Consider the following 45,455-nt stretch of genomic DNA (forward strand, 5'->3'; position numbering starts at 1 on the left):
CCAGGTGGGCCAAATCCTCCTTTAGATCAGGCCGTAGATTGTTCCAAATTATATGACGACGGACAGTGTTTTCGGTAATTATATACAGTAATTTGATGTGAATTAATGCGCTAAATTGCGCTACCGATCACACCCTACCTATCCGCTGTGATTTACATATATACGCAACTTAGATATGCGCGCTCCGGTTTGAAATAGCGGACATTCCAATGCTGACAAATTCGAGAGAATTCCTAAGAAACTACGTGAAAACCCGGCATACCAAACACCATCACGGCCTTGATCGACGCTGGAGCCAACAATTGTATGTGGTAACCGTGTGTGGTTATAGAAAATTCGCCTAAATTTTATCCTTTTATTTTCAATAGTTTATGTATAGTAACGGCGATTGGCGGAGGGGGCGGGATTCGAACCCGCGGTACGCGTAAACGCACACACGCTTTCCAAGCGTGCGCCTTAAACCACTCGGCCACCCCTCCGGGCTCGCGCAACATAGCAATTCTTTTGCGCGCCGCAAGATATTGGCATGTATTTACTGCTATCTTGTTGCCATAGGAATTTGCGCGGTGCCAATTCCCGGTCGCGCTACAGGGTTTTGATAATGATCGTTTGCCGCATTGTTGCCAATATCTTGTTGATCGCAGCACTTGGTCTGTTCGCTTATGAAATCTTCGGCGCCCTATCGGGCGGGGGCTACGACCTGGTCGCCGGCGGCGAGTTGTGGGCGCGTATCCATGCCAACAGCCTAGTCGGCTTTGGCAGCGTCATCGAGAAAAGCGTCTCGCCTTGGCTATGGGGTGAGATCATCGTGCCTATCCTGCTCGCGCCGGCCTGGGCGATCGCCGCGGCGCCTGGCCTGGTGTTTGCCATTCTCTGCCGTAAACGGCGCAAGAAATCTGGCCTCAGCTAATCACTCCGGCGGTTCGGTCGAGCGCATAAATTCTGTGCTATCGGGGCGGCCGGGGAGGTTGAGCTTGGCGGTATGGGGCGGGCTTTCGGCGATCACCTTGCCGCGCCGGATAACATGCAGGCGAGTCGGGCGCAGGCGGATCGCTTCGATCGGATCGGACGCCTGCAGGACCACCATATCGGCGTTGCACCCAACATCCAGTCCGTAGCCCTCCAATCCGAGAGTGCGTGCCGAATTTTCGGTCACGGCCTGAAAGCACGCTCGTATTTCGTCACGGCCAGAGAGATGCCCAACATGCACCGCCATGTGCGCCACATCGAGGACATCGCCGGTGTTCATCGAACCAAACGGATCCATCACCGAATCCTGGCCGAACGAGACGTTGAGGCCGGCCGCCATCAATTCCTTCACCCGCGTCATGCCGCGGCGCTTGGGATAGGTATCATGCCGGCCCATGAGCAGCATGTTGGCGGTGGGATTGGCGATGACCTGAATATCAGCTTCCACCATCAACGGGATCAGCTTGCTGACATAATAATTGTCCATGGAATGCATGGAGGATAGATGCGATCCGGTGACGCGGCCCTGAAGACCATGGCGCACCGTCTCGGCGGCCAGGGTTTCGATATGGCGGGAATTGGGATCATCCGTTTCGTCGCAATGTATATCGACACGGAGACCACGCTCGGCCGCTAACGCGCAGAGCTGGCGGACCGATTCAGAGCCCTCATCCATGGTGCGCTCGAAATGGGGAATGCCGCCGACCACGTCGACACCCATATCCAGCGCTTTGGCCATGTTTTTCACCCCGACGGGCGAGCGCAGATAACCGTCCTGCGGAAAGCCGACCAACTGCAGATCGATATAGTCTTTTACCTTGTCACGCACTTCGACCAGCGCAGCCACGCCAGTGAGGGTCGGATCGGTGGTATCGACATGGCTGCGGATCGCCAACAAGCCGCGCCCGACGGCCCAATCACAATATTCCAGCGCGCGTTCAACATACCACTCATGTTTGAGGTCGGGCTTGAGTTCGGCCCACAGGCGGATGCCTTCCAGCAGGGTGCCGCTTTGATTGTAGCGCGGATAGCCATAGAGAAGAGTGGCATCCATATGGAAATGCGAATCGATGAAGGGCGGCGTCACCAGCCGGCCCGTGACGTCTATCTCGCGGGCCGCATTTGCGCCGATCGCAGGTTCAAGCGCCGCGATCTTGCCGTGCTTGACGGCGATGTCGATGCCCGTGCGCCCATCGGGGAGTGTCGCGCCGCGGAGAATAAGATCCATATCAGAACAATCCAACAATGTTGCCGCTGTCATCGACATTGATGCTATTGGCCGCCGGCACCCGGGGCAAGCCGGGCATGGTCATGATATCGCCGCAGACGACGACGAGGAATTCCGCGCCGGCAGAAACGCGCACTTCGCGGACCGGCACGACATGGCCGGAGGGCGCGCCTTTGAGGTTGGGATCGGTGGAGAAGCTATATTGCGTCTTGGCGATGCAGACCGGGAAATGGCCGAAGCCGCCATCTTGCAAATCCTTGAACTGGTTGCGCACCTTCTGATCGGCGATGATGCCGTCGGCGCCGTAAACCTCTTGGGCGACGGTGCGGACTTTGTCCCAAAGCGGCAATTCGTCAGCGTAAAGCGGCTTAAAATTGGATGGCTTGTTGGCGATGGTCTCGACCACGCAGTTCGCCAAATCCTCCGCACCAGCACCGCCCGATGCCCAATGATCGCTCTCCACCGCCGGCACACCGAGTGCCTTGCAGTGTTCCAGCACCAGGGCGCGCTCGGCCTCACTATCGGCCGAGAAGCGGTTGAGACCGACCACGACGGGTACGCCGAATTTGGCGATATTGCTGAGATGGCGTTCAAGATTGGCCATGCCTTTTTCAAGCGCCGGCAAATTCTCCTCGCCGAGCGCGCCTTTGGCGACGCCGCCGTGCATTTTGAGCGCTCTAATCGTTGCCACCAGCACGACGCAATCGGGCGCGAGGCCGGCCTTGCGGCATTTGATATCAAAAAATTTCTCGGCCCCAAGATCGGCGCCGAAGCCGGCTTCGGTCACCACATAATCGGAAATTTTCATCGCCGTCTGAGTCGCCAGGACGGAATTGCAGCCATGCGCGATATTGGCAAACGGCCCGCCATGCACGAGCGCCGGATTGTTCTCCAACGTCTGCACCAGATTGGGCGCCAGCGCGTCTTTTAGCAGCGTCGTCATCGCGCCTTCGGCTTGGACTTCGCGGGCGCGCACCGGCGTGCGGTCGCGCTTGTATCCGATGACGATATTGCCGAGGCGGGCGCGCAAATCCTCAAGATTGCGCGCCAGGCAGAAGATCGCCATGACTTCGGACGCGACGGTAATATCAAACCCGTCCTCGCGCGGGAAGCCGTTGGCGACGCCGCCCAGCGATGAGACGATTGAGCGCAACGCCCGGTCGTTCATATCGACGACGCGGCGCCAGGTGACGCGGCGTGGATCGATCTCAGCGGAATTGCCCCAGTAAATGTGATTGTCGATCATCGCGGCGAGCAGATTGTTGGCCGCGCCGATAGCGTGAAAATCACCGGTGAAATGGAGATTGATTTCCTCCATCGGCACAACCTGAGCATAACCGCCACCAGCGGCTCCGCCCTTGAGGCCGAAACACGGCCCAAGGCTGGGCTCGCGCAAACAGATCAGTGTGTTTTTGCCGATGCGGTTGAGGCCATCACCGAGGCCGACGGTGGTGGTGGTCTTGCCTTCGCCGGCGGGCGTGGGCGTGATGGCGGTGACCAAGATCAACTTGCTGTTGGGGTTCTCTTTTAGCGAGGAAATATAGTCGAGCGAGATTTTGGCCTTATCGTGGCCATAGGGTACGAGATGCTCGGCCGCGATGCCGAGGCGCTCTTTGCCGATTTCCAGAATTGGCCGCTTGTCGGCAACGCGAGCGATATCGATATCGCTTTTGGGATTCGCATGTTGTGAACTCGACGCCATCTCTCTCAGTCCTTCCATTCGTCGGCTGCTTATGCGGCCGCTCTACTTCAATGATTGCAAGGCCGCGAGGCCGATCGGTTTGCCGCCGAATTCGCCCATGGCATCGAGCAGTGCGTGCCATAGATATACGGCGGAAGCGACATCGCTCAGAAGATCGAAAACCGGCACCTCGGCGATAGTGCTGCGGATGATGACTGCGTTCAAGCGTGCCACATTGGTTTGCACGACGCGGTGCACCGGCGCCACCTCGGGGCGGAGATCGACGGCGCATATTTTAGCGAACAGCGCCGGGGTATTACTGCCACTGAGAGCGAGCCAACAATTGGTGTCAGCGCGCGGGACATGAAAGCAGCCATCGGCAGTTTCCATCGACCAGGCGGCGTCGGTTTTTTCGATGAGCGGCCCAGAGCCCTGATAATCACCGAGCAGCAGAGCCTCGCCAGGCGACAGGCGGGCAATCCGCGTGCCGTCGGCCTGCGGTGTGACCTGATTGCTTGCTTCGATCATTTCCGCACCTTGGCCGGTAAGCCACGCGGCCATGTTCCACCCTTTGAAGCCGGTGCGTGGCAAAGCGGAGAGATCGCAGATACCGAGGCTTCGCGCCTGAACCGCTTCAGCCGCGGCATCACCGCCAATACGCATCGCGGTGGCGGCGCCGTTCAGCTCCTCGAATTCGGCGCCCGCGCTTTCCAGTTCGCGGTAGAGAAAACTGCGCCGGATGCACTCATTGGCCAACACCGCCATGGCTACATCTCCTGCCGTGCGCCGTCGGGATCGTAGAACGGCAGCTTGACCACTGTGGCGCGCACCATCCGGCCCTTATCGATCTTGATATCGAATTTGCTGTCGGGCTCAGACTGATCAGGCGCGACATAGGCCAATCCGATCATCTTGCCGAGACTCGGCGAGCGCACGATAGAGGTGACCCGGCCGGTAATCGTGCCGCCACGAATGACGAGATGACACTCTTTCGGTTCCGACGCGGCATCGCTGTCGGCAATTTCGAAGCCGACCAGTTTGCGTTTAATGCCGGCCGATTCTTGGATCGAGACTGAGCGCATGCCGACAAAATACGGCTTTTTGCGCGAGATTGCCCAGGTCATATCGGCTTCATGCGGGTTGGTCAGCCCGTCGGTATCCTGGCCAATGATGATGTGGCCCTTTTCGAGGCGAAGGAGGCGCTGGGCCTCAACGCCGAACGGTCGGATGCCAGCGTCCTTGCCTGCCTCGATCAGCGCGTCCCACAGGGCCTCACCCTGGCTCGCCGGCACATGCAGCTCATAGCCCAGTTCGCCAACGAACCCGACGCGCAGGAACAGTGCCGGAATGCCGGCGACATGGCCGCGACGCGCGCCCATATAGGGGAACGCCTCGGGCGACAGATCGACATCGTCGCAGAGCTTTTGCAGAACATCCCGGCTGTTGGGGCCGGCGATGTTCACTCCGGCATAGGACGCCGAGACATGAGTGATATCGACCTTGAGACGCCATTGCGCGTTGTACCACAGCATGGTGCGGTAAACGCCATCGACTCCCGAGGTGGTGGCGGTGACGTAGAAATGGTCGTCATGCAATCGGCAGGCGACGCCGTCATCGACGACCACGCCGATGTCATCGGTCATCAGCACATAACGTGCGCGCCCAACCGGCTGCTTAAGATAGGCGAAGGTGTACATGCGGTTGAGGAATTCGGCGGCGTCGGGGCCGCGAACTTCGAGCCCGCCCAGGGTCGAAACATCGATGATGCCTACATTCTCGCGCACGTTCAACGCCTCGGCGGCGATGTTCGCCGCCCGATCACGCGACGCGCCGTAATATTCGGGCCGCATCCAAGCGCCGGCCGGCATCATCTTGGCGCCGAGTTCAACATGGCGGAAATGCATGGCGGTGTAGCGCACCGGCTCAAAGCTGCGGCCTGCCAGATGGCCCATAGTCAACGGGCCAATCGGCGGGCGCGAAGTGGTGGAGCCAGTCTCATCGAGGCCGGCGCCGGTGCGCCGCGCCGCTAGGCGGATCGCCGGCAAGGTTGCGTGGCGGCCTTGCGATGGCCCCATGCCGTTGGTGGTGAAGCGCTTCAGAAGCTGGATATGCTGATAGCCTTCGGTGAGCGCGTTTTCGATATCGTGAACCTGCAAATCCTCATCAAGATCGACGAAATCCATGCCCTTGGGATGGCCGATGATCGGCCAGGCGGAAGCTGTCGCTTCGGCCACCCGTTTGTGCTCGCTTGCCGCTGAGACGGTAAATCCGGCATCGCGGGCCGCCTGTCGACCCGCGGCTTTGCCATCGCCCAGCACATTCTCCAGGGCGTTCGTGCCGGCCACTGATCCGGCAGCGAAGAGGCGCACCGGCAAATCATGGACGCTGAAGGCGCCGCTGTCATCGGCAAAGCTGACCCGCCCGCCGGCCTGATGCAACAGCGCCGACGCCGGCGCATAGCAGCCCGACATGGCGATCAAATCGCAGGCGAAAACATCGTGGTGGGTCGCCACTTTCGTGGCGCCCTCGAGGCGGGCAATTTTGGCCGCACGGACGCCGCTTCCGCTGGCGTTGGGCACGGCTTCGCGCAATGTCGCGCCGGCGATAATCGGCACATGGCGGTGCATCAACGCTGTGCTGATTTCATCCTCCGGCGGATCGGCCCGCACATCCACCACACAGGCGACCTCGATACCGGCATCGAGCAGGTCGAGGGCGACGCCATAACCATCACGGCTGGCGGTCGCCACCACGGCACGGTTGCCGGGCTTCACGCCATAGAGGCGGATCAAGCGTTGCGCGGCAGAGCCCAGCATGATGCCGGGTAGATCATTGTTATGAAAAATCAGCGGCTGCTCATAGCAACCGCTCGCCACGACCAGCGCGCCGGCGCGCAGTTTGTAGAGGCGGTTGTCCTTGATCAGGGGGAGCCAGTTATCGGCATACCAACCGGTACACATGGTATCGGTCATCACCTCGATACGGCTCTCGGCGGTGACCTGCGCAATAAGATCGGCGCTAGTGGATTCACCCACCGCGCCGGTGCCATCGAACCGAGCATAGGTGAGGGCGCCGCCGATCTCTGGATTTTCATCAACCAAAAGCACCTTGGCGCCGGCCGCGGCAGCTTCAAGCGCCGCCGCCATGCCGGCCGGCCCAGCGCCGATCACGGTCACGTCGAAAAACAGATATTGCTTATCGTAATAGCCATGCGGTGTTTTAAGATCGACCGTGCCGAGCCCGGCGACGCGGCGGATCAGCTTCGCCCACAGCGGCCACGCCCAGCGCGGTTTGTAAAACGCTTTGTAGTAAAACCCGACGGGCATGAAGCGGCCGAGATGGCGCAGCATGGCGAGCCGGTCATTTTCGAGCGAACCCCAATAGTTCTGCGCCTTGACATCGAGGCCGGCCTCGATCGCCTGCCGGTCGGCCAGACAGTTGGGCTTCTGCCCGATGCGCACGAAGGTATTCGAATCCTGGCCGCTCATAGACAGCACGCCGCGCGGACGATGATATTTGAACGAGCGCGAGAGCGTTGTGACGCCGTTGGCATAGAGCGCGCTGGCGACGGTATCGCCGCGATAACCGCTAACTTGCTGCCCTTCGAAGCGGAAGGTAACCGGCTCGGAGCGGTCGATGCGACTCCCCATCGGTTTTCCGAGACGTTCCGTCATGCGCCGCCTCCAGCGCTCGGTGTCTCATCCATTGGTGCTTCAGGGCGCGAAAACTCGACGCGCTGCTTGAATATTTCGCTGGCTTCATAGGTGCGGATGATCTCGTCCTTGACGGTATCGCGCTCAGCGATGAACCAATAGGCGGTGGCGATATGGCACCACCATTCGCGCACCACGCCGGCTTTGTTTTCCTGCATGAAGATGAAATCGAGCCATTCCGCGTCGCTGCAGCGGTTGGGGTCGGGCTGTTGCACAACTTCGCCGCCATGGGCAAATTCCTGGATGTTGCGCCAGCCATTGAGCGGGCAATGCAGTTGTTTCATGTCATGCCCTCACGGCCCTCAGTGCCCCACCGAGGCAGCACCTTTTTCGCCGACCAAGTCAAAATCCTCGAAGCGCGTGAGACGGAACGGCGCGATCATGGCGGGCACACGGCCGGTCGCCACCATCTCCGCCATGCGCTTGCCACACACCGGGGTCGCCTTAAAACCCCAGGTGCCCCAACCGGCGTCGATGTAATAATTTTCTACCGCGGTCTCGCCCATGATGGGGGCGAAATCAGGCGTCATATCGGTCATCCCCGCCCATTGCCGCATCACCTGAACATCCGAGAGATGAGGCAGCAATTCGAGCACATGGCTCATGAGGCCCTCAATGAAATCGAGCGATGAAGTGGTTTGATAGCGTGGGTACGGGTCGGTCGAGCCACCCATCACCAGCTCGCCGCGGTCGCTCTGCGAGATGTACACATGCAGGCTGCCGGAGACGATGATCGGATCGAGGAAGGGCTTGAGCGGCTGCGACACGCAGGCTTGCAGTGGAATGGTGCGGATCGGCAGCTTGAGACCAGCCATGCGGGCGATCAAGGTGCTGGCGCCGGCGACGGCCTGAACTGCCTTGCCGCACCCGACGCGACCGCGATCGGTCATCACGCCGGTCACCCGTCCGTCGGTGATTTCGATATCAGTGACGGTGGTGCCTTGATGAATCTCCACACCCATTTCGGCGGCGCGCCCGGCATAACCCCAGGCCACCGCATCATGGCGCGCGATGGCGCCGGGCGGATGATAGAGCGCGCCCAGAATTGGATAGCGCACATCCTCCGATAAATTGAGCTGCGGAATCAGGCGAGCGAGATCGTCGCGGCAGACCAATTCGGAATCGACGCCGAGATGCTTGTTCACCTCGGCCCGCCAGCGCGAGGTACGCATCGCCGCATCGGTATGCGCCAGGGTGAAATGGCCGCGCTCGGAATAAAGGATGTTGTAATCAAGCTCGCGGCTTAACTGGCGGTAGAGAGAAACCGATTCCTCATAAAACGCCACGCCTTCCGGGGTGAGATAATTGGAGCGGATGATGGCGGTATTGCGGCCGGTATTGCCGCCGCCGATATAGCCCTTTTCAAACACCGCGACATTACGGATACCGTGATAGCGCGCCAGATTATAGGCGGTCGCCAAGCCATGCCCGCCGCCGCCGATGATGATGACATCGTAACTCGTTTTAAGCTCCGGCTGGGCGGCGAGGAAGCGCTTCGCCGGATGGCCGGACGACAGGCCGTATTTGATCAGTCCGAGCGGCATGGATATGACATCGTTAGCGGTGCAACCTTGCGGGCCTTTTCAGGGCGATCAAAATTTACGATAGGCCTTGTTGAGTTCAATCATCGGATGGTTTGGCGACATTTGAAACTTAATCAGCAATTCCCGCGCGATCATATCGCGTTCCTGCTGGTTGTCAGGCAATTCCAGATCCTCGGGCACCGAAACCCAGCCATTGATATTGCGATCGAACACCGCAGGGCGGCCTTCCTCATAGCCGAGATGGACGTCTTCAAGCCAGTTCAGGTCGCTCCAGCCCATGGTCTCCATATATTTTTTCAGGAACGGCGTGAGCAGCGAATAGTCGGGCAGCAAATTGACATCGTAGCGATAACCGATGTGCTGGCCGATTTCCTTTTCACGCTCCGAGTCGAGGCCGCTCGTCTTGATGAAATGGTCGATGTCCTGTTTGGGATCGCTCATGGTTCCCTCCTAATAACGCGTCATGTCGGGTCGGCCGACGGTGTGTTGCGAGCCGGCGAGCGGTACCATTGCAAGCGCCGAGGCTTCCATGGTGAGCGCGGCGAGATCCTCTGGCTCGAGCGAATGCACATCGGTTTTGCCGCAGGCGCGCGCCATCATTTGGCACTCAAGGGTGAGCGTGTGGAGAAAATTATAGACCCGCTCGGCTGCCTCGTCCGGGTCGAGACGCTTACGCAATTCCGGATCCTGGGTTGCCACGCCGACCGGGCAGCGTCCGGTATGGCAGTGATAGCAGTAGCCGGCCTCCACACCGATCTCGCTTTCATAATCGGCCTCGGGGATATCCTTGTTGCAATTGAGCGCCATCATCGCCGAATGGCCGATCGCCACGGCATCAGCGCCAAGCGCGATCGCCTTGGCGACATCGGTGCCGTTGCGGATGCCGCCGGCATAGATCAGCGTGATCTTGCCGGACATGCCGACATCATCGAGCGCCTTCCTGGCCTGGCGGATGGCGGCGATGCCGGGCACACCGGTCTCCTCCGTGGCGACATGCGGGCCGGCGCCGGTCGAGCCTTCCATACCATCCATATAGATGCTGTCGGGGTTGGTCTTGGCCGCCATACGCACATCGTCGTACACGCGCGCCGCGCCGAGCTTGAGCTGGATCGGGATCTCGCCGTTTGTCGCTTCGCGGATTTCTTCGATCTTGAGCGCGAGGTCGTCGGGGCCGAGCCAATCCGGATGGCGCGCCGGCGAACGCTGATCGATGCCAGCCGGCAGCGAGCGCATCTCAGCCACTTGATCGGTCACCTTCTGGCCCATCAGATGGCCGCCAAGGCCGACTTTGCAGCCCTGGCCGATGAAAAATTCACAGCCGTCGGCCAGACGCAGATGGTGCGGGTTGAAGCCGTAACGCGACTGGATACATTGATAAAACCATTTTTCTGAATAGCGCCGCTCGTCCGGGATCATGCCGCCCTCGCCTGAGCAGGTTGCCGTGCCCGCCATGGTGGCGCCGCGCGCCAGCGCGGTTTTCGCTTCATATGAAAGCGCGCCGAAACTCATGCCGGTGATGTAGATCGGGATATCAATCTCGATCGGCCGCTTGGCGCGCGGGCCAATGATGGTACGGGTTTCACATTTCTCGCGGTAACCCTCGATGACGAAACGCGTCAGGGTGCCGGGCAAGAAGGTGAGGTCGTCCCAAGACGGGATTTTCTTGAACAGTGACAGCCCGCGCATGCGGTAGCGGCCAAGCTCGGCCTTGATGTGAATATCGTCGATCACTTCAGGCGTGAAAACAAAACTTTGGCCGAGAATGGATTTGTTACGCTCTTCGCGGTTGCGTCTCATGATTTGCTTCCTGTCCTCTAGAGAACGATTTTCTTTTCGGTGGGCTCAAGATTGTCGTAATTCCACAGCTTCTTGCCGGCGACGATCTTCTGTAAATTGCGCGCCCCGTTGGGGGCGGATAGGCCATGCGCGGAGAGCTTGCGCTCCAGCCAATCAGCCTCCAACTCGCTCACTTCGCCGGGCACGGCGTCGACGCCGAGGGAGGCGATCTTGCCGCCGACATAGATGGTACCGTCATACATCGAATCGCCCAGATTGATGCCGGCGTCGCCGAGGATAATCATCCGCCCGCGCTGCATCATGAAACCGGAGAAGGCGCCAGAGCGCCCGCCGACAATGATGGTGCCGCCTTTCTGGTCGATGCCGGTTCGCGAGCCGACATCGCCTTTGCAGACGAGATCACCACCACGAATTGCAGCGCCAAAGGTCGAGCCGGCGTTTTTCTCGACCACCGCCGTGCCGGCCATCATGTTTTCGGCGAACGACCAACCGACACGGCCATGCACCCGTACATTCGGGCCATCGATCAGACCGCAGCCGAAATAGCCCAAGCTGCCTATGAATTCGAGCTTGAGCCGGTTGAGAATACCGACGCCGAGCGAATGCTTGGCGAGCGGGTTCTTAACGACGATATGGCCATGTCCGGCCCGCATCAACGCCCGGATCTTGAGATTAATGGCGCTGATTTCCATTTCACCGGCGTCGAATTCCGCGATGTTGTCGTAATCGACATCAAAACTTTCCGGATAGAGGAAATTGTCCTCTGCCGCCGGCGAGAAGAAGACCTGCTGGGTGCGCCCGGCAAGCTGCTCCTGATGCAGCCCCATGCCGTGCGATTTATGTTGGGCTTCTAGATCTGCCATACCATGACCTCCCCTTCATACGGGTCCCAGGTGTCAATTTCGTCGGGAAAAATGCTGCGGATCGCCACTTCTTCTGAGGCGAGGCCGATAAAGTTTTCGCTCTCGTAAAGCACCATCGGCTTGGCGGCCATGGTGTCCTTGGCCATGCCGAGGCTGTCAGCGGTGGCGACGAGATAGGTAAAGACGCCGTCCAGTTCGCTCACAGAAAGGTCCATTGCTTCCTTCAACGGCATGCCATCGGCCATGCGGTCGGCGAGATAAACGGCGATCAATTCCGAATCGCAATTCGACATGAAGCGGTGGCCGCGGCGCTCCATTTCGCGGCGAAAGCCCCAATAATTGGTGAGCTGGCCGTTATGCACCACGGAGACGTCGGAGAACGGGTACGCCCAATAAGGATGGGCCGAACGGATATCGACATCTGATTCGGTCGCCATACGGGTATGGCCGATGGCGTGGGTGCCTTTGAAGCTGCCGAGATGATATTGATCGCTGACCCGGCTGGCATCGCCCAAATCCTTGACCAACTCCAAGGCGCGGCCCATCGAAAGAATCTCGGCGCCTTCGACATCCTCAAGGTAATCGGCGAAGCGCTTCATATTTTGCTGATCGCCCGCCCCACCGTCGGAAAATCTGAGGCGGTAGCGAAAGGCGTAATCGGTGACGTTCTCCTGCTCGACGATGGTCGTGCCGCCACTTTCGATGCGTTCATCGACCATGGCTTTGCGTTTCTTCACCTCATCACGGATATCAAAGCCGCGCGCCATGTCTTCCTGCTCCGCGACCTTGAAGCGCAGCATGTAATCGTCGCCCCGGGGCTCGCCATAAAGCGCAAAGCCGCTTGAATCCGGTCCGCGATGTTTCAGTGCTTGCAGCATCGACGTCATTTCTGAGCCGATCCCGGCGCTGCCGTCGCGATGAATTAATCCTGCAATGCCACACATATTCTCAATCCTCTTCTCCGCCGCCTTGTTACGCCAGTGGACGGAATCCACTAAGGCAGGCAATCCATATACGTATCCAGATCCCACTCGGTCACTGTGGCGTTGAAGCGCGCCCATTCGTCGCGCTTGTAATGCTCGTAGACTTTGTACATTTCGCCGGGCATGGCGCTTTTGATGACCTCGTCCGCCGCCAGAGCATCCAGGGCATCGCCGAGCGTCATCGGCAAGCGCGTCACTTGCTTGCCGGCTTCCATGGCCTGATAGATGTTGCGCTCTTCCGGCTCGCCGGGATCGAGGTCGCGGGTGATGCCATCATCGAACGCTTTGAGCACAGCGCCGCCGAGCAGATACGGGTTCACCATGGAATCGACGGAGCGGTATTCGAAGCGCCCGGGGGCGGAGATGCGCAAGGCGCAGGTGCGGTTCTGATAGCCCCAATCGGCGAACACCGGCGCCCAAAAACCGGTGTCCCAGAGGCGCCGATAAGAATTGACGGTGGACGAGCCGATCGCGGTGAGCGCCTGAATATGTTCGATCACGCCGGCGACGCATTTAAGCCCAACCGGGCCGGGTTTGCGGTCGTCGAAGGCCGGGTCCGGCAGGAACAAATTATCGCCGCCCTTGGCGTAGGAGAACACATCTTCCATGCCGGGAAGCGGCGATTGATGAAGTTCGTTGAGCTGGTCGGCGCCGCCGCGCCACAGCGATATGTTGTGGTGGCAGCCGCTCGCCGAGACGCCGACGAAGGGTTTCGACATGAAGCAGGCAATGACGCCAAATTCGCGCGCCACCTGGGCGCAGATTTGGCGGTAGGTGGTCAGTCGGTCGGCGGTGCGGAGCGCATCGTCAAACATGAAATTGAGTTCGAGCTGGCCGGGCGCGTCTTCATGGTCGCCTTGAATCATGTCGAGGCCCATTGCCTGGCTGTATTCAATGACGCGCATGAAGATCGGTCGCAACTCCTCGAACTGGTCGATGTGATAGCAATTAGGCTTGGTCACGCCGCCGTCCGATTTGCCGTCCGGCCCGCGCTTTAACCACATCATTTCGGGCTCAACCCCGCTGCGCAGTTGCAGGCCGTGCTTGTCTTGAAACTCCTGGTGAATGAGGCGCAAATTGCCACGGCAGTCGGAAGTCAAATGGCCGCCGGGATTCTCACGCTCCTCGCGATTGCGGAAACAGGTGCAGAAGACTCGCGCCACCCGTTTGTCCCACGGCAGCTGGGCGAACGTCTCGGGGTCGGGCATGCCGACGAGTTCCGAAGCTTCCGGCCCGTAACCGATATAATCGCCGGCGCGATCGAGATAGAGATTGGCGGTGGAGCCGTAGACAAGCTGAAAGCCGCGTTCGGCAATCTGCTCCCAATGATCCGCCGGCACACCCTTGCCAACGATCCGCCCGGTGACCGAGACGAATTGATAATAGATATAGGTGATGCCGAGCTCGTCGATCTTCTGACGAACCTGGCGGATTAATTCAGCGCGGCCTTCCCTGGCAACATGGGCTTCAAGATCGTTCATGTCATATCCTCCGACGTTAGCTCCAGGGGAACGGGCTGTTCGAAACTGGGTGCAGCTTGCCCTCGGCAAAGCGCGAGAAGCGGAACGGTTCCAACAAAGCGCTGGGCGCGCCGAGAAGTTCTGCGGCGACGAGCTTGCCAACGGCGATCATTTTATAGCCGTGATTTGAATCCGCGATGACGTAGCAATTTTCGCGAAAGCGGTCGAACACCGGGAAGCTATCAGCGGTAAATGCGCCGATGCCGCCGGACGGCTCTTTGCGCCATTTGCCGATCTGGCCTTCATAGCGTTCCTGGCAAAAAGCCAGCGCCGAGCACCAGGTTTCGGCAAACAGATCGTCAACGATGAATTCCGGTGACTCCGGCCCATAGGGATCAATCGCGATGCTCTCGGCCGGGGTTTCAACGAGATAGGGCGCGGCACCGCCCTGAATGCCGCCGAAATTGAAATCCGGTTTGTAGTAAATGCCCCACATGTCCTCGACCAGAACGCGGCCATCGACGTCGGAGCGGAGCGGCACATCGGTATCTACATGAATGACCGGCGGCATGTTGCCGGCATCAGCCATGCCGAAGCCAGGTTCAACACCGAGCGTGCCTTCCTGCAGGCACCAATAAACCCACATCGGCACATCGGCGTGTATGTCGCCCTGCAAGTCCTTCACGTCGATATGGTCTGGCAGATCGAGCATGCTCCAAATGCGCGGCACCCAGGGGCCGACCGCGACGATCACTTCATCGACGCCAATGCGCCCCTTGCTCGTCTCCACCGCCGCGATGGCGCCGGAACTGCTGGCGCTCACCAGCCCTAAAACCTCAGTGCCGGAAAGAATACGCACGCCTGCGCCCTCGGCCTTTTCCGCCAGTCCATAGAGCGACGCGGTGTTGTTGGCATAGCCGCCGCGCTTTTCATGCAGAACCGAGGTGATGCCTTCGGCGCGCCAATCGCTGAAGATGCCGCGCATATATTTGCGGCACGCATCGGCGCCCTCGATAAATTCTGATTCATAGCCGATCGCCTCTTGTTGGGCGGCGATCTGCGCCACATCGGCGCGCATCGATTCCGGGCTGATCTGCATATAGCCGACGGCGTGATAATGATACGCCTCGGGATCGCTCTCCCAAACATCGACACATTCGGCCATCAATTCGCGCATCGCCGGCTGGAAATAATTGTTGCGGATGACGCCGCAGGCGATGCCCGACGCACCGGAACCGATACTGCCCTTGTCGACCACCAGCACATCTACGCCGCTGCCCAGACCTTTGGCCTTCAGCGTGGTCGCGAGATGATATGCGGTGCTGAGGCCGTGAATGCCGGCGCCGATGATGAGGTATTTGACGTGGGCGGGAATCATGCGCGACCCGCCGAAAAGCAGGAATTTTGCTTCTTGTACCAATTTTCAAATTGGTCTAAAAACATCCAGGAGTGCGCCCGCGAAACAAACATAAGGCCTCCCAATCCCACAGACCATTTATGAATCTTGACGAATTAAAGCGTTCACCCGCATTGTTTGCAAGATAAATAACCGCGATATTGGTATTACCAATTTTAACTACAGATGATCGGGAGGTGCAGCCATGAGCAGTCTCGCGGCGGAAGCGAATTCAGGCTCTTCCGGGGTTGGATATGCCGGTGCGCCGGCGAACTTAGCGGCGCGCTTGAGAGAACAGATATTGCACGGCGCCTTCCATGACGGACAAAGATTGCCGGCCGAACGGCATTTGGCCACCGAGCATGGCGTGTCACGGGGCACCGTGCGCGAAGCGCTTCGCCTGTTGGAGCAAAGCGCGCTACTCACCCGCAAGCGCGGCAGCGGCAGCTATGTGACCTATCCGGCGGAGAACGAGGGCGCCGAGCGTGACGATGTTGCGGAAATCACCAGCCCGCTACAATTGCTCGAAGTGCGCCTTGCGCTGGAGCCGCAAATGGTCCGCCTCGCGGCGCGCAACATGACGGCCCGCGACATCGCCGGCTTGGAAGAGGCCCTCGTGCATATGGAAGGTGCCGAGCGCGACGGAGAAAATTTTTCCCATTGGGACAAGATTTTTCACCTGCGCATCGCCGAAGGCACGCGCAATCCGTTGATGATCACGATGTATGCGCAAATCAATCATGTGCGCACCCATGACCGCTGGGAATCAATCAAGGGCGCGATTCTCACGCCGCCGCGCATTCGCCAATATAACGATCACCACCGCGATGTGTTCGACGCGATTCGCTTGCGTGACCCGGAAAGCGCGGTGGCCTGTATGAACACCCATTTGCATCTCGCCCAGCAGGATTTGCTGATGCCGCGAGGCGGCGCTAGCGCTCACTAGGCATGGTGCCAGCGCTCAATAGGCATGGCGGTAGCGCGCGAAAAGCTGCTCGGGCGCACAGTTTTTGGCGAAATCTGCCTCCCAGCTTTTGACGCTGAGAAAGCTCTGATAAAGCTCGTCGGAAAACCAGGCGCGCACCACATCATCCGCTTTAAACGCCTCCAGGGCTGCATCCAAACCGGACGGCAACACCGTGATGCCGGCTTCCGCGCGCGCCGCGTCAGTCATATCGGCGGGATCGATCTCGGCCGCCGGCGGTAAGGGGAGATTGCGGCGGATGCCTTCTAGACCCGCCCGCGCCAGCACGCCAATTGCCAAATAAGGCGACGCGGTGCAATCGACGGCACGAATTTCCAGATTAAAGCCTTTGGCTGCGGTCTCAGGATCGCGCGAGATGCCGGGCATGACGCGCACCGCAGCTTCCCGATTCTGAAAACCGATGCAGCGGTAGCCGGTGCTCCAATGATGCGGGCCGAGGCGGTGATAGGAAACCGGCGACGGCGCGAGGATGGCGAGAAGCGCATCCATATGGGTGAGAATTCCCGCCGAAAAACGCGCCGCGACCTCGCTAAGACCGAGCGGGCCGGCGAGATCGCTGGTCACATTGCGGCCCTGGCCATCGGCCAGACTGAGATGAACATGGCAGCCATTGCCGACATGATCAGGCGTCGGCTTGGGCGAGAAGCTGGCACGCAAGGAGTGCCGGCGCGCCGCTTCGCGCGTGATCTCGCATGAAATCACCGCCGCATCCGCCGCCTTGAGAGCGGCCCGCGGGCTGCAGCTAATTTCATATTGGCCACGGCCATATTCAGGCTCAACGGTTTCCGGCGCCACACCAGCAGCTCTCAACATTTCTTCTAGCGAGGTAAGAAGGCCGTGCTGGGCGCAAGCAGCGGCAAAAGAAAACGGCGCCTCGGTGATTAAATCCGGCCCTTCCAGAAGAAACTCCAGCTCGAACGCAGCGATTAGATCGAGACCGGTCTCGGCCTTGAGGTCGGCAACGGCATTGCGGCAGAAACTTCTGACACAAGCGCCCCAATCCTCGCCGGGGGCGGGACGCGAATCGCACAGTACGGCGTGCAGCGCCGGATGCGCGCCGTCGGCCGGGATTTCGAAGCGCGTTTCGGGATCGGGGATTTGCCGCACTTCGTCCACCGGCCCCCAAGGATTGTCGGCGAGATGCTCGAACGGCGTCATCGCCTGGCCGGCGCAGGCCCAACCCAGGCCGCTTTCCAGCCGCCTGTCAAAATCTTGCAGCGGCACACCACGGGTTCGCGTCATGCCGACGAGGTCGCTCCACAATAAATATATCAGCCCGCTCTCGCTCATCCCTTAAGCTCTTTCCATGTTCGCCATTCCGCCGCGTCGGGGTTATTTAAGAGGCTAATATCAAAAGGAGCAAACCATGAGCGGACGCGATCCCATTTTTGACATCCTGTTCGAGCCGGTGAAAATCGGCCCGGTCACGGCGCGCAACCGGTTTTACCAAGTGCCGCATTGCAACGGCATGGGCGACCGCCTCCCGCGCGGCATGGCCGCCATGCGCGGGACCAAAGCTGAGGGTGGCTGGGCGGTGGTCTCGACGGAAGAAGTCAGCATCGACCATGGCACGGATTTCACTCCGTCGATCGAAGGCCGCCTGTGGGACGAAGGCGATATCCCCTATCACGCGCGCATGACCGAGGCCGTGCACGCACATGGCTCGCTAGCAGCGATCGAACTGTGCCAGCAGGGAATTGCCTGCGCCAATTTGGAAAGCCGAGAGACACCGCTAGCGCCCAGCGCCCAGTCGCTCATCAAGGCAGGACCGTTGCAGGCACGGGCGATGGATCTAAGCGACATCCGCGCCGTGCGCGCGAGCCATCGCGCCTCCGCCCTTCTGGCCAAGCGCGCCGGCTATGACATCGTCTATGTCTATGCCGGGCATGACCTGTCGCTGGCCCAGCATTTTCTCCTGCCGCGCTACAATCAGAGGCGCGATGAATATGGCGGCTCGCTGGAAAACCGAGTCAGACTATTGCGCGAGTTGATCGAGGATACCAAGGAGGCGGTGGGCGACACCTGCGCCGTCGCCGTGCGCCTGGCAGTCGATGAACTGCTTGGCGCCGACGGCATCGAAGCGGCGGGCGAAGCGCCCGACATCATCGCCATGCTGGCCGAGCTGCCTGATCTCTGGGATGTCAATATCAGCAACTGGTCGAACGATTCGCAAACCGCGCGCTTTGCCGAAGAAGGCTATCAGGACGGCTACACCGCCTTCGTCAAGAGCCTGACATCGAAGCCGGTGGTGGGTGTCGGGCGTTACACGTCACCCGACCGCATGGCGGCAATGGTTGCCAAGGGCGCGCTCGATTTCATCGGCGCGGCCCGACCATCGATCGCCGATCCGTTCCTGCCGAAAAAGATTGAAGAAGGGCGGATCGAAGATATCCGCGAGTGCATCGGCTGCAATATCTGCGTGTCGGGCGATAGGACCTACACGCCGATCCGCTGCACACAGAACCCAACGATGGGCGAAGAGTGGCGCAAGGGCTGGCATCCCGAGCGCATCCCGCCACGTGCCTCCGAAGACAAGGTGCTGATTGTCGGCGGGGGCCCGGCCGGCCTGGAATGCGCGCGCGCGCTTGGGCAGCGCGGCTATCCGGTCACGCTGGCCGAGGCGAGCGAGGCGCTCGGCGGACGGGTGCGCTTTGAATCCCGCCTGCCCGGCATGGCCTCTTACCAGCGCGTGGCTGACCACCGCCTCGCCGCATTTCACAAATTGCCCAATGTAGAAACCTACCTGGCCAGCGAACTCGGCGCCGAAGACGCCATCGCGTTTGGCGCGCCGCATATCGTGGTGGCGACGGGTGCGCATTGGCGGCGCGACGGCGTCGGCCAGCGGCAAAGACTGCCGCTGCCGATCACCGATGCCGCGCCGACGATTTACACGCCGGACGATATCATGACCGGGCAGACGCTAGTGGATGGGCCAGTCCTGGTTTATGACGATGACGGTTATATCATGGCCGGACTGATCGCCGAGAAACTGGCGCGCGACGGGCGCAATGTCACGTTCATGATGCCGGACGAAAAGGTTTCACCGTGGACAGACAACACGCTCGAGCAGCACGCTATTCAGCGCCGCCTGCTAGAAGTGGGCGTGAACATCCTGGCCAACCGGCAGTTGGTGGCGTTGCAGGGCGACGTGCGCTATGCCTGTGTTTACACTGGCGCCGAAGCAGAGCTTGCCGCGGCGGCGGTGGTGCTGGTGACTTCGCGAACTTCCAATGACGGGCTGTGGCAGGAATTGCAAACCCGCGCCGAGGCCGGTGAGGTGCCATGGCGCAGCTTGACCCGGATCGGCGATGCCCTGGCGCCGGCCACAATTGCCCATGCGGTTTATGCCGGCCACCGCTACGCGCGCGAGTTCGATGCGACACCAGTAGAAGGCACGCCCTATAAGCGAGAACGCGTGACCGTCTAGATTCAATCGAGAACAACAATTTCGCCGCTCTCAGCGGATTCCTGCGCGGCCAACACGGTCTTCATCGCCGCCATTGAATCTTCCGGCGTGATGACGCTGGGGCGTTTGCCGATCGCCACACAGTTGGCAAAATACATGATCTCATCCCTGAGCGCACCGCCGGTGACGCCATCGACGCGCGGCCAATAGGTGGTATCGGGACCGGTAAAGCCGGTCGCGGTGCAGACGCCAAGATTGGGGAATGTGTCCTGCACCTGCACGAAGCCCTCGGAGCCCATGATCGACATGCGCTCATCGATTAGCCACGGCGCGGCGTCGGGCACCAGCCAGGCGCTTTCGTAGATAGCTGTGGCGCCGTTTTCGAAGCGGTACATGATTTGAAATAGATCGGGGTGAAGATAATCATTCACCCGCACAGTCTGGGTGTAGACACTGGTGACCGGGGCGCCGGTGAACCAAAGCATCAGATCGGTGTCGTGAACGGCAGTGTCCGTTATCGGATTGACTTTGTTGAGCACATCCTCGGCCCAGGCGGCGGGCAAGTTGCGGCGGCCATTGAGGGACACCACGCGACCGATGCTTCCGGCGGAAATTTCCTTCTGGGCGGCAATGCAGCGCGGATTGAAGCGGCAGACATGGCCGACCATTAAATAGGTTTTGGCCTGCCGCGCCGCCCGGCAAATTTGTTCGCATTCCGCCAGGGTCGGGGCCATCGGTTTTTCAAGCAGTACATGCTTCCCCGCCGCCAAGGCGGCAGTGGCGATCTCGGCATGGTTTTCCCAGCGCGTGACGATATGCACCAGATCGATAGCCGGATCGGCGAGGATGCCGTGGTAATCTGTGTAGAGCGCCGGAACATTGTATTGACGGCCGATTTCTTCGCGGCGCGCTGGGTCCTGCTCCGCCAACGCCGCCAGTTCGAGGCCAGGAGCTCCGGCAATCACATTACAATGGATTTCGCCGAACCAGCCGGCGCCGATCACTCCGACCTTCAATGCCGCCATCACCCCTACTCCCAATTCGAAGCCGATAAGTTTGCGTTATTTCTTGATATTTATACATTTGTGGAAGGCAAGACAGAACAAGAAACCGTGAGGGGAGAAAAACCGGCATGAGCGGTAAATTCGAGCAAATGTATGGTCGCGCGCAGAGCGACCCGGAGGGCTTTTGGGCGGAAGCCGCCGAAGCGCTCGATTGGGACAAAAAGTGGGACAAGGTCCTGGACGATAGCGATGCGCCGTTCTACCGCTGGTTCACGGGTGGTATGCTCAATACCTGCCATAACGCGCTCGACCGCCATGTCGATAACGGGCGCGGCGATCAGTTGGCGCTGATCCATGATTCCCCGGTCACCGAAAGCGTCACCACATTTACCTACCGCGAACTGCGCGATGAGGTGGCGCTGTTCGCCGGCGCCCTGGCGGAACGTGGCGTTGGCCGCGGCGACCGGGTGATCATCTACATGCCGATGGTGCCGGAGGCGGCGATTGCGATGCTCGCCTGCGCCCGCCTTGGCGCCGTGCATTCGGTGGTGTTCGGCGGATTTGCCGCCAATGAACTGGCGGTGCGCATCGATGACTGCACGCCGCAGGTTGTCGTTTCCGCCAGTTGCGGCATCGAAGGCAAGCGTGTGATCGCCTATAAACCGCTCCTCGACGAGGCCATCGAATTGGCCGCGCACAAGCCGGCGAGCTGCATCATCTTGCAGCGCCCGCAGGAAACAGCGGCGATGACGGCGGGCCGCGACGCAGATTGGCGCGAGGCCGTGACCGCCGCGACGGCGCATGATTGCGTCTCGGTGGCGGCGACCGATCCCTTGTACATTCTCTATACCTCCGGCACGACGGGCCAGCCCAAGGGCGTGGTGCGCGACAATGGCGGCCATGCGGTGGCGCTCAATTGGACGATGAAAAATATCTACGGCGTCGATCCTGGCGAGGCGTTCTGGGCCGCCTCCGACGTTGGCTGGGTGGTCGGCCATTCCTATATCGTCTATGCGCCGCTGCTGCACGGCAACATCTCCATCCTCTATGAAGGCAAGCCGGTCGGCACGCCAGATGCCGGCGCCTTTTGGCGGGTGATTGCAGATCATAAGGTAGCGGCGATGTTCACCGCGCCCACCGCCTTCCGCGCCATCAAGAAAGAAGACCCGCAAGGAAAGCGCATCGGCGATTACGATCTTTCAAATTTCCGCACTCTCTTTCTCGCCGGCGAGCGCACCGACCCGGATACGCTTCATTGGGCCGAAAACAAACTTGGCGTGCCGGTGATCGATCACTGGTGGCAGACCGAAACCGGCTGGTCGATCTGCGCCAATTGCATCGGCATTGAGCAACTGCCAGTCAAGGAAGGCTCGCCGACCAAGCCGGTTCCCGGCATGGATGTGCGGGTGGTCGACGATGCCTGCAACGAAGTGAAAGCCGGTGATATCGGCGCTCTGGTGATCAAACTGCCGTTGCCGCCCGGCACCTTTCCGACGCTGTGGAACGCCAAGGAGCGCTATGTGGAAGCCTATCTCGAGGAATTTCCGGGCTACTACAAGACCGCCGATGCCGGCTTTATCGATGCGGACGGCTATGTCTATGTGATGTCGCGCACCGACGATATCATCAATGTCGCCGGACATCGGCTTTCGACCGGCGCGATGGAAGAAGTGTTGCTGGCGCATCCGGACGTCGCGGAATGTGCGGTGATCGGCGTGGCCGACGCGCTCAAGGGCCAAATGCCGCTCGGCTTTTTGGTGCTCAATAGCGGTGTCGCCCGCGACCCGGCGGACATCGTCAATGATGTCGTCGCCATGGTGCGCGAGCGCATTGGGCCGGTAGCTGCGTTCAAGGTGGCGACCGTCGTCAATTCCCTGCCTAAAACACGCTCGGGTAAAATCCTACGTGGTACAATGCAAAAAATTGCCGACAGCGAAGCACATAAAGTCCCGGCGACGATCGACGACCCGGCGGCGCTTGACGAGATTACACGAGCCCTGAAGGCGATCGGCTATGCGACAGGCTGACGGCGACTGACGGACGGTTGGCCTAAAAATGGACCATAGGGGGATAGGCGCATGGATGGATTGATAATGGATCGGCCGTTGCTGATTTCCTCGCTGTTGGAATTTGGCGCGCGCAATCATGCCGGATCGGAAATTGTCTCGCGCTCGGTCGAAGGACCGATCCACCGCTACACGATGGCTGACTCGCACACCCGGTCAAAACAATTGGCCCAAGCGCTGACGAGACTCGGCGTGGTGGCAGGCGACCGCATCGCTACCCTTGCCTGGAACGGCTACCGCCATTTCGAGCTTTATTTTGGCGTTTCCGGCATGGGAGCCATTTGCCACACCATCAATCCGCGACTGTTTCATGAGCAGGTCGTCTATGTGATCAACCATGCGGAAGACAAATACATCTTTATGGATTTGACCTTCGTGCCGCTGTTGGAAGCGCTGGAGGCGCATCTGCCCAAGGTCGCCGGCTATGTGATCATGACCGACAAAGCGCACATGCCCGAGACGAAACTTGCGAATGTGCACTGCTACGAAGACCTGCTGGCGGCGGAAGATGCGGATTATACCTGGCCGGAATTCGATGAACGCACCGCATCGTCGCTGTGCTACACCTCCGGCACGACGGGCAATCCCAAGGGCGTGCTCTACAGCCACCGCTCCACCGTGCTGCACACATTTGCTGTTTGCGCCGGCGGCGGCGCCGGCCCGACCAGCTATTCGAGCTATCTGGCTCTGGTGCCGATGTTTCACGTCAACGCCTGGGGCCTGCCTTATGCCTGCGCCATGACCGGCGCCAAGCTGGTGCTGCCGGGGCCGCGCTATGAAGGCGATATGATCTTCGACCTTATGGACGAGGAGAAGGTCGACCAATCGGCGGGCGTGCCGACGCTATGGCTGCTGCTGCTCGGCGAAATGAAGAAGCGCGGGCGCAAGCCGCAAGCGTTCAAGACCCTAGTTGTCGGCGGCTCGGCTTTCCCGGCATCGATGATTGAGACATACGAGGACACCTACGGCATTGAAATTCACCATGCCTGGGGCATGACCGAGCTCAGCCCCATCGGCACAATCGGCACTTTGCTGCCGGCCATGAACAGCTTGCCGAAAGAACAGCGCTGGGCGGAAAAAATCAAACAGGGCCGAGCGATTTATGGCGTTGAGAAGAAGATCGTCGACGAGAATGGCGAGCGCGTGCCCGAGGACGGCAAGGCATTCGGCGAATTGCTGGTGCGCGGCCCGTGGACGGCGAGCGCCTATTTCAACGACGCAGAAGCGACTGCGCAGTCCTTCACCGAAGATGGCTGGTTCCGCACCGGCGACATCTGCACCCTTGATGCAAACGGCGTCATGCACATCGTTGACCGCAGCAAGGACGTCATCAAATCGGCCGGCGAATGGATCAGTTCGATCGATCTGGAGAATGCCGCAATGGCCCATCCCGCCATCCAGGAATGCGCGGTGATCGGCATGCCCCACCCAAAATGGGATGAGCGGCCGCTGCTAGTGGCGGTCGCTGCTGAAGGCCAATCGCCGGTGCTCGAAGAGGTTCGGGAATTCCTGTCAGACAAGGTCGCCAAATGGTGGCTGCCGGACGATATGGTGATACTCGACGAGCTGCCGCACACGGCAACGGGCAAGGTCTCGAAGCTGAACCTCCGTGAGCAGCTCAAGGATTACGCGTTTCCGGGGGTCTGAGTACAGTTTCCACAGCGCATTCACTTCTGACTGGTTTTTGTTCACTTCCAGTCGATCGCCTGTTCGGAACGGCTTCCATTGCGATTGTCGATGGCCGTGCCAGGTTCAAAATTCAGCAGTTGGCGATAGGTCTTTTGCCAAGGGATCAACGGCTCATAAAAATACGTAATCCGTCGGCAAAAATGGATAGTTCATAGACATTGTTGAATCTTGTCTGTGTCGGCGGCGTGGCCAAAATCAACTGTGGGTAATGCACCGAGAGGGAAGCGACTTTGACACCAGAAATATGCTCAGATTTGTCGCTCGTAGACATCACCGCCGAAGCAATATTTGCGGCTGCGATTTGGTGCAGTACCCACAGTATCCTTTAGGACCCAATCTCGAGTTTTGCCTTCATCGACGGATGAAACTGGCAAAAATAAGATCGAGAGGTGTCAGCCTTGACCACCATTTGCCACTCACCGCCAGGTTCAATCAGGTCTGAATCCCAGCTGCCGTCATCTGCGGTCGCCGTATGGGCGACGATGTCTTTGTTGATCCAAACAATGACGTCGCCAGGTTTTACGACAGGCATTTTGGGCGCGAATTTGAACTTTTGAATTTCGACGGTAATTCGCTGACCGCTCGCCGCCGCGCCTTCAAGCCAGGGAGGAAAGGCGATTGTGGCGGCGAGCGCCGCCACAATCAGGCCCCTGCGTGTTACGCCTTTGGGCATAACCATTAGTTCGCCAGTCCTTTGACCATCATCTCGGCGTGATGTTCGTGCGCCTTGAAGATCAAGAGGGCTTCCTCGAACATTTCTTTGACATCGGGGTTTTCGATGTTGGGGATGAAGGTGCCCTCGACCAGCCCGTTGACGGCCTGATGATAGCCAAGTTCGTTTTGCGCATAGCGGGAATCAAAGGCCGCGCCGCGCAGCTGACTCATTTCCGTAATCAGATCCTCCGCGCCGCCATTGAGTTGCTGGCTCAGAAAGTTGTCTTTTGCCGAAACGCCGAGTGTTTTCAACAATGCCAAAGCCTGTTTGTTGACCGCGCTGTGATCGCGAATCATGGTATCCGCGAACTTATGGATGGCGGGGTTATTCGAGATCGCCAAGGCAAGATGGGCGTAGCGGATATCAATTGAATCGGCCGTATAGGCCACATGGGCGATCTCAAGATCATTGAGGTCGGCCGGTGATTCTGCCCGGGCGGAGGTGCCAATCAGGGTCATCGAGACCGCCGCTGCGGCAAGAAGGGTCTTTGCGAACATAGCTGATTTCCTTTTGGTTGGTTGAAGCATGAATGCTCCGGTAACGCCCTCGGGAAACATTTCCCGTGAGTTGGCTAACTTGGCTGAGCTACGGAGTAACGGTGGGGGGAGGGGCGCCCGCAAACGACGGATGCGAAGACGGTCTTTGCAAACGTATGGGTCATTCTGTTCTCCCTTTTCAGCGATCCGATATCAGCGCCGGAAACGTGATGGGAGTGTGACACTTTCGCTAAAATGCAGAATATGCGAAATTGACAAGAGATTATTGCAGATAGCGAAACAATATGGATCGATTCCGAGAGATCTCCACCTTCGTCGCAGCCGCTGAAAGCGGGGCGTTTAACGCGGCCGCGCGCAAGCTGAACATGTCCCCCGCGGCGGTTACACGTCTGGTCAATAGCCTTGAGGCGAGAATTGGCGCCCGGCTTTTCACGCGCACGACGCGTAAGGTTGCGTTGACTGAAGCCGGGCAGCTATTCCTGTCGGATGCCACACGTATATTGGAGGAAGTCGAAGAAGCCGAAGCCTCGGCGGCGGGCGCGCACCAGTCACCGCGCGGAGTCTTACGGGTTACCGGGCCGATGATGTTCGGCCACCTCTATGTCGCGCCGATCCTGCGCGACTATCTTGATGATTATCCCGCGGTTTCAGCGTTTACGCTTTTCGTTGACCGGATCGTACATCTTGTCGAAGAGGGACTTGATGTTGCCGTGCGAATTGGTGAATTACCCGATTCTTCACTTTCAGCGGTGCGCGTTGGAGAGGTTCGGCGGATGATGGTCGCGGCGCCAAGTTACCTTGCCAAACATGGCGCCCCGGAAACGCTGGACGCGCTCACCGAGCACAAAATTATCCATCCGCTGCCTTTGAACCGATCACCTGAATGGCCGTTCGTCAGCGGTGGCAAAATTCAGACCGTCAAAATCAACCCGACGCTTACTGTCAACACGATGCCAGCATCTATCGACGCCGCTTTGGCGGGTTGGGGAATAACGCGCGTGTATTCCTACCAGGTGGCCAGGGCGTTGATCGAAGGCACACTGGTCGAGATACTCCATAAGGCGGACGAACATCGCGTGCCGATCCACCTGGTGCATCCCGAAGGCCGGCGCGCTCCCGCAAAAACGCGCGCCTTTGTCAGCCTCGCCACCAAGCGCCTCCGGGCAGACGCCGATCTGTTCATTGGAAATACCGGCCAAACGTGACGGCTAAGCAGTCATAATGCATTGGCCGACGGATGAGCTTGGGCGAAGCCTTGCGTTATCAGATCGGATTTCTCCTTCAGGGCGGCGCCAAGCCTGCTTCAGCAGATCAACCTGATTTCCCGTAAAAATATCACTGCAACGCTTTGTCGGACAAAGCGCGAGTGATCAACCGGTCGTTCGGTCAGCGCCCATTCGTTCCGACCGAACTTCACACTTCTCACTACAAAAGACGTGACGTTCGCCTTTGTCGGCCACCCAAAGATGTCGAGCGATCATGCGCCCACAGAGGGAACAATTGACGATCTTCACCTCGTACCAAGGCTTCTCTATTTCTTCCCAGTGGCCCATCGCAATTTCCCTATTCCACCGGTTATTCTGGCGGCCCGATCGAGGTGGGTTCGCCCTTCGCCGTTTCGCGGCGCCGGCTTCGCAACGTTTCGGTCGCAGGCTCATCTATACCGTACGTGCCGTTCCGGCTGAGGAGTATGACACCATAGGCCGCCTCAGCGGTTTGCAGCGAGACGTTGCGGTTTTGCACGTCGGCAAGAACGCGTGCGGGCGCACGGTCGAGAGGGTCGCCATATCCGCCACCGCCCGGCGCCTCAAAAAGCAGCTCGTCGCCTTGTCGCACCGTTATGTTGTCAAACTTCGTCGGGCTCGAAACTCCGAATACTTCAGAAAACGTGCGGAATTCGGTATCGCCTGCCTGTTTAATCAAAAAGGATTGGCGGCCACCTTCCTGGCCGCCGAAGAGGCCCCAGGGTCCAACGAAGTGACGGTCGGCGAGCGCGCTTACGGTCAGCTCGGGTGCTTGAACCTTGAACCGCCGCATTACGGAAAGGCCGCCGCGATTGCGTCCCGGCCCGCCCGAATCCTCGCGCAATGCGCAGGCGACATGAAGCAGCGGATATCGGCTCTCCAAAATCTCGATGGGCGTAATCTCGATGGTGCTGCCGTGCGCGCAAAATAGGTTGGTGTTGCCATCGTGATCTTTGCGCGCACCCCATCCACCGCCTTCGAGATGAAGATGGGCAAAATACTCGCCCGTCTCCGGGTGCACGCCGCCCATCGGAAAAAGGCAATTCGTGCCGCCATCGGCAGCGCAGGCGCGATCCGGCAACGCCTGCGACATCGCGCCCCAAATCGCATTGATAACGCGCGGCTGTCCATCTGAGTTGCCGCCGACAGAGCTTCCAGGATGCTTGACGTTAAGAATACTGCCCGGCGGGGCAATCATGCTGATCGGGCGAAACACCCCCTGATTGAGCGGCACATCGCGCACGTTGATACTTTGCAGGATGCCGGTATAGGTCGCGGCGGCGGTTGCCACATAGGTCAGGTTGATCGCCGCATCGACCTGATCATCCGACCGGCTGTAGTCCACGACGATTTCATCGCCCTCAACGTTGACGTCGACGCGAAAGACGTGCGGAACGTTACGTCGCGGATCGTCCTCATAGCGGTCATCGAAGGAATAGATTCCGTCGGGAATGGCCTTGATTTGCTCGCGCATCCAGCGCTCGGAAGCTGCGTTCAACGCCTTGGTGGAGGCGCGCAATGTATCGAGGCCATAGGTTCGTATCAGTTCGGGCATACGGCGGGCGGCGACTTTGAGGCTGGCGAGCATGGCGTGAAAATCGCCAAACGTAGCCTCGGGCGTCCGGTGGTTGGCGAGGATGACCTTCCACAGCTCTTCAACATGTTCGCCGCGCTTCATCAGCTTGATCGGCGGCAGCCTGAGACCCTCCTGATAGACCTCGCTGGCGGTAACCGCGAAGGAGCCCGGCACCATGCCGCCGATCTCCGCGATATGGGCGATGATCGCGGCATAACCGACCAGCTCGTTATCAACGAAGATACCTTCGAGAAGCATATGCTCTGGCATATGGCAGGCGCCACGGTAAGGATCGTTGTGCACCACCACATCGCCAGGCTCGAAATAGGCTTCGCCGAGTTCCTCGACCACGAAGGGCACGGTGCTGAGGCCGGCGCAAATGATCGCTGGATTGTTCTGTGCCTGCGAGATCAGTTGGAGATCGCGGTCAAACAGCATGCACGAGAAATCTTTGGACTCGCTGAACAGCGGCGAATGCGCCGTGCGCAGCGCCTCCATATCCATCTCGTCGCAGATCGCATCAAGCCGATTGCGGATGACGTTGAGTGTGATCAGATCGGGTTCGCCGCCTTTGTAGTATCGCCCCGGCGCGTGCCCGCTCTCCTCGGTAGCCGATATCTCAAGAACGCCTTTTTGGGTGACGATCAAACGGTCCCCGGGCGCCACTATTACCGTCGAATCCTCTTCGAGAATAACCGCCGGGCCTTCGATGACCGCACCCGCGCCGAGCACGTCGCGCTGCACCACCGGCGTCTCCACATAGCCTGTCTCGCGGAACCAAACAGAGCGTGTTTCGCTAACCTCAGGCGCCACGCCGGGCGCCAAATCCGGCAGTATCGGCGGCTCCGAAATACCGAGGGCGAGCACAGAAAGCCGGACGATCTCGACCGGGCTGCCGGGGGTTTTGAAGTCGAAGCGCCGCTCATGCTCAGCGTGGAACGTCTCGATCAGCGTCTTCACGTCACCCGCAAGTGCGCTCGGCAGCACGGATAAATCGATCTCGTGGCTTTGCAGCCGATATCGCGCCGACGCGCTTAAGGACAGCACGGCTTCACCATCGAAACCTTCCTCGCGCAGCTCATGCAGTGCCTGCGCCTCCAGCGCCGCGAAGGCATCGGCAACGTCGGAAAGCGCCATGTTATCGGAGCGGAAACTGACAGTGACGCTCTTCTCAACGCGAACGTCGGCGACGACGGTGCCAAAAGCGGAGCACAGCCCCGGATAAAGAGGCACCAAGGTGCGGCGCATACCGACCGACCGGGCGAGCTCCGTGCCGTGCAATGGCCCGGCGCCGCCGAAGGCGATCAGGTCGAATTCGCGGTAGTCTAATCCGCGCTCAATCGTGACCCGCCGGACGGCGATCGCCATATTGTCGTTCACAGTTTCAATGATCGCGATCGCTGCTTCCTCGAGCGAAAGATCGAGCACCCGAGCGAGCGTCTCAACAGCAGTGCGCGCTGCGCTGCGATCAAGCTTCACGCGACCGCCGAGGAAGAAATCCGGATCGATGCGGCCGAGCACCACGTTGGCGTCGGTCACGGTCGGTTCTGTGCCGCCCTTGCCATAGCATGCTGGGCCAGGCTCGGCGCCTGCGCTCTGCGGTCCAACCTTCAGCAGGCCATCCTGACCGACATGAGCAATCGAGCCGCCGCCCGCGCCGATTGTTGTAAAATCAATGTGCGGTGCGACAACGTGGATGCCCCAATCAAGCGTGATCTGCGGCACCGACCGATAGTCGCCGTCTTCGATCACCCCGACGTCGCAACTGGTACCGCCCATATCGAACGTGACAGCGTTCGTGGACCCTTCGAGCGCGGCAAAATAGTGGCCGCCGATCACACCGCCCGCGAGGCCGGACAGAAATATCTCTGCCGAACGATCAGGCGCATGGTCGGACAGCATCTGCCCGCCATTCGACTTCATAATCGCGAGCCGCGCCCCGAGCGCGCGCGCACTGAGCTCGCGTTCGAGATCGGTGATGAAACCCTGCAGCATCGGCCTTACAGAGGCGGCGAGGATGGTCGTCGTCGCGCGGTGATACTCGCGCCAGATCGGCGCAACCTCATGAGAGAGCGAAACCGGAACCTTGGGAAACCGTGCGCGCAGGGCCGCGCCAAGCGCGCGCTCATGTTCGGTGTTGCGATAGCTGAACAGGAAATTGACCGCTATCGAGCAATCCGTGTCGAGCGCGCCTTCTACTTGGTCGAGCACCCGCGCGATCTCTGCTTGGGTCAGCGCCGTCACGACGCGGCCTTTGTAATCAATGCGCTCCGACACACCGATGCAATCGCGCCGCGCGACGCCCGGATCGGGCTTTCGCCAACTCAGGTCATAGGCATAGGGGCGCGAGATGCTGCCGATCAGCGGGATGTCCTGAAACCCCTCAGTCGCGAGATATAGAACACGTGCACCGGTGCTCTGGAGGCGTGCATTGGTCGCGATAGTCGTTCCGAGGACGAAATGACGCACATCTTCAGGCGCGATTCCGGAGCCGTCGAAGGCATCGAGCACACCAATTTCGGGCGCCGCCACGGTACTCGGCCGCTTGGAGATGACGATGCCGCCCTGCTCGTCGATCGCGACGAGATCAGTATTGGTGCCTCCGGTATCAATGCCAACTCGCAGCATGACGATCCTTCCCCATTTGTGAGATCAGGCTATCGGGGTTTGAAAGCGGGCGCAAACTCTATGCGTAGATCGCGCGACCCATTGGCTCGCCAAAGCATTTGAAGATGCTGTCTATAAATTAGGCCGCGTGGACAAATTTGTTAGCGTTGCCGATGTCTTTAAATCATCGCGCTTGGAGAGCTTGCTTTCTCATACTGGCGCAACATGCTCGCTTGTCATTTAGGCGGGATTTTATTGTGCGCTCGCGTCATCGCCGGAGTGAGGCGATGACCGGGGCGGTTGTTCGGCCTAAAATGTGATGCGATTTAGTTCGGAGCTGACTCCAATGCGGCGCGCACCTTTTGCGCCAATTCAAGCCTTCGGAAGGGCTTGTGTAGGAGACCGAGGCCCCCGACAAGTGAGCTGGCGTGCTCGAACATGCTCTCCGCATAGCCCGACATGAAGAGGACTTTGAGTCCAGCGGAACGGCTCTTCGCCTCGACTGCCAGATCGGGTCCGCTCATCCCGCCGGGGAGCACGACGTCGGATAACAACAGGTCGATCGTCGGCTCGTTGTCCAGGGCCGCTAACCCCTCTCGGCCATCCTTTGCCATCAGCGCCCGGTATCCGAGGGAGACAAGCACCGCTTCGACGAGCACGCGGACATCCGCTTCATCTTCGACGACCAGAACGGTTTCGCCGTGGCCAAGTGGCGTTTCGGTTTTTCCGTCAAGCTGCGCTCGATCCGTCACTTTAGCGGTGCGTGGCAGGTAAAGACTGACCGTTGTTCCCTGGCCCTCCTCACTCATGATTGCCAAATCACCTCTCGATTGTTTGGCGAAGCCGTAGACCATGGGCAAGCCGAGCCCGCTACCCTCGCCAACCTTCTTAGTGGTGAAGAACGGCTCCAGAGCCCGCGCCAGAACCTCCGCAGACATGCCCGACCCGGTGTCGCTGACCGTGATCTGAACAAAATCCCCCGGTATGACTTCCAAACGCGAGGCCGCGTATTCCTCGTCCAAGGTCACGTTGCTGCTCTCGATACGCAAACTGCCGCCCTCAGTCATCGCGCGGCGCGCGTTCAGCGCTAGATTCAAGAGGGCGTTCTCGACTTGGCTCGGGTCGGCCAGGACCTGCCAAAGGCCGGGCTCGGGCGTGATCGTCATCTCGATTTGCTCACCCAGGGTCCGGCGCAGCATCTGGCCCATCTCGTCGATCAACGGGCCGAGATCTATCGCCCGGGGCTCAAGCGTCTGCTTGCGCGAGAAGGCGAGCAATTGGTGGGTCAATTTGGCTCCACGCTCAGCCGCCCGAATGATTGGTTGGAGCAGCCTGCCCTCAGTCTCCGGCCTTTCGAGGAGCAACTCCGAGTTGCCCATGATGATGGCGAGCAGATTATTGAAATCATGGGCTAGGCCGCCGGTAAGCTGGCCCACGGCCTCCATTTTCTGAGCTTGGCGGAGCTGCTCTTCGGCTTGCTTGCGCTCGGTAATATCCGTCAACGCACCGACATGCCCAACTATTTCGCCGGCTTCGCTTAATACCGGCAGGGACTGCACGAAGCACCAAGTCGTCGCGCCTTCGGCGTCCACATATCGGTGTTCACTTTCAAAGCGCTTTTTGGTTCGGACTGATCGATACCATTGGGCGCTAACTTCATCGAGATCATCGGGATGGATGGCTTCCTTCCAACCATTCCCCATCGCGGCTTCAGAAGATATGCCACCCAATTGGCACCATTTTTCATTGACGAAGGTGACACCACCAGCGGCGTCGGAATGGAAAATGCCCACCGGCGCAACGCCCGCAATCGCCCGATAATGCTGTTCACTCCCGCGCAACGCCAGTTCTAAACGTTTGCCCTCGCTGATGTCGGTGACGACCGTGAGCAACTGAGCCTCAGCTTCGTCATCGGCCGCGACCAGGATCGATTTCATCTCGGCCCAAAACGGCTTCGCGTCGCGGCGGAGCATTTGGATCTCACAGACCCCGCTCAGGTTCGAGGCGGTGATTCCTCGCCGGTGCTTGTAGTAAATGTCTTGGTTGTCCGGGACGATGAAGGCGGAGAGCAGTTGCGCGCTCAGAAATCGTCGCTCAACGCCCAACATGTCAGCCAGGGCGAGGTTCGATTCGAGGATCAGCCCCTTGAGGCTGATGGTCACGTAACCGACGGGCGCGATGTCGTAGAGATTGAAATATTTTGCATGCGACTCGACAAGCTCTTCCTGGGCCCGGCGAAGCTCCTCGTTTTGCATTTCCAGTTCAATCTGATGGGTCCGCAGCTCATGGACCAGCTTGCCGGCCTCATCCGGGGACATCTGCGGCGAGAAGTCTGTGGCCTCCCGGCTGTCCCCCGCCTCGGCCCGCTTGCGCAGTTCGGCGAGGCGATCTGACCATCCGTCGCCCTTTGTCATCTTACTCCGCCCCCCAATCCATTATCCGTGGCTATCGGGCCGCTTTGCCCGCTAGTTCCCATCGCTCGGTGTGATGTCGCACCAAGTGCTCACCAGGAACTTCTTCAGGCCCATGGAAACGACTCTTCCATTCACCCGAAAGTCACGGATCTCATCACTTTTTGTCCTATGCTTGGTCTCGAAAACATCGCTTCCATTCGCGTCAAACCTGTCGATATGCCTGACAAAATCGCCTGCGGAATCCACTGCCTCGATATCGCGTATCGCCAGTCTCGAAAACTCTTCGCGCGTATAGCCAAGCTGCTCATGTGCTGACTGATTGAACTCGAAAATACCGGCTGTTTCCATATCAATCAGCACCAACGGGTCGCTGGACAGCTCGAAGAGCATCGTCAGCATCTCCTCCTCCTGTCTGCGCTCGGTGATGTCCACAATGGCGCTTGCGACCAGCACTTTCCGATCTATCGTTATGGGTCTGAGACTGACTTCAACGCGAACTTCGCTGCCATCTTTGCGCAAGCCGTGTAGATCTAGAGCAGCGCCCATCGCCCGCATTTGCGGCTCATCCATATAGGCTTTTCGGTCGCTGACGTGGCGTCTACGTAGAGGGGCGGGAATCAGCATCTCGACCGGGCGGCCGAGCAACTCTTCTCGGGAATATCCAAACAAGGTCTCGGTCACGGCGTTTGCCAACACGATCTCGCCCTGCTCATCCACGATTACCATGGCAACTGGAGCAAACTCGACCAAATGTTGAAATAGCTGCCCGGCCTGCTTGCTTTTGCTGACGTCTTCCAAAGTGATCACGACGCCATCGATCACGTTCGCCACGGTACGGTAGGGCCGAACGCGCATCGTAAAACTTGTGCCGTCCCTGCTCATGACGTCGGACTGCCGCACGATTAGATCGTCGAGAACGCGAAGGCTTTGTTCTGCGAGGTCGACGTCTATTAATGTGGTCGCCAAATGGTTGATCGGGCGGCCGGAATCAGTAGCCGTCAGCGGAATGATTTCTGTTGCCTTGGGAGTGAAGCGCCGCACCCGCAGTTCAGAGTCGAGGAAAATGGTGGCGATCCCCGTCGAGTCCAGCAAGTTCTTCATGTCGTCCGTGGCTTTGGACAAATCTTCAATTCGGGACTGAAGTTCCGTGTTGACGGTAACCGATTCCTCGTTGGTCGATTGCAGCTCTTCGTTGGTCGATTTGAGCTCCTCGTTCGATGTTTCCAGTTCCTCGATGGTCGATTGCAGGCTCTCTCTCGAGTCTTGGAGCTCGCGATGAAGTTCCTCAATGGTCTTCGTGACATCTATCGGCCTGACCGGCTTGACCTTGCTTTTTTCCTTTTTCGCTGGCGCCGAAGTCTCCTCAAACACGATCATTATCAGGCTGCGTACATTACTCTGTTCCAGAATGGGCTTGACCGTCAGAGTCAGGAACACCTTGCCCTCGTTGTTTTGCACCTCGAGGCCTTTGTAGATCGTCTCCTGCCTGGTGGTCGAGACGTCGCGGATGGCATCGGCCAATTCCTTTTTCAGCCCCGGACGCGCCATCTCGACGATTTTCGCACTGATCTTTCCCTCTGCCGGCTCCAGGAACCTGCCGGTCCGTCCATGAATGTAGACGATGTCGCCGGCTTCGTTGATGATCGCGCTTGGCGGGGTGTCTATCTGCTGAAGGATCGTTTCGACCAATTGCAGCGCGCTTAGCTCTTCTGCCCTCTGGACGACCTCAGGAACATCGAGGTCGAGATCCGGTTTAGAAAACGGCTGGATGGGAAAGTCCATTGCGGAGTGAGCTGTCTGAGAGATTGGCTTGCGACGAAACACCTTCCATTTTTTATGGGATACGGAAAACATGCCCGAGTACGGGCCTATCGTCTCCGACGAGCCGAGGAAGAGGATCCCGTCGGCCTTCAAGCAATAGTGGAACATCGGCAGCAGTTTCCTTTGCAACTCCGTTCCCAGATAGATCAGCAAATTGCGACAGGACAACAGGTCAAGCTTGGTAAAGGGCGGGTCCTGGGCCACGTTCTGCGGCGCAAAAACCAGCATTTCACGAATTTGCGCCGACACCCTGTAGTGGCCGCCATCTTCTTTGGTGAAATAGCGCCTGATGCGCTCCGGCCCGACGTCTGCCAAGATGCTCTCAGGGTAGAGTCCGGCGCGGGCCAAATTGATGGCGCTCGCGTCGATGTCGGTCCCGAAGATCTGCACATGGAAGTGGCGGCCGAGCTGCTCCATGCATTCGTGCAGGGCAATAGCCAGCGAATAGCACTCCTCGCCGCTGGAGCAGCCGGGAACCCAGACGCGGATCGTATAGTCATCCGGTTTCCCCGCGAGGAGCTTCGGCAAGACCTTCGACTGCAAAAGCTCGAACGCTTCCGGGTCCCGGAAAAAATTGGTGACCCCGATCAGCAGTTCCTTGAACAGGATGTTTGCCTCGTGTTCACTTTGCTGCAGGTAGCTAAGATATTCCGAAATGTCGTTGATTTGGTGGACGCTCATGCGCCGCTCGATCCGCCGACAAATGGTATTCTTTTTGTACAGCGAAAAATCATGCCTGGTCCGGGCGCGAAGAATAACGAAGATTTTATTCAGCGCTTGGGGAATTGGCCCCTCGTCGGGCCCGATTGCGGGGCCGGCGTGCCCGGTCGCGTGCCTGACGTATTTGATCAACTGCATCGGCATTTTATCCGGCGGCAACACGTAATCGACCAGCCCCGTGGCCATCGCGCTTCGCGGCATCCCTTCATATTTGGCCGAATCCTCGTCCTGGACCATGACCATGCCGACTTCGCCCTTGACTGCTTTCAAGCCCAGCGTGCCGTCGGTGCCCGTACCGGAAAGGATGATACAGACCGCCGCACTTCTCTGGTCTAGGGCCAAGGAGCGGAGGAAGGTGTCGATCGGCAGATTGGCGCCGCGCGGCAGAGTTTGCTCGGTCAATTGCAGTGTGCCGTTCATCATGGTCAGGTCCATGTTCGGCGGGATCACATAAACATGATCGCGCTCGACCCGCATTCCATCGACGATATGGCAGACCGGCATCTTCGTGCGTTTCTGCAATAATTCGGGCAGGACACTGATATGCGTTGGGTCGAGATGCAGCACCACTACAAAACCGATCCCGGCGTCCACGGGCATGGCCTTGAAGAACCGCTCCAGCGCTTCCAGCCCACCGGCCGAGGCGCCAATTCCGACAATCGGGAAATCTGCTGTGTGCTTCGTCGTCAGCGATTGATTTGCGTCCAACCCAATGATTGCCGATGGTGATCCATCTAGGCCGCGTGGCATTTTGCCGGAGGCGTCTGTTTTGGGTTTTGGGCCTATCGCCTTCTTCTTGTCCGTGGCCGTTTTCTTTTCCGTGACCTTCTTGGCGCGCGGGGGCGCTTTCTTTGCAGGGGCGGGCTTTTTCGTGCCGCGCGAACGATGGTCATCGGCCATTTTTGCTATCCGTTGTTCCGGTGCAGCGCCGCAACGCCCGCGCCAAGGTCGAATATTCTCGCTGGAAACAGCTGGGCTCCGGCTTTCGAACTATAAAAAGGGCCAGTGCCAGAATTAACCCTATACGAATTAGCCATCCTTAGAAACTTCCGAAACGCCCAGGAATTGGCTTACGAATCCCGCCTTTGACCGCGATCAGCCGGCCTTCAGCGGGGCGCGGCTGTATCGCACCGCCATATTTTACCAAGGTCGGCAAGGCCAATTTTCGGTCATTTGCGAAAAGCTAGACTTGAGGTCTTGTTGCGAGGAAGTACCATTCTGCCTTGGCGAACGAGGGAACATTTACCGCATGGCCGATAAGCCTGGAATAGCAATCCGACCCTGCCCAATACCCTGGGCAAGCGGCGAGAGGCTGTAGCATGCGCGTTGGCGTCGATGTCGGCGGGACAAACACCGATGCTGTTTTAATGGACGGCGAAGAAGTCGTCGCTTCGTTCAAAGCACCGACGACAGCCGATGTCGGCGGCGGCATCGTCAACGCCATACGCTCGGTTCTCGCACAATCCAATGCTGTTGCCGCGCATGTTGAGAGCGTGATGATCGGCACCACCCAATTCACCAACGCCTTCGTCGAAGGCAAGCGCTTGGTCGAAGTCGGCATCATTCGCGCCGCCTTGCCGGCGACGGCGAGCGTTCAGCCGCTGCTCGATTTTCCCCAACGGCTGGCCAGCGCCGTGGGCGACCATTGCTATCTGTTGCCCGGAGGATATGAATTCGATGGACGTGAGATTTCGCCGCTCGGCGAGCGGGAGGTCGCTGAAGCGGCGCGCGATATCAAAGCCAAGGGCCTCCGCTCTGTCGCCATATCCTGCGTATTCTCTCCGATCAATTCCAATATGGAAAAACGCATAGCGGAGATTGTGCGGAACGAAATTGCGGATGTGGAATTAACCCTCTCGAGCGATATCGGCCGGGTTGGGCTGATCGAGCGCGAAAACGCGACCATCATGAATGCCTCCCTTGTCGAATTGTCTAAGCGGGTGGTCGGGTCATTCCGCGAGGCGCTGCGAGATTTAAAGATTCAGGCGCCGTTCTTCGTCAGCCAGAATGATGGCACGTTGATGAGCGCCGAATATGTCGAGCGCTATCCGGTGTTGACCTTTGCCTCCGGTCCGACCAACAGCATGCGCGGCGCGGCACGGCTTTCCGGCCAGGAAAATGCCGTTGTTGTCGATATTGGCGGGACGACCACCGATGTCGGCGTGCTCGTGCACGGCTTCCCGCGTGAATCCGCGGTCTCGGTGGATATCGGCGGTGTGCGCACCAATTTCCGCATGCCGGATATCCTCTCTATTGGCCTTGGCGGTGGCAGCCTGGTGCGTGACGCGGACGGACTCACGGTCGGGCCGGATTCGGTTGGATTTGAACTGACCGAGAAGGCGCTGGTATTCGGTGGTGACACGCTGACCACCACCGACATCGCTGTGGCAGCCGGCGCTGTGGATATCGGCGACAAATCCCGCGTCCAACATTTGTCGAGCCAGCAGATAGAACAGGGATTGGCGGAAATCCACCGCCTGGTGGAGAATGCCATAGACCGGGTAAAAACCAGTGTGGAAGACGCGCCCGTGGTGCTGGTCGGTGGCGGCAGCGTGTTGATCACGCGCGATTTACGCGGCGCCAGCGAAGTAAAAATTCCGAATCAATCTGCTGTGGCCAACGCCATCGGGGCTGGTATGGCGCAAGTCGGCGGCGAGATAGACCGCATTTTCTCCTATGAAAGCGAAGGCCGCGACGCCTCCATCGCGCAAGCGAAAGACGAGGCAAAGGCGCGCGCCATCGCGGCGGGAGCCAGGGCCGACAGCGTGCAAATCTTGGAAATTGAGGAATTGCCATTGACCTATATGCCGGCCGGCGCGGTGCGCCTGCGCGTAAAGGCGGTTGGCGATCTTGCCATAAGCAGTGACGGTGGCGGGCAGTGAAACTCACGCGCGACAATTTGCACGATTTTATCCGCGGCGCTGCGATTCTGGGAACCGGCGGCGGCGGCGATCCTTATGTTGGCCGTCTCATGCTTGAGCAGGAACTGCGCAAGGGGGCGGACATTCAAATTATCGACCCCGACGACATTTCCGACGATATTTTCGCTATCAATGTTTTTTCGATGGGCGCGCCGACCGTGTTCGTCGAAAAGATCCCGAACGGCCCGGCAACCGTGACTTCCGTGCGCAAGGTCGAGCAAATGCTGGGGAGAAAATTTAATGCCATCATGCCGATCGAGGCCGGAGGGGTTAACGCCACACTGCCGCTTATCGTTGGCGCGCTGATGGGGCTGCCGGTGATCGACGCCGACGGCATGGGCCGTGCCTTCCCCGAATTACAAATGGTCACCTACAATGTTTATGGCGTCGATATTTGCCCGCTTGTCACGACTGATGATTTTGGCAATTCAGTGACCTATGAGACCACCGATGCCGCGCGCGCCGAATGGCTGGCGCGCGGCGTCTGCGTGCGCATGGGCGGCATCAGCCAAGCGGCGGGCTATCCAATGACCGCCCAACAAATCAGAGACACGGCGGTCCACCACACACTAACTCTGTCGCTTGATATTGGCCGCGCTGTGCGCGAAGCACGCGAACAGCATCAAGACCCCGTGACCGCGCTGCTCAATTATTTCCTCAACGCCCGCTATCCGCGTCATGCGGCGATGCTGTTCGACGGCAAAGTCGTCGATGTGCTGCGCGAAACCAAACACGGCTTCACCGTCGGCCGGGTCGTGCTCGACGGCATCGAAAATAGCCATGGTCAATGCGAGGTGACGTTCCGCAATGAATTTCTGATCGCCAAACATGACGGTCGGGTGATCGCCACGGTGCCGGATCTGATCTGCTGTCTGGACCGCGAGACGGCCGAGCCCATCACCACGGAAAATTTGAAATATGGCAATCGCGTCAAGGTGGTCGGAATCGCCGCCGCGCCGGTGATGCGCACGCCAGAGGCGCTCAATATTTTTGGGCCCAGAGCCTTTAGGATGGAGGAAGATTTCACACCGCTTGAAGAACTCGGCTGATCAGGGAGAAATTAGATGGCGCGTATCGTTCGCTTCAATCAAACCGGTGGACCCGAAGTTCTCAAGATATATGACGAGCCTTTGAAGGACCCCGAAGCAGGCGACGTCCGCCTGAAGATCGCGGCGATGGGTCTTAACCGGGCCGAGATCATGTTCCGCGACGGTAAATACGCCGCCGACCCGGTTTTTCCCTCACGTATCGGCATCGAGGGCGCGGGAACAATTGATGCCATCGGCGCCGGCGTGAGTGGCTTTAAAATTGGTGACAAAGTTGCCGCCATCCCCTTCCTGTCCGCCGACAAATGGGGCAACTGGACGGCGGAATCGGTAACGCGGTATGGCGTCTATGGTGACAGCGCGGTGGTGCCGGCCTACAGCGTCGCGCATAACCCAGATAATATTTCAATGATCGAGGCGGCGGCGATCTGGTGCCAATATCTGACGGCTTGGGGCGGTGTGATAAATTATGCCAAACTCGCCAGCGGAGACATCGCCTTGATTACCGCAGCGAGCAGCAGCGCTGCGTTGGGCGGCCTGCAAATCGCCAAGCTCACCGGGGCGACGGTTATCGCCGTCACCCGAACGGCTGGCAAAAAACAATTTCTGCGCGATGCCGGCGCTGACCATGTCGTCGTCACAGATGACGAAAACCTAACCGAGCGGGTAATGGATATTACCGGTGGGCGAGGCTTCAGCGTGGCTTACGATCCGGTCGGTGGTGAATTCATGGCGGAGCTTGTCGCGGCGGCGCAACCCGGCGCAACCATCGTCAATTATGGCAATCTTCGAACTGAGCCCATCAATGTGCCCATTCTACCTATGCTGTTGAAGCGCATCGACCTCAAGTTTCACAGCGTGTTCGACACCATGCGCCTGCGCGAAGAACGCGAGCGCGGGATTGCGTTCGTATTGGATAATGTGGCCTCGGGCGCCCTCAAAGTGATTGTCGACAAAATTTTTCCCTTGGATCAGATCGTCGAAGCGCACCGCTACATGGAGACCAATGCGCAAATGGGGAAAATTGTCGTTGCGGCGTAGAGCCAGGCGGCCTGTGATCAGAATCCTGCAACGACACAGTTCATGATAGTGTTTTCGGCGAGTGTCAGGAGTTATCTCAACAACTATCTCGATTGAAAGGAATGCGCGATGACGACGAACGCAGCAACCAACATCGATCTCGAGCAAATGGATGTCGACGCCACGATACATGCCTTCACGTCTTTGCCCGATCACGCGGAAATAGGCCCGCACATCATTGCATCCGGCGACGGTATCTACGTGACCGACAACAAGGGCGATACATATATAGACGCGATGGCCGCGCTGTTTTGTGTAAACGCGGGGTACGGGCGCAACGAGATCGCCGACGCGATCAGCGAGCAGGCCCACCAATTCGCGTATTTCCACACTTTCGGCGGCAATGCGCATGAGCAGCAAATCAGGCTCGGCGAGCGCCTGCTCAACATTCTGCCTGACACGATGAGCAAGGTATTATTTGCCAGCTCGGGCTCCGAAGCCAACGAAGCTAATGTCAAACTGGCGTGGATGTACCAGCATGTAAGGGGCAAGCCCAACAAGCGCAAAATCATCGGACGCCACATGGGCTACCACGGCGTCACGGCGGTCGCCGCCAGTATGTCCGGATTGCCGCTTATGCATGAGCCCTTTGGTCTGCCCTTGCCTGGCTTCCTGCACACCGACAAAGGTCATTATTTCTGGGAGGGCCGGCCCGGCGAATCCGAACGTGAGTTTTCCAAGCGCCTCGCCGCCAACCTCGAAGCGCTTATTGTGGCGGAGGGCCCGGAGACGGTCTGCGCGTTTATCGCCGAACCGGTGATGGGTGCATCAGCCTGTGTGACTCCGGCTGAAGGCTATTTTGAAGAAATTCAAAAGGTGCTCAAGAAACACGATGTGCTGTTTATCGCCGATGAAGTGATCACCGGGTTCGGCCGTTTGGGCACCTGGTTCGCCAGTGAGAAATATAACCTCACGCCAGACCTGATGACCCTTTCCAAAGGTATTACCAGCGCCTATGTGCCGCTCTCCGCTTCAGTGATTTCGAAGGAGATGTGGAAGGTTTTTGCCGAAGACCCGGCGAAGACGCTGTTCGCGCACGGCCATACGGCGAGCGGCCATCCGATTGCCTGCGCGGCGGCCAACGCCAATCTCGACCTCATGGAGGGCGAGGATTTGGTCGGCAACGCCGCCCGGGTCGGCGATTATTTCAAGGCGCAATTGATCGAGCGGCTTGGCGATCACCCGCTGATGGGTGAAGTGCGCGGCGACGGATTAATGCTCGCTGTAGAATTGGTGGCAAACAAAGAGACCAAGCAAGAGCTCAACATCGAATGGGACTGTTCGCATCGCCTGTTCGACCTCTGCATCGAGGAAAAACTTATCTCGCGCGGCTACTTTGGGCACAACTCCTCGTCTTTCGCGCCGCCTCTGACGATCACCACGGAAGAGGTCGACGAAGTGATCACGCGATTTGCGCGCGCACTCGACAAGCTCACCGACGAGCTGGTTCGCGACAAGCGCTGGAAGCCGGCTGCATAGAGCATAGTCCTTAATCCCGAGCGCCGATCGCGCTGGAGGTTCTGACCCGCGGCTAAAGTTTTGGTTCGATTGCAACGTCGATCAGTCGTGGGACGCCCGAAGCGAGGGCCTCCCCGACTGCGGCGGCAAGCTCTTCGGGCTCGGTGACGCGGCAGCCAGCGATACCCATGCCGGCGGCCATTTCAACAAAACCTAACTCTGGCTCGCGCAATTCCAGTTGCGCATAAGCACGGTTCGATTCGATACCGAACCGTTGGCGATAGATATCGACATTGTGCTTAAGGATGCGGTATTCGCGATTGGAAAGGATGATAAACACGATCGGCAGAAGGTGATGCGCTGCCGTCCACAGCGCGGTGATGCTGTACATCGCCGACCCATCGCCGGAAATGCAAACCACGGGACGATCAGGGTTTGCCAACTGAACGCCGAGCGCGCCAGCCAGGCCCTGGCCGATGCCACCGCCACGACCGCAAAAATAATCACCGGGGCCGTTAAAATGAAACGCCCGTGTGAGATCTGGACTTCCGGTGATGGCCTCTTCCACGATCACGACATCGGGCGGAATCGCCTCGGCCAATGTCGCCATGGCGAGCGCGACCGGCATCGGCCTTCGACTTTGCATATTTTTGAGGCGGGCCCGCTGGGCGCGCGTCTCTTCCTCCCGGAGCGACAATAACTTCTGGCAGCGCTTTTGGGCGTTGTCGCGGATAGAGGCCGATCCCATTTCTCGAACTGATTCGTTGAGCAATGCGAGTGCAGGCGCAATGCCGCCAACCAGGCCAGCTGTGAGCGCATAGTTGCGGGCAAGCCGTTCGTACGATTCCTCGATTTGCAGCACTTTGGCGCCGGGCGGAAATGGCCTGCCCTCTGCGAACCAGATTTCTTCGAAAAACGGGCCGCCGATCAACAGCACAAGATCCGCCTCGCCAAACGTTGCCGCGATATCCGCCGCGTCCACCGGCAAGACGCCACGCAAATTAGGATGGTCACTCGGAAGCGCTCTGTGCTGATGAATAACTTCGAGCCAGATTGCCGCTCCTGTTGCTTCGGCAAGTGCCGCCACCGCAGGGCCAGCGCCAGCGCGCGCCACGTCATCGCCAATTACAATAGCCGGTGCCTTGGCGTCGAGAAGATGTTGGGCGAGATCGCGAACCCCATCCGGGTCTGCGCCCGGCGCGCGGTAAAGTCTTCCGCCGGGGATTGCCAGATTGGCCGTCTCCTGCTCCATGACGTTGATCGGCAGGGCAACGAACACCGGCCCTGCCGGCGGGTCATGCGCAATTTTGAAGGCGCGGCGCATGATGTCGGCACATTCATCGGCGTGCTCCGGCTGGACGCTCCACTTGACCACCGGCGCCGCCATCGCCACCAGGTCATGGCCAAGGAGCGGCGCGCGCAAACGCAAACGCGTATCCTGCTGGCCGGCGGTCACGATCATCGGAGAGTTCGCCTTCAGCGCGCCGTACATCATTCCGATTGCGTTGCCGAGGCCGGGCGCCACATGGAGATTGACGATGCCAGTGCGGCCACTCGCCTGGGCATAATAGCTGGCCGCCCCGACCGCCACGCCCTCGTGCAACGAAAGAACATAGGAGAGCGACGGATAGGCGCCTAGATTATCAGTCAGCGGGCTTTCCGTGGTTCCGGGATTGCCGAATAGAAATTCGACGCCGTGCGCCACCAAGCTTTCCAATACAACATCGCGTCCGCGCATATGGCTGATCCATTCCTGTTCAAGGCGCATCGAATCATGAGATGCGCGCTCAGACTGTAGGCAATTTGCCGCTATGTTGGAAGCGCGCGCCACTGCGACACCGAAGGCGTTTGGCCCGGAGATTTGTTGTGAACTGAATTTTCCTTGAAAGGAGTGAAGCTAAATTCAGCGGCAAGTACGATGGTCAGGGTGCGCTTCTAGACAGCCAGGTTTCCAACTATCTGCCGGCCGGCACCACGCATATTTCCCTTGAGCACCAAGAAGATCCCTCGATCATCGAGGGCGGCGTGGGAAATGTGAAAATGGAGCGTGTCAGGGACGATGAAGGTCGCGTGGCATGCATGCATAACACGCCGATACTCGGCTTGATCAATATCAGAAAAACCGACCGCGCCCGCAGCGACGACACACACGTTGCCGACTCTGATATGCGATATGCGGGCTTGGGATGAATCGAGCGCGGGCAGCCTGTGCCCGTTTAGCTGGAAAGACTGGTGCAGTCCGGCGGCGCAACACCGCCGACTTGTAGTCTCCAGTAACTAAAGGAGGAAGTCGTGCCGCCATGCGACGGCGGCACCCGCCCAGACAAATGTGCTGGGCTGACTCCTTAAAGATGCGCAGCTAGGCCACGGAGGCCACGGAAGCTGGCGCAGGGAAACTTTATCCCGAGCTACTTATTTTCCATTTCCTTGCGCGCTTCAGCGTCCCGAAGGGTGTAATGACAAGAACTGCATTCCGCCATCACCGCGCCGATTTTCATGGAAACTTCTAGCCCGGATTATTCACGGCGTGTCGTGATAGGGTCGGTGAGCGTAGATTAAGCTGTTGAAATGC

Annotated in this window: 30 protein-coding genes and 1 tRNA gene; 10 read left to right on the forward strand and 21 right to left on the reverse strand. The window is 59.1% G+C overall.

Annotated features, from left to right (window positions below):
- Positions 1 to 389: 389 nt before the first annotated feature.
- Positions 390 to 479, reverse strand: a tRNA-Ser gene (locus tag O3A94_12375).
- 122 nt (positions 480 to 601) lie between these two features.
- Here O3A94_12375 and O3A94_12380 point away from each other — a divergent pair.
- Positions 602 to 910, forward strand: a complete 309-nt coding sequence (locus O3A94_12380; GenBank protein MDA1357047.1) for a hypothetical protein — start codon at positions 602 to 604, stop codon at positions 908 to 910.
- Here O3A94_12380 and O3A94_12385 read toward each other — a convergent pair whose 3' ends face one another.
- The 12 genes from O3A94_12385 to O3A94_12440 are packed head-to-tail and all read right to left on the reverse strand — an operon-like array spanning position 911 to position 15,616.
- Positions 911 to 2,197: an amidohydrolase family protein gene (locus O3A94_12385; GenBank protein MDA1357048.1), complete on the reverse strand. Its 1,287-nt coding sequence runs from the start codon at positions 2,195 to 2,197 to the stop codon at positions 911 to 913.
- Position 2,198: 1 nt separating this feature from the next.
- Positions 2,199 to 3,917 (reverse strand): formate--tetrahydrofolate ligase, encoded by a 1,719-nt coding sequence (locus O3A94_12390; GenBank protein ID MDA1357049.1) that lies wholly within the window; start codon positions 3,915 to 3,917, stop codon positions 2,199 to 2,201.
- 24 nt (positions 3,918 to 3,941) lie between these two features.
- Positions 3,942 to 4,643, reverse strand: coding sequence for a sarcosine oxidase (locus O3A94_12395; protein ID MDA1357050.1), 702 nt, complete (start codon positions 4,641 to 4,643; stop codon positions 3,942 to 3,944).
- A gap of 2 nt (positions 4,644 to 4,645) precedes the next feature.
- Positions 4,646 to 7,552 (reverse strand): 2Fe-2S iron-sulfur cluster-binding protein, encoded by a 2,907-nt coding sequence (locus tag O3A94_12400; protein MDA1357051.1) that lies wholly within the window; start codon positions 7,550 to 7,552, stop codon positions 4,646 to 4,648.
- A complete protein-coding gene (locus O3A94_12405; protein ID MDA1357052.1) occupies positions 7,549 to 7,875 on the reverse strand; it encodes a sarcosine oxidase subunit delta in 327 nt (108 codons plus the stop codon). The genes O3A94_12400 and O3A94_12405 overlap by 4 nt, the downstream gene beginning before the upstream one ends.
- Before the next feature lie 18 nt (positions 7,876 to 7,893).
- Positions 7,894 to 9,135 carry an FAD-dependent oxidoreductase gene (locus tag O3A94_12410; protein ID MDA1357053.1) on the reverse strand — a complete coding sequence of 414 codons (1,242 nt, stop codon included), beginning with the start codon at positions 9,133 to 9,135 and terminating at the stop codon, positions 7,894 to 7,896.
- 48 nt (positions 9,136 to 9,183) lie between these two features.
- Complete coding sequence (locus O3A94_12415; GenBank protein ID MDA1357054.1) at positions 9,184 to 9,576, reverse strand: hypothetical protein; 393 nt, start codon at positions 9,574 to 9,576, stop codon at positions 9,184 to 9,186.
- Positions 9,577 to 9,585: 9 nt separating this feature from the next.
- Positions 9,586 to 10,932 (reverse strand): FMN-binding glutamate synthase family protein, encoded by a 1,347-nt coding sequence (locus tag O3A94_12420; GenBank protein ID MDA1357055.1) that lies wholly within the window; start codon positions 10,930 to 10,932, stop codon positions 9,586 to 9,588.
- Positions 10,933 to 10,949: 17 nt separating this feature from the next.
- Positions 10,950 to 11,795, reverse strand: a complete 846-nt coding sequence (locus tag O3A94_12425) for a GXGXG motif-containing protein (protein ID MDA1357056.1) — start codon at positions 11,793 to 11,795, stop codon at positions 10,950 to 10,952.
- Positions 11,783 to 12,739, reverse strand: a complete 957-nt coding sequence (locus O3A94_12430) for a glutamine amidotransferase (protein ID MDA1357057.1) — start codon at positions 12,737 to 12,739, stop codon at positions 11,783 to 11,785. The genes O3A94_12425 and O3A94_12430 overlap by 13 nt, the downstream gene beginning before the upstream one ends.
- 50 nt (positions 12,740 to 12,789) lie before the next feature.
- Positions 12,790 to 14,259, reverse strand: coding sequence for a glutamine synthetase (locus O3A94_12435; GenBank protein ID MDA1357058.1), 1,470 nt, complete (start codon positions 14,257 to 14,259; stop codon positions 12,790 to 12,792).
- A gap of 16 nt (positions 14,260 to 14,275) precedes the next feature.
- Positions 14,276 to 15,616 carry an FAD-binding oxidoreductase gene (locus tag O3A94_12440; protein ID MDA1357059.1) on the reverse strand — a complete coding sequence of 447 codons (1,341 nt, stop codon included), beginning with the start codon at positions 15,614 to 15,616 and terminating at the stop codon, positions 14,276 to 14,278.
- A 223-nt stretch (positions 15,617 to 15,839) separates the two neighbouring features.
- Between O3A94_12440 and O3A94_12445 the strand changes: the two genes are divergently transcribed.
- Positions 15,840 to 16,580, forward strand: coding sequence for a FadR/GntR family transcriptional regulator (locus tag O3A94_12445; GenBank protein ID MDA1357060.1), 741 nt, complete (start codon positions 15,840 to 15,842; stop codon positions 16,578 to 16,580).
- Between the two features lie 15 nt (positions 16,581 to 16,595).
- Here the strand turns inward: O3A94_12445 and O3A94_12450 are convergent, their stop codons facing one another.
- On the reverse strand, positions 16,596 to 17,909 hold the full coding sequence (locus O3A94_12450; GenBank protein MDA1357061.1) for a glutamine synthetase family protein: 1,314 nt from the start codon (positions 17,907 to 17,909) through the stop codon (positions 16,596 to 16,598).
- A gap of 76 nt (positions 17,910 to 17,985) precedes the next feature.
- Here O3A94_12450 and O3A94_12455 point away from each other — a divergent pair, with 76 nt between their 5' ends.
- The gene (locus O3A94_12455; protein MDA1357062.1) at positions 17,986 to 20,046 is read left to right on the forward strand and encodes an NAD(P)-binding protein; all 2,061 of its coding nucleotides are present in this window, start codon (positions 17,986 to 17,988) and stop codon (positions 20,044 to 20,046) included.
- Positions 20,047 to 20,048: 2 nt separating this feature from the next.
- Here O3A94_12455 and O3A94_12460 read toward each other — a convergent pair whose 3' ends face one another.
- Positions 20,049 to 21,050: a Gfo/Idh/MocA family oxidoreductase gene (locus O3A94_12460; protein MDA1357063.1), complete on the reverse strand. Its 1,002-nt coding sequence runs from the start codon at positions 21,048 to 21,050 to the stop codon at positions 20,049 to 20,051.
- A gap of 107 nt (positions 21,051 to 21,157) precedes the next feature.
- On the opposite strand from O3A94_12460, the gene O3A94_12465 reads away from it, so the two are divergent.
- Both O3A94_12465 and O3A94_12470 read left to right on the forward strand, forming a co-directional pair.
- A complete protein-coding gene (locus O3A94_12465) occupies positions 21,158 to 23,056 on the forward strand; it encodes a propionyl-CoA synthetase (protein MDA1357064.1) in 1,899 nt (632 codons plus the stop codon).
- Between the two features lie 51 nt (positions 23,057 to 23,107).
- Positions 23,108 to 24,742, forward strand: coding sequence for a long-chain-fatty-acid--CoA ligase (locus tag O3A94_12470; protein ID MDA1357065.1), 1,635 nt, complete (start codon positions 23,108 to 23,110; stop codon positions 24,740 to 24,742).
- 367 nt (positions 24,743 to 25,109) lie between these two features.
- Here the strand turns inward: O3A94_12470 and O3A94_12475 are convergent, their stop codons facing one another.
- Positions 25,110 to 25,424, reverse strand: coding sequence for an amicyanin (locus O3A94_12475; GenBank protein MDA1357066.1), 315 nt, complete (start codon positions 25,422 to 25,424; stop codon positions 25,110 to 25,112).
- 38 nt (positions 25,425 to 25,462) lie between these two features.
- Positions 25,463 to 26,056, reverse strand: coding sequence for a DUF4142 domain-containing protein (locus O3A94_12480; protein MDA1357067.1), 594 nt, complete (start codon positions 26,054 to 26,056; stop codon positions 25,463 to 25,465).
- Between the two features lie 224 nt (positions 26,057 to 26,280).
- On the opposite strand from O3A94_12480, the gene O3A94_12485 reads away from it, so the two are divergent.
- Positions 26,281 to 27,201: a LysR family transcriptional regulator gene (locus O3A94_12485; GenBank protein MDA1357068.1), complete on the forward strand. Its 921-nt coding sequence runs from the start codon at positions 26,281 to 26,283 to the stop codon at positions 27,199 to 27,201.
- A 370-nt stretch (positions 27,202 to 27,571) separates the two neighbouring features.
- Here the strand turns inward: O3A94_12485 and O3A94_12490 are convergent, their stop codons facing one another.
- The 3 genes from O3A94_12490 to O3A94_12500 form a co-directional block, all read right to left on the reverse strand.
- On the reverse strand, positions 27,572 to 31,444 hold the full coding sequence (locus tag O3A94_12490; protein ID MDA1357069.1) for a hydantoinase B/oxoprolinase family protein: 3,873 nt from the start codon (positions 31,442 to 31,444) through the stop codon (positions 27,572 to 27,574).
- A 305-nt stretch (positions 31,445 to 31,749) separates the two neighbouring features.
- Positions 31,750 to 33,837, reverse strand: coding sequence for a PAS domain S-box protein (locus tag O3A94_12495; GenBank protein MDA1357070.1), 2,088 nt, complete (start codon positions 33,835 to 33,837; stop codon positions 31,750 to 31,752).
- Between the two features lie 51 nt (positions 33,838 to 33,888).
- Positions 33,889 to 37,278, reverse strand: coding sequence for a PAS domain S-box protein (locus tag O3A94_12500; protein MDA1357071.1), 3,390 nt, complete (start codon positions 37,276 to 37,278; stop codon positions 33,889 to 33,891).
- Positions 37,279 to 37,697: 419 nt separating this feature from the next.
- Here O3A94_12500 and O3A94_12505 point away from each other — a divergent pair, with 419 nt between their 5' ends.
- The 4 genes from O3A94_12505 to O3A94_12520 all read left to right on the forward strand — a co-directional run bounded on the left by O3A94_12505 (position 37,698) and on the right by O3A94_12520 (position 42,904).
- Complete coding sequence (locus O3A94_12505; protein MDA1357072.1) at positions 37,698 to 39,260, forward strand: hydantoinase/oxoprolinase family protein; 1,563 nt, start codon at positions 37,698 to 37,700, stop codon at positions 39,258 to 39,260.
- On the forward strand, positions 39,257 to 40,348 hold the full coding sequence (locus tag O3A94_12510) for a DUF917 domain-containing protein (GenBank protein ID MDA1357073.1): 1,092 nt from the start codon (positions 39,257 to 39,259) through the stop codon (positions 40,346 to 40,348). Before O3A94_12505 ends, O3A94_12510 begins: the two co-directional genes overlap by 4 nt.
- 15 nt (positions 40,349 to 40,363) lie before the next feature.
- Entirely contained in the window at positions 40,364 to 41,386 is a 1,023-nt protein-coding gene (locus tag O3A94_12515; GenBank protein MDA1357074.1) for a zinc-dependent alcohol dehydrogenase family protein, read from the forward strand.
- Between the two features lie 108 nt (positions 41,387 to 41,494).
- Positions 41,495 to 42,904, forward strand: a complete 1,410-nt coding sequence (locus O3A94_12520; GenBank protein MDA1357075.1) for an aminotransferase — start codon at positions 41,495 to 41,497, stop codon at positions 42,902 to 42,904.
- A gap of 52 nt (positions 42,905 to 42,956) precedes the next feature.
- Here O3A94_12520 and O3A94_12525 read toward each other — a convergent pair whose 3' ends face one another.
- Positions 42,957 to 44,621, reverse strand: a complete 1,665-nt coding sequence (locus tag O3A94_12525) for a thiamine pyrophosphate-binding protein (GenBank protein MDA1357076.1) — start codon at positions 44,619 to 44,621, stop codon at positions 42,957 to 42,959.
- Between the last annotated feature and the right edge of the window lie 834 nt (positions 44,622 to 45,455).

Source organism: Pseudomonadota bacterium (genome assembly GCA_027624955.1).
GTDB lineage: Bacteria > Pseudomonadota > Alphaproteobacteria > UBA828 > UBA828 > PTKB01.

Bases quoted from the DNA above. Each gene is read 5' to 3' on its own strand.
- O3A94_12380 (MDA1357047.1), top strand. From the start codon at position 602: ATGATCGTTTGCCGCATTGTTGCCAATATCTTGTTGATCGCAGCACTT.
- O3A94_12385 (MDA1357048.1), bottom strand. From the start codon at position 2,197: ATGGATCTTATTCTCCGCGGCGCGACACTCCCCGATGGGCGCACGGGC.
- O3A94_12390 (MDA1357049.1), bottom strand. From the start codon at position 3,917: ATGGAAGGACTGAGAGAGATGGCGTCGAGTTCACAACATGCGAATCCC.
- O3A94_12395 (MDA1357050.1), bottom strand. From the start codon at position 4,643: ATGGCGGTGTTGGCCAATGAGTGCATCCGGCGCAGTTTTCTCTACCGC.
- O3A94_12400 (MDA1357051.1), bottom strand. From the start codon at position 7,552: ATGACGGAACGTCTCGGAAAACCGATGGGGAGTCGCATCGACCGCTCC.
- O3A94_12405 (MDA1357052.1), bottom strand. From the start codon at position 7,875: ATGAAACAACTGCATTGCCCGCTCAATGGCTGGCGCAACATCCAGGAA.
- O3A94_12410 (MDA1357053.1), bottom strand. From the start codon at position 9,135: ATGCCGCTCGGACTGATCAAATACGGCCTGTCGTCCGGCCATCCGGCG.
- O3A94_12415 (MDA1357054.1), bottom strand. From the start codon at position 9,576: ATGAGCGATCCCAAACAGGACATCGACCATTTCATCAAGACGAGCGGC.
- O3A94_12420 (MDA1357055.1), bottom strand. From the start codon at position 10,932: ATGAGACGCAACCGCGAAGAGCGTAACAAATCCATTCTCGGCCAAAGT.
- O3A94_12425 (MDA1357056.1), bottom strand. From the start codon at position 11,795: ATGGCAGATCTAGAAGCCCAACATAAATCGCACGGCATGGGGCTGCAT.
- O3A94_12430 (MDA1357057.1), bottom strand. From the start codon at position 12,739: ATGTGTGGCATTGCAGGATTAATTCATCGCGACGGCAGCGCCGGGATC.
- O3A94_12435 (MDA1357058.1), bottom strand. From the start codon at position 14,259: ATGAACGATCTTGAAGCCCATGTTGCCAGGGAAGGCCGCGCTGAATTA.
- O3A94_12440 (MDA1357059.1), bottom strand. From the start codon at position 15,616: ATGATTCCCGCCCACGTCAAATACCTCATCATCGGCGCCGGCATTCAC.
- O3A94_12445 (MDA1357060.1), top strand. From the start codon at position 15,840: ATGAGCAGTCTCGCGGCGGAAGCGAATTCAGGCTCTTCCGGGGTTGGA.
- O3A94_12450 (MDA1357061.1), bottom strand. From the start codon at position 17,909: ATGAGCGAGAGCGGGCTGATATATTTATTGTGGAGCGACCTCGTCGGC.
- O3A94_12455 (MDA1357062.1), top strand. From the start codon at position 17,986: ATGAGCGGACGCGATCCCATTTTTGACATCCTGTTCGAGCCGGTGAAA.
- O3A94_12460 (MDA1357063.1), bottom strand. From the start codon at position 21,050: ATGGCGGCATTGAAGGTCGGAGTGATCGGCGCCGGCTGGTTCGGCGAA.
- O3A94_12465 (MDA1357064.1), top strand. From the start codon at position 21,158: ATGAGCGGTAAATTCGAGCAAATGTATGGTCGCGCGCAGAGCGACCCG.
- O3A94_12470 (MDA1357065.1), top strand. From the start codon at position 23,108: ATGGATGGATTGATAATGGATCGGCCGTTGCTGATTTCCTCGCTGTTG.
- O3A94_12480 (MDA1357067.1), bottom strand. From the start codon at position 26,056: ATGTTTCCCGAGGGCGTTACCGGAGCATTCATGCTTCAACCAACCAAA.
- O3A94_12485 (MDA1357068.1), top strand. From the start codon at position 26,281: ATGGATCGATTCCGAGAGATCTCCACCTTCGTCGCAGCCGCTGAAAGC.
- O3A94_12490 (MDA1357069.1), bottom strand. From the start codon at position 31,444: ATGCTGCGAGTTGGCATTGATACCGGAGGCACCAATACTGATCTCGTC.
- O3A94_12495 (MDA1357070.1), bottom strand. From the start codon at position 33,837: ATGACAAAGGGCGACGGATGGTCAGATCGCCTCGCCGAACTGCGCAAG.
- O3A94_12500 (MDA1357071.1), bottom strand. From the start codon at position 37,278: ATGGCCGATGACCATCGTTCGCGCGGCACGAAAAAGCCCGCCCCTGCA.
- O3A94_12505 (MDA1357072.1), top strand. From the start codon at position 37,698: ATGCGCGTTGGCGTCGATGTCGGCGGGACAAACACCGATGCTGTTTTA.
- O3A94_12515 (MDA1357074.1), top strand. From the start codon at position 40,364: ATGGCGCGTATCGTTCGCTTCAATCAAACCGGTGGACCCGAAGTTCTC.
- O3A94_12520 (MDA1357075.1), top strand. From the start codon at position 41,495: ATGACGACGAACGCAGCAACCAACATCGATCTCGAGCAAATGGATGTC.
- O3A94_12525 (MDA1357076.1), bottom strand. From the start codon at position 44,621: ATGCGCGGACGCGATGTTGTATTGGAAAGCTTGGTGGCGCACGGCGTC.